We start from the raw sequence: 57671 nt of genomic DNA, 5'->3' as shown, positions 1-57671 counted from the left end.
TGGGTGATGGTGCGGGTCTTGCCCGTTCCCGCACCCGCCAACACGCAGACCGGACCGCGCGGTGCCGTCACCGCGGCACGCTGTTGCGGGTCGAGACCTTCCAGCAGGCGCGGTTGATCGGTCATGCCCGAATCCTCGCAGAGGCACACCGAGTGGCCACCGACACGTCCGCCGCGAACGAGGCCCGAGCGCCTCGGAGAGCGGCGCGGATTCATCTCTCGTCGTCGGCCCAGCCACGCAGCATCCGGTGCGCGATGGACACCCCCGGAGGCAGCCACAGGCCGTCGACCGGCTCGGTGCTGTCCAGCGCCGCGCGCACCCGCTGCCGGGAGACCCAGTGGGCCTCGGCTATCTCGCCGGGTGCGGGGCGCAGCGGCTCCCCCCGGTCGGCGACGGCGGCGAAACCCATCATCAGTGACCTGGGAAAGGGCCACGGCTGGCTTCCCAGGTACCTGATGTCGGAGACCGACACCCCGACCTCCTCGTGGACCTCGCGGCGGACGCACCCCTCCAGGGACTCGCCCATCTCCACGAAACCGGCCAGCACCGAGAACCGCTCGGCGGGCCAGACCACCTGCCGCGCGAGCAGCACGTGATCGTCACCGTCGTGCACCAGGCAGATCATGGAGGGGTCGGTGCGCGGGTACTCCTCGTGGGCGCACCCGGTGCAGCGCCTCGCCCAGCCACTGCGGATACGTTCGGTTCCCGCACCGCACAGCGCGCAGTAGCGGGCCCGGTCGTGCCAGGCGAGCAGTCCCACCGCCGTGGTGAACAGTCCGGCCTCCACGTCGCCGAGCCACTCACCCACCCCGCGCAGGCCCAGCCAGTCGGCCCCGGAACCGCGCGAGCGGACCCGCACGCCCCAGTAGGCCACCCCGTCGTACGACCCCAGCAGCACCGCGTGCCGACCGTCCGCCCCGAAGTCCTCGGGGCGGTGCCAGACGAGCCGCCCCGAGGGCTCCATCGGAACACGGCCGTGCTCGTCGACGGGCAGGACCAGTCCGTCACACCACAGCGCCGCGGCGTGCTCCGGGTCGTCCCGCTGCTCGTCGGACAGCTGCACGGGCGAACGGGACAGCAGCGGTGTGCGGTCGAGCTGGAACCCCTCGGACACGGCCCTCCCCGACACCGCCCCGAAATCAGAGCAGGTCGTCACGGCAGCGTCACACCACCGAGACCACGAAGCTGTTCACCGAGCTGTTCGGCGTCACCCACCACGATCCCGGTGAAGGCGGTCGGCACGTACCAGCGGGCCGCCTCGGCCACCTGTTCCCGGGTGACGGCCCGCAACCGCTCCGGGTGCTCGGAAAGCCAGTCCTGCCCCAGCCCGACCGAGGCGACGTTCATCAGCGTCGAAGCCAGTCCCGACTGCGAGGAGGTGGAGGTCAGCAGCCCGCCGATGGCGTACTGCCGCGCGGACTCCACCTCGGCCACGCTCGGGGGAACCAGCGCGAACCTGCCGAGCTCGTAGCGGATCTCCAGCAGCGCCGCCGCGGTCACCTCGCTGGCGGTGTCCGCGTCCACCAGGACGGTGCCGTTGCCGGGGGTGAACTCGAAAGCGGAGTGCGCCCCGTAGGTGTATCCCTTGTCCTCGCGGATGTTCTCCACCAGACGGGAGGAGAAGTAGCCGCCGAACACCAGGTTGGCGATCTGCAGTGCCGGATAGCGCTCGTCGGTGCGGGGGACCGCCTGCGCGGAGAACCGCAGCTGCGACTGCACAGCCCCCTCACGGTGCACCAGGCGGACGTCGCTCCCCTTCACCTCGGGCAGTGCCGGGAGCTCGCGGGCGGCCTCGGCCGAGTGCCACTCCGAGGTCATCCGCCGCACCGTCCGCACGGTTCGCTCGGGGTCGATGTCACCCACCAGCACCAGTGTGGAACCGCGCGGCAGGACGGCCTCCCGGTGCAGCTGCCTCACCTGTTCGGCGGTCACCTCGGCCACGTCGGCGGCCTGCGGAACCTCCCTGACGAAGGGATGGTCACCGTAGCGGTGGCGCTGCAGCTCCTCCCGGGCGATGGTGCGCGGTTGGGACCGCGCGACGGTGATCCGCTCGACCAGCCGATCCCGTTCACCCGAGACCTCGTGTTCCGGGTAGGAGGCCTCGGTGAGGGCGTCGGTGAGCACGTCGAGCAGGGTCTCCATGCCGTCGGCGAGCGCGTCACCGGTTATGCTCAGTCGCTCCGGATCGACCGTGGCCTGCAGTGTGCCGCCGACGGCGGCGAGGTCGGTGTCCATGCGGACCCGATCCCGACGCCGCGTGCCGGTCAGCAGGGTCTCGGCCAGCACCTCGGCTCGCGCGGGGTGGCCGGGGTCCTCCCCCGCGAAGGGGATTCGCAGTCGCAGCTCGACCATCGGCACCGCACCGTGGCGTGCCGCGATGACCCGCAGCCCGTTGTCCAGCACGGTGTCCACGGTCTCCGGCTGTCTCCCCGCACGCGGTTCCGCCAGTGGCGGCAGCGGACGCGGTCCGAGCTCGGTACTGCCGATCCGCTCGGCACTGCGATGGGTCGCGCTGGTCATGCCGTCCCTCCGTCGGACTCGCTGGTCGGTTCGATTTCCAGGACCGCGCGCGCCTCCGGCCGGAGGGCCTTGGCCGCCGAGGCGACCTCCTCGGCCGTGACGGCGGCGACCCTGCCGGGCAGCTCCCCGACCAGTTCCGCGCGCCCGTGCAGCAGCTCGGCGCTGCCGAGGTCGAGCGTGCGCGAGACCAGTCGGTCGTGATCGCGGTGCAGTCCCGCCGCCCACCGCGCGGTCACCCTGGACAGCTCCTCGGCCGAGGGGCCTTCGGTGGCCAGCCGCTCCAGCTCGGAGTCGACGGCGTCGATCACACGGTCGGTGGCCACCTCAGGGCTGTGGATGGCGGTGACCGTGAAGGTGTCCGGGTCGCGCGCGTCGAGCGGTGCTCCCATCAGCCCCGCTCCGGCTTGCACGTCCACGACCAGCGAATCCCGGTAGACGAGCCGCTGTTGCAGCCGGGAGGCGTCGCCGTCGCTGAGCACGGCGGCCAGCACGACGTTGGCGAGGTATTCGTCCAGTTCCCCGACCGGGTCGGGCAGCCGGTAGCCGAGAGCGACCGCTGGAAGCGGCGCGTGCGGGTCCCGGTGGCGGTCCCGCAGCTCGCCGGAGGGAGCGGGCTCGGCGAAAGAGGGTCGCGGCGGCACCGAGCGGGCGGGAACATCCCCGAAGTGCTTGTGGACCAGATCGGTGGCCTGGTCGACGTCGATGTCGCCGGTGATGGTCAGTACCGCGTTGCCGGGTGCGTAGAACGTGTCGAAGAACGCGGCGCAGTCGTCGACGGTGGCACGTTCGAGATCGGTGAAGTCACCGTAGCCGTTGTGGGCGTTGGCGAACGTGGAGTAGAGCACCGGCGGCAGCAGGATCCACGGGAAACCGCCGTAGGGGCGGTTGAGGACGTTGAGCCGGATCTCCTCCTTGACCACGTCAACCTGGTTGCGGAGGTTCTCCTCGGTGAGCCTGGGGGCGCGCATCCGGTCGGCTTCCAGGAACAGGGCGCGCTCCAGCGCGTTGGAGGGCAGCACCTGGAAGTAGTCCGTGTAGTCCTGGTGCGTCGAACCGTTGAAGATGCCGCCGGAGCCCTGTACGTGGCGGAAGTGAGCGAGCTTTTCAAGACTCTCGCTGCCCTGGAACATCAGGTGTTCGAACAGGTGCGCGAATCCGGTTCGACCTTCCGGTTCGGAACGGAAACCCACGTCGTAGTGCACGCTGACGCCGACAACCGGCGGACCACCCGGCTCGGTGGACCCCGGTTCGGCATCCGGCGCGAGCACCACGCGCAGCCCGTTGGGCAGGGTGACGCGATGCGGTTGCGGTTCGACCATGTCCTCAGCCTACGTGCGCGGGAAGCCCTAGCGGTGAGCACCCTGCTGAACACACGGTGTGCCCGGGGCCGGACGAATCGTCCACTCGGCCGCGTGAGTGCTGGTCCGGCAATACGCCGCTGCTGCGCTGTGGGGACTCCCGAGGCCCGGCCGGTGGCCGCCGGATCGGGGCGGCGCCCGGAACGGAGCCGGGCGGGACACTGTACTAGTCCGGACGCCTTTCCCCGCCCGAGCGCAGCAGCAGCACGTAGCCCGCACCGGAGAGGGCCGCGAGCGCCAGCAGCACCCGGCTGATCCGATCGTTCGGCTCCGCTCCGGCGCCACCGGCTCCGGCCCCGGTGGTGACCCGCCGCGCGACGGCGTCCTCCTCCAGTGGCTCGGGAACCCGCACCCGGAGTTCCGTCCCTTCGGAATGACCGCAGCCGTCGAAACGGAGGCGGGCGCGACGCCCGTCGAGCGAGAGCTCCACCAGGTCCCGCGCGCCGCGCTCGGCGCAGGGAACCGAGCGGACCACCGTGGCGGTGGCCCGGCTGGTCCGCACGGTGGTGCTATCGCCGAACACGTCGGTCAGCGGCCACCACGCGACCATCACCGCGCCGACCCCGACCGATAACAGCACCACCAGGATCGGTAACACCGATGCGGAACCACGCCCTCGCGCCACGGTGCGATCCTCGCAGAGGATCGGGGCGTCCGCCCCGCGACCAGGTCCGGGCATCGAGCACCCGCGGTGACGAGCAACTCCCGGCGAGCCCGTTCCGACGACACGGCACCGTGCGGCGGTGATCGGGGTTAAGCTTTGTACGACGGACAGCGCACTCGAACGACGCCACCGATCAGCTCACCGAGGACAGTGCCGCAGCGGACCGACCACACGCTTCCATGACCTCACCACAGCACCCACGACGGCCGTCGCCACCGGACACAGCCGCGAACCGGCCCGCGTCCACGCCGTGCCCTCCCGCGCGGCACCCCGCTCCTCGGCACGAGGGGAGCGATCCACGAGCACCGTTGCGGGAGGCACCACAGCGCGGCCGCGGCGGGGAGGCGAGTTTCCTCTGTGGACAAGCTCCCCCCACGCCTCGCCCCGGGGCGGACCCCGTCGCGGTCGCCATAACAGTCCTCAGTGGAGTAACGCTGCTGTTCGTGGCGACGGTGGGACTGTTCTCGGCCGCCTCCGACACCGGCGCGGTGCGGTACCGGCACGACGAGTACGTCACCGGGGAGCTCGCGCCCCCCTCCGTCGACCGCTTCCACCACCGCCACGGCGAGTCGGGCCCCTGGGAGCGGCCTCCCTTCGGTCGCACGCCGGAGGAGCCCGGCGCGAAGCGCGAACGGCCGACCGGCACCCCGGCGGAGGCCCCCGGTGACACCGCCCCCCGCCCCGTCGCCTCGCTCGGTGAGCACCCCTTCAACATCCCGGGCAACGGGGCGGTCGAGACCGACTGCGAGCTTCCCACTTTCGACACCGACACGGCCGCGCAGCGCGCCTTCCTGAACGCACTGGCCCCGTGCCTGACGGAGATGTGGACCCCGGCGCTGCGCGAGGCGAACCTGCCCGTCGAGACGCCGGACGTGGTGGTGACCACCACGGACGTGCACACCCCCTGCGGCGACCGGGGATGGGAGCAGACCGCCATGTACTGCGGCAGCGACCACACGATCTACTGGACCGCCAGGTACTACTCCCGGGTGGAGGGACGGGAGTCGGCGGGTCCCTACCTCGGACAGTTCGCCCACGAGTTCGGCCACGCGCTCCAGGGCATGACCGGGATCATCAAGGCCTACGGCAGGGCCGTACAGGAGGCGGGAGGGTCCGAAACCCCCGAAGGGCTCGAACTGTCGCGCAGGAACGAGCTCCAGGCCACCTGTTACGGCGGCCAGGCCCTGGCCGCGCTGCGGAACGGCGGAATGGACGACGACCGCGTCCTGTCAGCGCTGCGCGACGCGGGAAACCGCGGTGACGAGGCGAGTGACACCCGTGACCACGGCACCACGGCGAACAACAGGGCCTGGGCACGCCAGGGGTTCCGCACGAACCGGATCACGCGGTGCAACACCTGGTTGGCCGAGGACTCCCGGGTCTCCTGACCGATGATCCGTTCGGGAACGGGTGCCGCTCACTGCTCCAGCGTGGCATCGGCCTGCTCCTGCTCCTCGATCAGGATGTTCGTGCAGTCCCAACAGGTCGGTGCCTGGAACCAGTCGAGTTCGCTGGGCTCGACCATGGCGCACTGCACCCCGCAGACCGAGGTGTCCGAGGCTCTGCCCTGCCAACGCCTTCCCCGGAACGCGTGGCGGACCAGGCGCGAGGTGGTACGACTGCTGACCGGCAACCAGTAGTGATGCGTGTCCATGCGAATCAGTGCTTCCAAACGGGCAGAGCGGTTGGCAACTTCAGATACGCGGTGAAGCATTCCTCGCAGAACGGCCGGTTGTGGGCCATCTGGAACTCCCGGGGGTCCGCGACGGGAGGGGACTCGACCGGTTCGTGTCCGCCGAGAGGTTCCACCGGACCGCCACCACGGGGCGGTCTGTCCAGTGTGGCGTGCTGGTTGGGATCCCCCTCCGGTTTCACCCAGTGGATCTGGGGACGTTCCGCCGAGTACTCGGTCACCGTTTCGCCTCCCGACACCTTCCGACGCGCCGTGCGCGGAACGACCTCGCGGGAATGGCCGTGTTCCGCATATCACTATGAGTATCGGCAGATGCCCGGAAAGTGACTAGATCACGACCGTGGTCATCTTGTTAACCGTTGGGTTGACCGAGATCCCCGGCCTGGAGACGTCGCCTGGGCTCCGTTCCACTCGCCCGGTCGGCGACAGCGCCGAGTTCGCTCAGGCGGTCGCCACCTTCTTGACGTAGAGCAGCCTGTCCCCCTCCTCGATGGCGTCGGCCTCCGGAGCGTCCACCCGGTAGAGCTGTCCGTCGCGGACCAGCCCGAGCACGATGTCGGAGAGATGGCGCGGCGAGCCTCCCACCTCGGTTCGCTCCACCTCACGTTCGGCGATGGCCAGCCCCAGGTCGGGACTGAGCAGGTCCTCGAACATCTCCACCACCGAGGGGGTGGAGGTGGCTATGCCCAGCAGCCTTCCGGACGTCTCGCTGGAGATGACCACCGAGTCGGCACCGGACTGGCGCAACAGGTGGACGTTCTCCGCCTCTCGGACGGCTGCCACGATCTGGGCCTTGGGGGCCAGCTCCCGCGCGGTGAGCGTCACCAGCACGGCGGTGTCGTCGCGGGGCGGGGCCACCACCACGGCGCGGGCCCTCGGGATACCGGCGACGCGCAGCACGTCCGATCTGGTACCGGAACCGTTGACGGTCACCAGTCCCAGTGAGGAGGCGACCTCCAGCGCGGTGGGATCGGGGTCCACCACGACGATGTTGCCCGCTTCGGCGCCCTCGCCCAGCAAGGCGGTGACGGCGGACCTGCCCTTGGTGCCGTAGCCGATCACGACAACGTGGTCACGCACCCTGGACCTCCAGCGTTGGATCTTGAGCGCTTGGCGGGAGCGCTCGGTGAGCACTTCCAGTGTGGTGCCGACCAGCACGATCAGGAACAGCACCCGCAGCGGCGTGATGACCAGCACGTTGGCCAGCCGCGCCGAGGCGCTCACCGGGGCGATGTCGCCGTAGCCGGTCGTGGACAGGGAGACCGTCGCGTAGTACAACGCGTCCAGCACGCTCAGCGGCGTTCCGTCCGTGTCGCTGTACCCGTCCCGGTCCATGTAGACCAGCAGCACGGTCACGGCGAGCGCCAGGCAGGCCCCGATCACCCTGCGCACGATCGATCTGACCGGTCCGATGGCCGTCGCGGGCATCCGGACGACACCGACCAGGGCGTGGTCGGGGCGATCCGTCAGGCGGTCGGTCAGCGTGGCCTCGGAACGGCGTCCGGGCAGCGAACGACGGCCGAGTCGCGCGGTTCGGCGCATGTGCTTGTCCACGGGCGGAAACGGTAACGCCCGGCGGACGGTACGGACACCCGTGCTCCCGGTCGGTCCCTCGATCCCGGTACCCGGGGAGTCGGAGCGGGAACCCGGCCCGCTGGCCGGTTCGGGTGAGATGCGGCGCCCGGTGTCGGCCACCGTACGAGATCACGCGGCAGGCGTCGATGCTTGATCGATATCGACGCGTTCTCACGTTGACTCCGAAGCCGCCCGAACCGTACTTTATCGAACAAAGTTCGGAATACCGAACAAGGGTGTGGAGTGCGTATCGGACACCGACAGCTTCCGACGAAGCGGAGCGCTCCCTCCCGGCAAACGTCCACCGCCCCGGACAGGTGAGGGAAGTTCCGCTCATGGCAAGACGTCCACTTCCGACCGGATTCGGAGCGGCCTCCTCGCGGGCCGCACTGGCGCTGTCACTGGTGCTGGGCGGGGTGTCGCTCGCACCGCTCGAATCGGGCGCCGCGAGCCCGCCGAGCACACCTCTCACCGGAGTGAACGACACGGCGGGTGAGCGGCGGGTCGCCGAGGCGGCCGCGGCGCTGCGGGTGCCCGATGCCGGGGACGTGCGGGGCGACATCACGCTGCCGCGCCGGGGCGCGCACGGCACCACGGTCTCGTGGCGGTCGGACGAGAGTCGGGTCGTGAACCCGGCCGGCGAGGTGAACCGCCCCGAGCACGGGGCCGATCCGGTCTCGGTGGAGCTGACGGCGACGGTGCGGCTCGGCCCCCACAGGGCCGAACGCCGCTTCCGGCTGACGGTGCCGCCCCTGCCGGAGCGGAAACCCGAGAAGGGCTACCTGTTCACCTACTTCACCGGCGCGGGAACCGCCGACGGCGAACAGGTCCACTTCGCCGCCAGCCGGGGCGACGACGCGCTCGCGTGGGACGAGCTCAACGGGGGCGAGCCCGTGCTGACCTCCACCGAGGGCGAGGGCGGGGTGCGGGATCCGTTCATCATCCGCTCCCCCGAAGGCGACAAGTTCTACCTCATCGCCACCGACCTGAGAATGCACGACGGCGGGAACTGGGACGAGGTCCAGCGGCACGGCAGCAGGCACATCGAGGTCTGGGAGTCCACCGACCTGGTCCACTGGTCCGAGCAGCGCCACGTCCGGGTCGCCCCCGACAACGCGGGCAACGTCTGGGCGCCGGAGGCCTACTACGACGAGTCGATCGGGGCCTACGTCGTGTTCTGGGCCTCCAAGCTCTACGACACCGACGACCCGGACCACAGCGAGGACACCCACAACCGGATGATGTACGCGACCACCCGCGACTTCCACAGCTTCAGCGAACCCAGGATCTGGAAGGACCCGGGGCACTCGGTGATCGACTCCACAGTGGTCTCCGAGGACGGCACCTACTACAGGTTCACCAAGGACGAGCGCGCCAACTCCGACACCGCTCCCTGCGGCAAGTACATCACCGAGGAGAAGTCGCAGAACCTGCGCGGCACCGACTACACGTTCGTGGCGGACTGCATCGGCAAGGCCGAGGGGACCGAACCGGGCATCAGCCGCGGCGAGGGACCGACCGTGTTCGAGTCCAACGCCGGGGACAAGTGGTACATGTTCATCGACGAGTTCGGCGGCCGTGGTTACGTGCCGTTCGAAACCACCGACCTGGACTCCGGCGAGTGGACGATGTCGGAGAACTACGACCTGCCGGACAGCCCACGGCACGGCACAGTGCTTCCGGTGACCGCCGACGAGCTGCACCGGTTGCGCGCCGAGTACGGGAGCGGCACCTCCGGCTGACCGCGTGCCGCTGGACAGTGATCAGGCGGTCGAGGGGCCGCCGCCGACCGGCGGGCCACCCGGCGAACCCGAACCGTCCACACCGTCGAACGCTCGGCGCCGCCCCGCCGGGAGGATTGCCCGCGGAGCGGTTCCGTGCCACCGTGGCTGTTATGAAACGACCAGGTTCCGCAACTCTGCTGGCCGGAGCTCTCGCAATCACCGGCACCCTGCACTTCCTGCTTCCCCGGCCGTTCGACTCGATCGTGCCGCGCCGCCTCCCCGGCTCGCCCCGCACCTGGACCTACGCCTCCGGAATGGCGGAACTGGGATGCGCCGCGGCCGTGGCCACTCCCCGCACCCGACGCGCGGGCGCCACGGCCACCACCGCCCTGTTCGCCGCCGTCTTCCCCGCCAACGTCAAGATGGCACTCGACTACCGCCATCGGAGTCGCGCACTACGCTTCGTGGCCTACGCGAGGCTGCCTCTCCAGATTCCCTTGATCCGGTGGTCGCTGGGCGTACGCAGGAACACCGCTCGGTAACGCTTTCGTGATCCGGCACGTGCGGAGTTGTTGAATGTTGAGCCGTACTGCTTACCATTCGTAGGTGCAGCAGTTTGAGCACGCGGCCCGCGTCCTGGGCTGGCACGGTCACCTCGTGTCGAACGTGGAGGTTCTCGGCTCCCGCTTCACCGCGGTCACAAGGCTTCGTCCCGAGGTGCACCGGTGGCGGGTGACGCACGACTGGCCGCCCCAGGCGGACCCCTCGCGGGTGCACGCCTGGGCGGAGACCGACGGCCCGGAACAGGTGCCTGTTCCCGCCGTTGACCTGGTCGGGGTGATGGTGCGCGTCTCGAAGGCCCGCAGAGCCACCAGAGCGTGTGGAACGCTGCTGACGATCGCGCCGTGTGCCGCCGTCCTACCCGGTGACCACCCCTACCGCCCCTGGGCGTTCACCGAGTTGGACTACTACGGCATCGGCGCCGTGACCACCTACCGGGAGGGGCCGGCCCGTCTCGTGCTGGCCCCGGAGGACCGCAGGTCCGAGTTCGGCACCTCCCTGTTCGAGAGGTGGCTGCTGGAACTGCTCTACCAGCGTGTCCTCCAGCAGGAGGTGAACACCGAGAGCACTTCCAACACCACCGAGGGCGGTGGTTGCGCCGATCTTCCCTGAAACCGGCGTCGAACGCTCAGATCGCCTCGTACTCGTGCCAGTTGAGGCTCTCCGGGTTCCACCGCAGCAGGTACCCCGAACGCACCGAGCGCAACGCCCGCATGGCGTGGGGCCACCGACGAATCACGTTGGCCATCGCCACCGAGGCCAGCTGATCGCTGGTGCGGTGCTGCTCCCCCGGACCGAGCATCGCGATCCTGCCCGAGGTGTAGAGGATGTTGGTCAGCACCTCCTGCCCCGACAACGCCGTCTCCTCGACGCTGACGAGGTCCTCGGGATCCAGTTCGCTGGGCCAGGTACGGCGGTCCAGGTCCGCCGCCACGGGCTGTTCGCACTCACCACAGGTGCACTCGAACTCGCTCGTCCAGCCGTGGTTGTCCCAGGACCAGATCGCGGAAGCGCCCGGCTCCAGTTCGGCCAGAGCCGAGACGTGCGGCCAGGCGTTGACCACCGCACCGAGCACGGTCCGCACCGTGGGCCGCGGGGGCTCGCCCGGTCCCTCGAAGATCCACTCCCCCTGTTCGTCCCGCCGAACGAGCACGAGCGGTGCACGCAACGCGAGGACGTCCTCGTCCACGGACACCTCGTTCTGCATCGAGGCGTCCAGCTTGTTCTCCGTGTTCTGCGCCATCGCGGGCATATTCCTGGGTGATCGAGACCGGAGACAAGCTGCGCCACTCGAAAGTGTGGTTTTTCGGTCGCTGACCGGCGATTCGGACCCCGACACGGTGCTCCGACAGGGGCGGGCAGCGGTGGTCCCGGCACTGACCACCGTCCCTCCCCGGACGCAGCGACCGGCGCGGCCCGCCGAGCCGACGCGGCCGAAGCGGGAACGGCGCGATCACTCCTCGCGGGGGACCGCCAGGATCAACCGCCGCAGCCCCTCCTCGTCGTGCGGATCGGCGGGGTGCAGGGTGCGATCGTGGCGCACGTAGTGCATCGCCGCACGCACCCGTTCCAGCGGAACACCGGTCATCTCCGACCAGGCCAACCGGTAGGCGGCCAGCTGCACCGCCGCCGCGGGCATCCGCCGCTCGTCCGGCACCGAACCGGTCTTCCAGTCCACCACGGTCCAGCCGCCGTCCTCGTCGGCGAACACCGCGTCCATCCGCCCGCGCACCACCACACCGGCGATGCGCGTCTCGAACGGAACCTCGATGCGGTACGGGGTCCGCTCGGCCCACTCGCTTTCCAGGAAGGCCGTTCGCAACCGCTCCAGGTCCTCGTCCGGTGGGGCGGACTCGTCCCCGGCACCGGGCAGCTCGTCCACTTCGAGCAGCGCGTCGGAGGTGAACCGGCGTTCCAACCAGGCGTGGAAGGCGGTTCCCCGCCGCGTCACCGGATTGGGACGCGCGGGCAACGGGCGGCGCAACTTCCGTGCGAAGAACTCCGGGGAATCAGCGAGTTCCACCAACTGAGTGACCGAGAGCTGCTCGGGCAGCCGCACCCGTTCGTCCCGCGCACCCCGGTCCCGCTCCGCCAGCAGCACGTCGACGTCCCGCCGCCATCGCGCCGACTCCTCGTCGACGGCCGATTCCCCGGGGGATTCCGCCGCGGCGACCAGCTGTCCGTCCTCGTCCGCGGTCGCCCCGTCACCGGCCGGGTCGGCGTCCGGGGCGGCCAGCGCCCGACGAACCAGCTCGGCCCCCTCCGCGACCTCGTCCCTGCGCGCGCCCAGCGGATCGACCGGCCAGCGTACGCTGCGCTCGGTCTCGGCGAGCGGGTTCTCGTCGGCCTCGTCGGGCTCGGGCTCCCAGTGCTCCAGCGCGCAGTCCTCGAGCTCGCCCCCGCCCTCGGCACCGTCCAGCTGTCGCGCCATCTCGGTGAGGAAGGTGGCGGGGCCCTTGGGCCTGCTCCCGGTCTCCGCCCACCAGTGCCCGGACAACAGCAGCGTCTCTTCCGAACGGGTGAGCGCCACGTAGAACAACCGACGTTCCTCGGTCAGTCGCCGCCGCTCGAACTCCTCGTCGTGCTCGCGCAGCTCGCTCTGCAGCTCCTTGCGGGTCATCCCCGCCAGCCGATCCGTGTCCAACCGGGGCAGATCGACCCCGTCACCCCGCAGTTCGGGAGGCAGCTCGGTGACCGAGCGCAACCAGGAGGAGGACTTGCGCTTGCCGGGGAACACATCGGCCACCAGGTGCGGCAGGGCCACCATCCGCCATTCCAGTCCCTTGGCCGCGTGGACCGTCAGCACCTGGACGCGCCCCTCGGCCACCTCGACCTCGCCCGGTTCCAGACCGTCCTCGGCGTGCTCCGCCGCGGCGAGGTAGTCCAGCAGGGCGGGCAGCGTGGCGGTGGGGGTGGCCGTGGCGAACTCGGTGACCACTCGGGAGAAGGCGTCCAGGTGCGCTCTTCCCACTCCGTCGGTCCTGGACATGCTCTCGATGTCGAGCAGCAGCGTGCGCTCGACGTCGGCGACCAGTTCCGGCAGTGGTTGTTCCAGTCGCTGCCGCAGCGACGCCAGTTCACCGCCGAGCCTGCGGACGCGCCGATATCCCTCGGCGGAGTAGCGGGCCTGTTCGCCGGGGTCGTCGATCGCGTCCACCAAACCGGCCTGTTCGGACTGCTCGGCGGGCAGGGCCGCCGCGAGCGCGTCCGCCACACCGCCCTCACCGTCCCCCGCATCGGCACGGGCTCCCAGCTCGCCCGCGCGCTCCGACAGCGCGGCGAGGTCGGCAGCGCCGATCCGCCACCGGGAGCCGGTCAGCAACCGCACGGCCGCGGTCCCCGCCAACGGGTCCACCAGCACGCGGAGGGCGCTGACCAGGTCGCGCACCTCCGGCTCGTCCAGCAACCCACCGAGCCCCACCACCTCGACCGGCAGTCCCTCGGCGCGAAGCGCGTCGGCCATCGCCGCCATGTCGGCACGGCGGCGCACCAGCACGGCGGCGGTCGGGGGCGTGCCGTCCCGCGCCACGGTCTCGTGCCAACGTCGGGCCAGCCGCTCGGCGACCCAGCGGCGCTCGGTGCGGACGTCGCCGAGCAGCGCGGCACGGACGTCGGCGGGCGGAGCGTCGTCCCTGGCACGCAACCGCTCCACGTCGAGCCCGGCCTCGCGCAACGGCTCGGCGGCGGCGTTGGCCAACCGCAGGATTCCCGCCGGGTTGCGGAAGCTCGTCAGCAGACCGTAGCGCGGCGCGGGGGACTGCTCCGGCGCGGAGTCCGACTCGGTGGAACCTTCCTCGTCCCACGAGGGGAAGTCGGTGGTGAACCTGGGCAGGTTGGCGGCGCTGGCACCACGCCAGCCGTAGATGGCCTGGGCCGGGTCCCCCACCGCCGTCACCGGGAGCGAGGGCCCCTCGCCGGTGCCGCCGAACAGCGAACGCAGCATCACTCGCTGCGAGTGGCCGGTGTCCTGGTATTCGTCCAACAGTACGGCCGCGAACCTGCCTCGTTCGCCGAGCGCCACTTCCGGGTGGTGCCGCGCCAGCAGCGCCGCCAGCGACATCTGGTCGGAGAAGTCCATGGCACCGTCGCCGCGCTTGCGCCTGGTGTAAGCATCGACGAGGGGCAGCAATGCGGCGCGCAGCTGTTGGGCCGCGCGTACCCGTTGCAGCTCCTGCGGCAGGTCGGCTCGCTGCCGCTTCTCGCGGGGAGCGTTGTCCAGTATCCCGGTCAGCAGCTCGGCGTGCTCTCGCACCCGCTCCGGCTCGACGAGGTGCTCGGCCAGCTCGCCCGCCAGGGAGAGCACGTGACCGGTCACCGTGGCGGGCACCTTGTCGGTGTCCAGGTCTTCGGTCCAGTTGGAGACCACGGCGTGCGCCAGCTGCCAGGAGGCCGTCGCGGGAAGGAGCCTGGCACCGGGCTCCACCGGAATCCGGAGGCCGTGCTCGGAGACCAGCCTGCCCGCGTAGGCGTGGTAGGTGAGCACCGTGGGCTCTTCGGACAGCACCACCGAGCGCAGTGTGCCCGAGGGATCGACCTCCTCCAGCAGACCGGAGCCGGCGAGCCGCCGCAGCCGGGCCCGCACCCGGTCGGAGAGCTGCCGTGCCGCCTTGCGGGTGAAGGTCAGCCCCAGCACCCGCTCGGGGGTCACGATCCGGTTCGCGACCAGCCAGAGCACCCGCGCGGCCATGGTCTCGGTCTTGCCCGCGCCCGCTCCGGCGACCACCAGCGCCGGCCTCGGGGGCGCCCCGATGACCTCCGCCTGCTCCTCGGTGGGGGTGGGCATTCCCAGTGCCTGGGCGATGCGCCGCGGCGTGATCACTGTCCGACCTGCCTTCCCTCGGGGCGAACCGGGCAGCTGGTGCGCACCGGGCACCGGTCGCAGTCGGCGTTCTCCACAGCGAGGAAGCCGGGGCCGGTGCTGGCGGCCGCCGCGTCGTGCACCACGTCGAGCCAGACCTTGATACCCTCCTCCTCGAGCCCGCTCTGGGTCCGCTCGGTGGCCGCCCCGTCGCGGGAGTCGGGTTTGGCCACGTACAGCAGCCTCGCACCACCGGGCTGAGTCTCACCGTCGGTGCCGAAGGCACCCAGTGCGGCGGCGAGCTGGTACACCGCGAGCTGGGTGTGCTGCTCGGCGCTGTCCTTGCTGACGGGTGTCTTGGAGGTCTTCACGTCGACGACGACCGGTCTGCCGTGCTCGTCGGCCTCCAGCCGATCGACCCTGCCCCGCAGCCGCAGCCACGGCCCGTCCTCGCGCGCGGGGATCTTCAGATCCAGGTCGTGCTCCACGCCGAGTTGGGTGAGTTCGGCGCGGGAGGCGTCCAGCCAGTTCAGGAAGGAGTCCAGCATGGACCTGACCCGTTCCCGCTCCCTGCGGGAGTACCAGGGGGCGCCCGCGTCCACCGACTCCCACGCCCGGTCCAGCGCTCGCTCCAGGTGCTGTCTGTCGGTTCCCTCCGCCGCCGCCTGCACCAGGGCGTGCACCACGGTGCCCGCCACCGAGGCCAATTCCGCGGCGTCCCTGCCGCCGTGCCGCTCGATCATCCAACGGAGCGGGCAGGTGGCGAGTGTTTCCACTGTGGATGGTGTCACTCGAACCGGTTCGGATCCGTCCACCAGCGGTGTCGAACTGGAGGGCTCGGGCAACCCGTACCAGGTGTCGGGGTCCGCGCCGGGGACACCGGCCCGCGCGAGCCTGGCCAGCTGGGCGGCGGCCCGCTCCCGCCTGGCCCGCTCCGCCGCGCCGTCGGTGACCACCCTGCGCAGCTCTCCCACCAGCTCGGGCAGGCTCAGCCCCCGCTCCGGCGCCGAAACCGGGCGCTCGGCGGCTTCCGGCTCGTCCGCCAGCCCGTCCAACTCGTCCAGGAATCTGGAGGGCTGCTCGTCCTCGCCACGCACAGCGCTGACCAGCAGAGCACTCCGCGCCCTGCTGGCGGCCACCAGCAGCAGCCTGCGCTCCTCCGCGAGCAGCGGCGCCGAAGCGGAGACCACCTCGTCGGAGTCCAGCCCCGACAGCACGTCCACGAGCCGCTCCACCCCCAGCAGTGAGCCACGCAGCCGCAGGTCCGGCCAGATCCCCTCTTGGACATCGGGAACGGCGACCACCTCCCACTCCCGGCCGACCGAGGCGTGCGCCGTCAGCACCGCCACCCCGTCACCGCTCGGTGATCGGGGCGCCAGTGAGTCGCCCGAGATGCGCTGCCCGGCGAGGTGGTCCGCGAAAGCCGCGGCATCCGCGCCGGGGAGCCTGTCGACGTAGCGGGCGGCCTCCTCGAAGAGAGCGACCACCGCGTCGAGATCGCGGTCGGCCCGCGCGCCGTGCGCCCCGCCCCGTTCGGAACGGGACAGCAACGTCCGCTGCACACCGCTCTCCTGCCACACGCGCCACAGGGTCTCCTCCACGCTGCACCGCTCCCGGCAGGCACGGCGGGCGACGTCGAGCAGCGCCGCCACTCGCCGAGCGGGCTCGGCCGCGACGTCCTGCAACGCGGTGAGCCGGTCCCCCTCCCACAGCGCCTCGACCAGCAGCTCCCCGCTGGGGCGGTCGTTGCCCGCCGCGAGGTCCAGCCGCCGGAGACCACGGCGCAACCTGCGCAGCGCCAGCGAATCGGCCCCGCCCAGTATCGACCCCAGCAGGTGCTCGGCCACCTCCGAATCCAGATCGGACGGTCTGGCCGCGCAGCGCAGCAGGGTCAGCAACGGCCGCACGGTGGGGCGCTGGGCCAGCGGCAGCTCCTCGTCGTCGAGCACCAGGGGCACCCCGGCCGCCAGCAGTGCCCTGCGCAGCACCGGCAGGGACAGGCCGGTGGACTTGACGATCACGGCCATGTCCGACCAGGCCACCCCGTGCAGCAGGTGCGCGCGGCGGAGCTGGTCGGCGACCCAGGAGGCCTGCTGTGCCTGGGAGGCCAGCAGCCGGACCCGCACCGAGCCGCCGTCGTCACCGCCGAGCTCGGACTCCTCCTCGCCGTCCCCCTCGCCCGCCGGTCCCGGCCCGGTCAGGGTGCGCTGCTGCCCGGAGCCCGGCAGCCGCGCCGAGAGCCGCCGCACCGCGCCGCGAACCCGACGCGACATGCGGTAGCCGGCGGTGAGCACGCTGGTCCGGTCGCCGTCCGGGTCCGCTTCGGAGAGACACGCGGGATCGGCGCCTCGGAAGGAGAACACCGCCTGATCCGGGTCACCCGCCAGCAGGAACTCCGTCGCGGTGTCACCGATACGGCGACAGAGCCGGTACTGCTGCGGATCCAGGTTCTGCGCGTCGTCGACCAGCAGGTGCCGCACCCTGGCCCGCTCCTCCCGCAGCAGTTCGGGATCGGCGTCGAGCGTCCACAGGGCCGTCGAGACCAGTTCGGCGGCGTCCAGCGGCGCGGCCGTCTCGCCGGAGACACCGGCGAGTTGCCGGACGCGCTCGTACTGCGCGCCGAAAACGCCGGCCGCCACCCATTCCGGGCGTTCGTGGCGCCTGCCGAGTTCGGCGAGGCGTTCCGGTCCGACACCGCGTTCGGCCGCGCGCATCAGCAGATCCCTGAGCTCGCCGACGAAACCCTCGGTGCCCAGCGCGGCACGCAACGAGTCCGGCCAGTGCTCGACCTCGTCCCGCAGGTCACCGGCGAGCAGCTCACGGATCCACAGATCCTGCTCGGGGCCGTTGAGCAGTTTCGGCTGGGGCTTGCCGTCACGCACGGCCCGCAGCCGCAGCACACCGAACGCGTAGGAGTGCACGGTACGCACCAGGGGTCCGCCGCCGGTGCTGGTATTGGCCCCGGCGGCGAGCAGTCTGCTGTTGACGGCGGCCCGCAGCAGCGCCGCGTTGGTTCGGTTGGAGGCCAGCACCAGGGTGTTGTCGGCTTCCGCGCGTCCGCTCAGCAGCCTGTCCGCGACCACTTCGGCCAGCAGGGTCGTCTTGCCCGTACCCGGCCCACCGAGGACACGCAGGAAACCACCTTCGTTGTGCAGCACACGACGTCCCGCGTCGGACCAGTCACAGTGCTCGACCGCTGGTGCGGCGGAGCGCACGAGAGTGGGCGCGGAGAATGTCGACACTCTTCGATGGAACCACGTCGGCACTGCCGGGCCGCGAACCTGGTCAAAAGCGTGTCGCGGTCGTCACCGGCGACCGTGCGAGACTGGCCGGATGGACGAGCGAACCTGGGAACGGGTCCGGGAAGTGGTCGCCGGCATCCCCGCCGGACACGTGCTCGGTTACGGCGACGTGGCCCGGCACGCCGGAATTCGTTCGGCCCGCCTGGTGGGGCGGATACTCGCCGAGGACGGCGCCGACCTCCCCTGGCACCGCGTGCTGCGCTCCGACGGGACGGTCGCCGAGCACCTGCGGCGACGGCAGCTGGCCGAGCTGCACGCCGAGGGGGTCGCCGTCGGGAACGGCCGGGTCGACATGCGTCGGCACAGGTGGGAACCGGGAGCCGAGCGCGCGAGCACCGACGGGTCGAGTGGCTGCGCGGCGGGTTCAGGAACCCGCGGGTAACCGCTCCGCGAGCAGCCGGACCAGCGAACTCGTCCTGGAACGCTCCGGCACCACGTGGGGAAGACCGGCCCGCTCGACGGGAGCGGCCGTGACCGGGCCGACACACCCGAGCACCACACCACCGAGCACGGCGCTCCGCAGCGCCTCGGAACGACCGAGCCGCTCCGCCCTGGCGAGCAGGTTGGTCGCGGCCGGGGCGCTGGTGAACGCCAGGGCGTGCACCTCCCCCCGGACGGTGCGCTCGATCAGGTCGTCGAGTCTCTCCGGTTCCAGCGGGTCGGTCCAGCGGTAGACCATCACCGGCACCACCTCGGCGCCCGCCTCGGCGAGCCGTCGCCGGAACGACAGCATGGGATCTCCGTGCACCTGCACCACGACGCGGCTGCCGGTCAGGTCGTGGCCGAGCAGGTGGTCCAGCACCTCGCCGGACTCCTCCGAAGGGGCGCTCCACGCGGTCCGCAGTCCCGCACCGTGGATCGCCCCGGTCGCCTTCGAACCGCGCGCCAGCAACTTCGCCCCGGCGAGGTGCCCGCGCAGCGCCTCACCGTCGCCCGCCTGGTCCGCCGCCTCCATCCAACCGCGAAACCCCATACCGGTGGAGGCGACGACGAAGTCCACCCGGTCGGAGAGCACCTCGCGGGTCGATTCGGCCAGTTCGCCGTCCTGCGGCAGCGGCACGGTGTGCATCGCCGGGGCGTGCACCACCTCCGCACCCCGCCTGGTCAGCAGCGATGCCAGTTCCTCGGCCTTGCGCTCGGCGGTTATCCCCACGGTGTAACCGCGCAGCGGCTCCGGTGCGCTCGAACCCACGACCACATCCTCGCACGTCCTCCCCGACCGGTTCCCCCGTTCGTGATCCTTTCGACCGCCCCGACCGGTGAGCAGGCCGAAGTACCGGCCTTCCGACCGGCCGCGCGGCCGACGACGACACCGCTCGCGCGGCAAGTCGCCCCACCGGTCCCCTCAGAGCACTTCCAGCACGGTCTGCGACGCCTTTTCCAGCCCTCCCAGCGAAGTGGTGGTTGCTCGCGGGTGCAGCGCGTGCAGCGCCAACCGGAACAGCAGGGCCCGCAGCAGCATCTGGGGCCACTCCGGCAGGTGCGACCACCGCTCGACGATGGCGGGATCGGAACCTCCCCAGGCCATCGCGTCGATCACCACCACCGCGGCGGCCCACTCCGGTGGACGCCAGTAAGGCACGAAGTCGATCAGCCCCGGCGGCGCGTTGCCGGAGAACAGCACGTTCCCGAACAGATCACCGTGCACCACCTGCGGCGACAGCGAAACACTCCGGCGGGACGCGGCCAGCACCTCGAACAGCCGCCCGCCCTTCTCCGGAGTCAGCGACACGTACGTCTCGCCCCAGGCCATCCGGTCGGCGATCGCGTAGATGTCCTGCCTGGAGTCCACCAGCCTGGGCCTGTCGAGATCACCGCTGGCGTTGTGCAGCCGCAGCGACATCGCGATGACCTCGTCGTGCCGGGGTTCCGGACGGCCCGCCAGGTCACGGCGGGCCGACCACCCCGAAACGACCCACCTGCCGTCGGTGGACCGCAGCGGCCGCGCGACCCGCACCTCCTCGGGGTCGAGCGTATCCAGGGCCTGCGCCACCCAGGCCGCCTCGGCGGTGTCCGTGGCGAGCTTGAGCAGCACGTCCCCGTCGGCGCCGCAACGCCAGGCGAGTCCGCCCTCGAGCAGTTCGACTTCCTCCCCCGGCGCACCGAACGCGGCGCGCACGTGTGTAGGGGGTGGCTCGGCCGTAGTACTCACGGGCCAAACGCTACCCGCATTCGACTCCGCACGGTCGGAGGCGCTCCGATCGACGACACGATCCGAAGCGATCAAGCCGACGCGCCGGAGGCCTCGCGCTCTCGGCGCGGCGTGCCCGGCACGGACCTCACACCGGAATCACCGCCGCCCCGGCACAGCCGGCGTCGATCTCCCATCGCCCTCGCGGTCGGCACCGCCGACCGCGGTCGTCGCCACACGGCTTGGGCAGCGCATTTACCTCGAACGCGTGACTGGGATGCCCCGCGAAGCAGGGCCGCTTCAGCGGAGACGTCGGTAGGACGCCGCCCGAGGACCGGCCCAGCGCTCCCAGTGCGCCGCTGCGCATGTCTTCTCGGCGCGCGAGCGCGGAACAATCACTCACGCGATCCAGCCACCCGCGGGTTCTCCCGTGCGGCTCTCGCGAGGACGGCCGGAGACGTTGTGTAGTACCTACCCGATGTCTCCGGCCCCCACAGCGAGAGCCGTGCGAGAGATTCCGCCAAGCGACCGGCCCTGCAAAGCGGGGAGCACGGAAACCTTCGATCAGTACGTCGGCAGGCTCTGATCGACCTGGTTCGCCCACCCGAGCACACCACCGCCGACGTGCACGGCGTCGGAGAAACCGGCCTTGTGCAACGCCGACAGCGCCTCGGCCGAACGGCCACCGGACTTGCAGTGCAACACGATCTGGCGATCCTGCGGCAGTTCCGCGAGCGCCTCGCCGGACAGGATCCGGTCCTTGGGGATCAGCTTGGCCCCCTCGATGTGCACGATGTCGTACTCGTGCGGCTCCCGGACGTCGATCAGCTCGAACTTCTGGTCGGAGTCGAACTTGTCCTTGAGCTCCAGCGGCGTGATCGTGCTGTCCGCCGCGGCCTGCTGCGCGTCGTCGGAGACCACGCCGCAGAAGGTCTCGTAGTCGATCAGCTCGGTGACCTTGTCCGCGTTCGGGTCCTTACGGATCTTGACCGTCCGGTAGCTCATCTCCAGCGCGTCGTAGATCATCAGTCGGCCTAGCAGCGTCTCACCGATCCCGGTGATGAGCTTGATGGCCTCGTTGACCATGATCGAACCGATGGAGGCGCACAGCACGCCCAGCACGCCGCCCTCGGCGCAGGAGGGGACCATCCCGGGCGGCGGGGGCTCGGGGTAGAGGTCGCGGTAGTTGGGGCCGTAGGCGTCCCAGAACACGCTGGCCTGGCCCTCGAAGCGGAAGATCGATCCCCAGACGTAGGGCTTGCCCTGCAGCACCGCGGCGTCGTTGACCAGGTAGCGGGTCGCGAAGTTGTCGGTGCCGTCCAGGATCAGGTCGTAGTCGGCGAAGATGTCCAGCGCGTTGTCGGAGGTCAGGTTCGTCTGGTGCAGGTTGACCTTGACGAACGGGTTGACCTCGGCGATGGAGTCACGAGCCGATTCGGCCTTGGAGCGTCCGAGGTCGGACTGGCCGTGGATGATCTGACGGTGCAGATTCGACTCGTCCACCTCGTCGAACTCCACGATGCCGAGCGTGCCGACTCCGGCGGCGGCGAGGTACAGCAGCGCGGGGCTGCCGAGCCCGCCCGCTCCGATCACCAGCACCTTGGCGTTCTTGAGCCGCTTCTGCCCCGCCATCCCGACGTCCGGGATGATCAGGTGACGGCTGTAGCGCGCCACCTCGTCCTTGGTCAGTTCCGCGGCGGGTTCCACCAACGGCGGGAGCGTGGTCCCGCCGTCGTCGGAGCCCTGGGGGGACGTGTTGCTCGTCATCTCCCAGCTCCTCCTCCGTTGCCTGGGTGTGCGGCCGTGTCGTTCGGCGGTCGCCGAGGGCCCGGAACAGAGCCGTCCGGACGTGGCGAACCGCGCCACCGCACCGTGCAACGCCAGCCTGGCCGATGGTCTTCCCGCCCCCAAACCGTTCCCACGAGGTGGGACGCCCGGTCGGTTTCCCGCGGGAAACCGACCGGCACGACGATTCGGCTCACCGGGTGAGCCGGAACCGGGCGGCGCTCACCCTTCGTCGTTCCCCAGCGGGAAGGGCCACGGGTTCGGTTCGCACTCCAAACCGTTGGCGGGGATATCCGTGCCCTGCGGGACACGTTCGTTGAGCCGGTGCAGCACGTCGTTGGAGAGGCTGAAGGTCTGCTGCATCATCACCGGGGCCAGCTGCCCCTGGGCGGGACAGCCGACGTGGTCGTTTCCGAAGAAGTGCCCGACCTCGTGGTTGATGACGTAGCGCCGGTAGCTGCCGATGTCGCCGTCGAAGGCGATCGCCCCGCGCACCCAGCGCGCGGCACTGATGTAGGCGCGGCCCTGGATGTGGCAGGAGGAGTCGTAGGGCAACCCGCTACTGTAGCCGCACACCTCACGCGCCGTGTTGCGGCTGACCAGTGTCACGCGGAAGTCGGGTTCGGGCCCGTCCGGGCCGACCCGCTGCACCGAGATGCCGCCCCCTTTGGGATTGGTCCAGCCGCGCGGATCGGCCAGGCTCTGCTGCACCAATCGACCGAAGGAGTCCTCTCCCTCGACGAGCTCGACGCCCTTCTCCAGCTCGACGGTGTAGCGGTAGAGCTCTCCCGAACCGGCCGGAGCGGTACTGCCCGGCACGATCTCGAAGGTCCCGCTTCCCGTCTTGGGAACCGGTGCTCCGGGCGGGAGTTTCGCCGAGTCGATCCGCTGGTCGTACTCGCCGCCCTTGGCACCTTCGGTGACGACGGGCGTCCTGTCGTCGGAGGACGCCTTCCCCGCCGGGTCGGACCGCTCCGCGTCCCCCGAGTCGCCGCCCGGGACCCGCACGACCGCGAACACGGTCAGCACCAGCAGCACCGGGATCGCGTAGACGCCCCAGCCGTAGCGCGACCACCCCCGGCGGGCGCGGCGACCGCCCCGCCTCCGCCGCGAGTCGTCGCCCGCCCCCTCGCCCTCGGGACGCGGATACCAGGACGCCGCCAGGGGGTCGCCCCGGTGCCGCCCACCTTTCCCGGATTTCACTGAACTCCTCGAAACACTGCCGGCGTCTCGCGACGATCGTTCGGCCCGGCCGGGGATTCCGAACCGGTTCCACCATCGTGCTTATCGCGTTCAGGTTGCCACACTATGCGAGTTGACCTGCGAAGGCGGGATATTTCCCGCGAGTCGGCGTGTTCCGGGTCCGCCCCGTGACGGGCCGACGACGGGCCGCTGTGGTGCCGACCGCGTGCGATGATTCACCCTCGGGGAACGCGGCCCGCGGTTCGCGTAGTGGGACGGACGATCGAACAGCGGGAGAAGGGGCGGTCAGGTAACCGTCACAACCGGTCTACCGGCAAGTAAAGTTGGGGAGCCCGACACGCACACGACCGACGGGTCGACATCATTCGGTGGAGGCTTTCAAATGACCGAGACCGCGCAGCAGAGCACCGATCAGCCCGCTCGGGGGGTGCGGCTTCCGCGCGACGCGCGGCGGGCACAACTGCTCTCGGCGGCTCAGGAAGTGTTCGTCACCAACGGTTACCACGCTGCCGCGATGGATGACATCGCGGAGCGCGCCGGTGTGAGCAAACCGGTGCTGTACCAGCACTTCCCCGGCAAATTGGAGCTCTACCTCGCACTGCTGGAGACCCACGGCAGCGAACTCGTCACCCGGGTCAGGGAGGCGATCGAGTCGAACTCCGAGAACAAGCAGCGGGTACGTGCCTCCGTCGCGGCTCTCTACGAGTTCGTGGACCGGGACGACCAGGCCTTCCGGCTGGTCTTCGAGTCGGACCTGCGCGGCGAGCCCGCCGTGGAACGGGCGGTCGAGAACGCGCTGTCGGGCTGCATAGACGCGGTGGCCGAGGCGGTCACGGCGGACGCGGGGCTGGACAACGAGCGGGCCAGGCTGCTGGCGGTCGGGCTCGTGGGGCTCAGCCAGGTGACCGCACGCGACTGGCTGGACTCGGACAACTCCATCTCCAGGGAGGAGGCCGTGCACCTGATGTCCACCCTGGCCTGGAAGGGACTGGCCGGGTTCCCGCTGCAGCAGGGCTGACGGGGCCCGTCCGCCGCGGCCATCGGAAACGCCACCGCCCGGAAACGTCGCCGGCTCGACAGCGGCGACGTCCCGTAAGGAGCACCGACGGGTCGTTCCGGAGGTCACGTCGGCTCGGTGGCGGCCCCGCGCGGGTACCGCCGGTCCCCGCACGGGAGGTGTCTGCTCACCGGCTGCGCTTCTTGCCTCCGACGGGCACCAGCGGCGTCGAGGCGCAGCGGCATTCGGCCTCGGGAACGGCGACGGCGCTGATGGTGGGCCCCCGCAGCAGGCCGGTAGTGATGGTTTCACCCGAATGGGCGTACTTGACCCACTGGTCCCACTCGTCCTCGAACGCGACCTCCTCCTCCGACTTGCCCATGGCGGCTCGCAACGTGCTCGCCAGCCACTGCGCCACCTCGTCCGGGGTGTGCAGGATCTCCACGGCGTCGAGCCGGGACAACCGCTCGTGCGCGGGCATCGCCTGGTTCAGCGGTGTGTCCTCCACATAACCGTGATGATGAGTACCGCTGGTGTGCTGTCCCACGGAAGTCCTTTCGCCGGGTGACTCCACCCGTGCGGTGGAGTCGGTCGCGGCTCGGAACGAGCAGGACCGGACCGCCCACCGCCGGGGCCGCCACGGGCCACCGTACCGAACTCCGGCGGGTGGGCGTCCGATCACGACCACGGCGCGGCGACGGACTCCCCTCCCCGGAAGCGGACGGGCGGGGCCGCCGGGGACGTCAGCTCGGCACGGCCCGCGTCACGTCGGCGATGCGCTCGGTCACCTCCTCGGGGCGTTCCATCGGGAGCATGTGCCCCGCGCCACCGTAGAGGAAGAAGCCCGCCCCCGGAAGCCGCTCCGACATCCGGCGAGCGTGGGGCAGCGGGCAGAGCCTGTCGGACAGACCCGCCAGTATCACCGTCGGAACCTCGGGCAACCGCGCCAGCGCTTCGCCGCGTTCGTGCTCGGCCAGGGACTCCCGGAAACCGGCGAAGCTGGCGGGGTGGCAACCGGCCACCCATTCCGCGCTCCGGGCGACATCGGCGGCGGCGGGCCGACTGCCGAACAGCAACCAGCGCAGCCCGGGACGCATCCAGGCGGAACGGTCGCTGACCGTGCGCCGGTCCGAACGGGCCAGCATCCGCCGCAACCCGCGCTCCCCGGCGTTGAAGACCTTGGCGAGCGGCCCTGGCAGCCGCAGGCCGGGGGCGGCCAGTCCGCCACTGGAGGTGGCGACCAGGGCGATGCCGCTCACCCGCTCGGCCAGCAGATCGGGATGGCGCTCGGCCATGGCCATGATGGTCATTCCTCCCATGGAGTGACCGGCCAGCACGATCGGGCCTTCCGGGACCCGGTCGGCGATCACCTCGGAGAGGTCGTCGGCGCACTGTGCGATGGTCGCGGTTCCGGAGGGTGAGGGATCGGAGTCCCCGTGGCCGCGGTGGTCGAAGCGCACGATCCGGACCGGTCCTCCCACCGCTGCCCGCAACCGTTCGGTCACTCGGTCCCAGGTGTGACGGGTGAGCGTCCAGCCGTGGACCAGTACGACCGTGACCGGGGCCTGGGGGCTGCCGCTCTCGTCCACCGCGAGCCGTGTCCCGTCGGAGGTGGTCAGCAGTCCCGCCGCTCGTTCGTGTTGTTCGACAGTCACCGGATCAGTCCAGCCTTCCGCCACAGGGCCGTGCCGGGCTTGCCGACCAGGCCGACCTCGTCCAGAAACGACATGATCTTCTCTCCGCTCCACCGCACGGTCTCCCGCCAGTGCGGGTTGGTCATGGCGGCCCGGTAGGCGTCCCTGGGACGCAGCCCGACCGACTTGTAGATCCTGGGGTTGATCAGCGCCTTGACGATGCAGAAACCCACCAGCGCCGTCATGAACTGGTGGTAGGCGCGCTGGGCCGCGTTGCACTCCCGCATACCGCGGGTGACCTCCTCGCGGGCGAAGGTGACGTGCCGCGCCTCCTCCATCACGTGGATGCGGTTGACCATCCGCACCAGGGGCTGTACCTGCTCGTCGAACATCTGGTCCCGCTGGAACCGGTCCAGCAGCTCCTCCGCGACGAGGATGGAGGCGTAGGCCGAGGGACCTTTGAGAACGGCGGGCAGCACCCTGCCGCCGAGGTGCAGGATCCGTATCGGCCCGTAGGCGGGAGCGCCGATGCGGTCGCATGTCTTGGCGAACATGGTGGAGTGCCTGCACTCGTCGGCGACCTCGGTCAGCGCGTACTGAGCGTGGTTGGTGCGCGGATCCCGGTTGTAGAAGTCCTTGAGCAGCATCTGCATCAGCAGCACCTCGAACCAGAGACCGTTCGAGGCGATGCTGGCGAACTCGTGCTTGGTCAGCTCGACGCGCTGCCGCTCGGTCAGCCGGTCCCAGAAGTGGGTGCCGTAGAGCGTGCTGCGGTGGAAGGGAATGTAGGGCTGGTCCTCCGCCAGCGGCGCTTCCCAGTCGATGTCCACCTCGGGGTCGTAGCTGTTCTTGGCCGATGACTTGAGTAACCGGGAAGCCGTTTTCTCCCTGTCGTTGACCTGGAGAGCCTTGGTCATGATCGCTGGTCACCTTTCGGGAGGAACCCGTGCTGACAATTGCGTGTTACGACAAGTAACAGCTACCTTGGGTAGCGTGAGCCAGATCTCCCGACCTGTCAAGGCCATGCAGTCACAGGGACGCGGCGACGCCCGCAAGGAACGCTGGCGCGGACACCGGCAGGCCAGACGCGCCGAGTTCGTCGAGGCCGCCGTGCGCGCCATCGGCAACTACGGCCCGGAGGTGGGCATGGACGACATCGCCACCGAGGCAGGCGTCAGCAAACCCGTGCTGTACCGGCACTTCAGCGACAAGAGCGACCTGTACCTCGCCGTCGGGGAATGGGGCACGAAGCTGCTCATGGAGCGGATCAACCCGGCTCTCGAACAGGAGGGCAGCGCACGTGAACGGATCCGGCGGATCATCGACACCTACCTCCGGGTGATCGAGGAGTACCCGGAGCTGTACCGCTTCGTGGTGCGTCGGAACTTCGCCGACCGCCCGGTGCACACTGATCCGGTCACCACCGAGAAGACGGTGATAGCCAATTCGCTGTCCCGCCTGCTCGGCGAATACATGCGCAGCCTGGAACTGGATTCGGGCGGTGTGGAGGCATGGAGTCACGGCCTGGTCGGCATGGTGCAGGCCAGCGGTGACTGGTGGCTGGATCGCCACTCCATGACCAGGGACGATCTCACCGAGTACCTGACGAAGATCATCTGGTTCGCCATCGACGGGGTGCTGCGCGCCGGAGGCATCGTCATCGATCCGGACGAACCACTGGAGATCGTCCCCCACCTGAGGGTCGTCGGGGACGAGCAGGACTGAGGACAGGGAGGGCGGACATGCCCCAGCAGGGACACGAACACGACGAGGACGACTACAACGGCGAAGCCGTGATCTTCACCGCCGAACGGCACGCCACGGTGCACGTGGTGCTGCGCGGCAACTTCCAGCCCATCGACGGGCGGTTCCACTGGTACGGCCGGGCCGAGGCCAGCGGCGAACTGGACGAGATCGCCGACGGACGCAAGACCGACGTGGTGCTGCGGACTCCCCACGGCGAGGCCGTGGCCACCCTCTCGGAACCGGACCCCTGGAACCGGTACCGCATCACCGGCCTGGGGCGCCCCCCGTTCCCGCTGGACTCCGAGCTGGTGGAACTCGACGGCACCGGCTGAAGCGGCAGGGCACCGACCGCGACGCGGAGCTCCCGGAGCCCCACGCGGCGCCCGCCCGGCCTCGTCCGCCAGGTGTGCCGCGGCGTGCGGGCGCCGCTCCCGATCGGGTGAGCCGGATTCGTGTCACTCACCGCACGCGGGCCGGTTCCCGACCGGGAGAACAACGAGCGAGCCGTCGCCCGGCGGGATCAACCCACCCCGAAGCCGACGCGCTGGGTCTCCGTCGCCCCGATCTCGACATAGGTGATCTTGGCGGAGGGCACGATGTAACGCTTGCCCTTGTCATCGTCGATACGCAGGTTCCCCTCGGTGCTGCCCAGCGCCTCGGCGACCAGCTTCTCGACCTCTTCCTGGGACTGACCGCTGTTGAGCGTCAGCTCCCGCGCCCCGTCGACTCCGACCTTGACCTCCACGTCACTGCCTCCCTGTAGTAGCTGTCCAACGCGTTGACCACAGACTATCTGCTCCGTCGGTCACGAAGCGGAACGATCCCCGCCGGGGGCGTCGATCGAGGCGATCGGCGAGGAGGCGAGCGCCCCACGAACCGGTCACGGCACCGCTCGACGGCACGGACCACGGAACCAGGCGGGCCCAGCCCCCGGCGTGATCATCACCCCAGTCCGAGCCTGGACATCCGCTTGTTGTGGTTGTTCTGCAGTCTGCGGAACAGCGAACCGATCCCGGCGAGATCCCCGGATCCCCTGATGATCAGCTCGGCGAGCGCGTCCCGCTCCGAGACCACCCACTGCGCCTGGGTGACCGCCTCACCCAGCAGCCGCCGTCCCCACAGGGTCAGCCTGTCCCGCAGTGACTCGTCCTCGGCGCAGGCGGCCGAGACCTCGCGCTCCGCGAAGGTCGAGTGGCCGGTGTCCGAGAGCACCGTCAGCACCAGCTCCCGCGTTTCCTCGTCGAGCCAGTTGGCGACCTCCCGGTAGAAGTCGGCGGCCAACCCGTCACCGACGTATGCCTTCACCAGCGACTCCAACCAGGAGTGCGGTGCGGTCGAGGCGTTGAACGCGTCGAACGGCTCCGCGAACGGGCGCATGGCGTCCTCCACCGCCACTCCACGCGCGGCGAGGCGTTCCTCCAGCAGCCGGAAGTGCCCCATCTCGGCGGCGGCCATGCTCGCCAGCGCCGCCCGGCCGGTCAGCGTGGGGGCCGCCCTGGAGTCCTCGGCCAGCCTGTCGAACGCGGAGAGCTCACCGTAGGCCAACGCGCCGAGCAGGTCCTTCACCCCTTCGTTGTACCCGGCATGCGGTTCCTCGGCCCCTCCCTCGGCCTCGGACTCCACCACTCCGGAAGCCACAGCGCTCTGGTCAGCCTCGCTCATGCCGCGAGCCTACCGCTACCGCCCCCGCGAGGGAGCACTGGCGCGTCGCCGACCTCTCCGGCCCGCTCGTCGCGCTGATCCGGGTTCGACGGCCCGGAATCCGGTGCGCTCGGCGTGTCGGAACAAGGGCCGATACCGCATTCTCCGACACGCGCGCAAGAGGTGGCGTTCACCATCCGGAGACCGCAGGGTATGGGAAAACGGGTAGGGTGCCGGAAGGGAGGTTCATTGGCGTCAGGCGGAGACCGCATCGGTACCGACCGATCCCACGAGTGCTCGGACACCGCGCTCCTGCCGGACCGCCCCGGTGATCAGTACACCCACGGCAGGCGGTCCGAGTCGGTCGACCCGACCCGCGAGGTCTCCGCGTACGGACACCACCACCTCGAAACAGGACCGAAGTGGGCAGCCACCGCCGCACGTGCCGGTGAAACAGGGCACACGACCCGGGCTCGGCCCGGCGAGCGCGGTCACGTGACAGCGGGCGGGTATCGCCCGTACTCCGTGAACGCGCGACGCCGGTCGGCCACCGGGTCAGGGCGGACGGCGCCCGCGCAGTTGGCCACCTCGGCAGAGCGGGGGTCGGGAACCGTGCGGCCGCGAGGAACCGCACCCCGGCCCGGGGCCGTGTGTGGCCACAAACCGATATCGCCACCCGGTGGCACGCCGAGGGATCAAGAGTGACAACCGGCGGGAACACGGTGTGAGCGAGTACGAGAGAGGCGATTACTCTGACGAACAGTGACGAGGCGACCGAGCCCCACCAGTCCGGAGCCGACGAATCACAACGGCCCCCGGAGAACGACCGGGAGGCGAAGCCGCGGGAAGCGGCTGTGAACCCCGACAGCCCCACCTTCGCGGAGCTCGGCGCGTCCGAGGAGATCGCGCGAGCGCTACGCGAGGCCGGCATCGAGCACACCTTCGCGATCCAGGAGATGACCCTGCAGCTGGCGCTGCGTGGCGCGGACCTGATCGGGCAGGCCCGAACCGGCATGGGCAAGACGCTCGGCTTCGGCGTCCCCCTGCTGCAGCGGATGCGGCTGCCCGGCGACGGGACTCCGCAGGCCCTGGTCGTGGTGCCGACCAGGGAACTGTGCACGCAGGTCACCCGTGACCTGGAGCAAGCCGCGCGCTACCTGGGAGTGCGCACCCTCGCGGTCTACGGCGGCAGGCCCTACGAGCCCCAGATCGAAGCGCTGCGCTCGGGCGTGGACGTGGTCATCGGAACCCCGGGCAGGCTGCTGGATCTCGCCGAACAGCAGCACCTCGTGCTCGGCAAGGTCGAGACGCTGGTGCTCGATGAGGCCGACGAGATGCTCGACCTGGGCTTCCTGCCCGATATCGAGCGGATTCTCGGCATGGTCCCCGAACAGCGGCAGACGATGCTGTTCTCCGCGACGATGCCGGACGCGATCATCAAGCTCGCGCGCGACTTCCTGAACCAGCCGACGCAGATCCGCGCCGAGCAGGCGGACGAGAGCGCGGTGCACGAACGGACCCACCAGTTCGTCTACCGCGCCCACGCCATGGACAAGCCGGAGTTGCTGGCCCGCGCGCTGCAGGCCCGCGACCGGGGGCTGACCATGATCTTCAGCCGTACCAAGCGCTCTGCCCAGAAGCTGGCGGACGAACTGTGCGAGCGGGGCTTCGCCGCCGGTTCGGTGCACGGCGACCTCGGGCAGTCCGCCCGGGAGAAGGCGCTGCGTGCCTTCCGCAGCGGCAAGATCGACATCCTGGTGGCGACCGACGTCGCCGCTCGTGGGATCGACGTGGCGGGCGTGACCCACGTGATCAACCTCCAGTGCCCCGAGGACGAGAAGACCTACGTGCACCGCATCGGGCGAACCGGGCGAGCGGGACGTACGGGTGTCGCGATAACGCTGGTGGACTGGGACGAGGAGAGCCGCTGGCGGGTGATCGACAAGGAGCTCGGGCTGGGCAAGGCCGAGCCGGTGGAGACCTACTCCACTTCCCCGCACCTCTTCGAGGACCTCGACATCCCCGCCGACGCGAGCGGCAGACTGCCGCTGTCGATGCGCACCCGATCCGGCCTGGACGCAGAGGCGGAGGAGCGCGACGACAGCCGACGCGAACGCGGCAGGCGCAAAGGTCGTGGTTCGGGGCGTGGTGAGGCGCAGTCCGGTCGCACCGAGGGCGGCGAGGCGGGAAGCAGGCCCGCCCGACGGAAACGGCGCCGCACCCGTGGTGGCAAACCCGTCGGTGAAGCGACGAGCCAGTCCGACGCGGGCGCCGAGGGGGAAAGCTCCCAGGCGAGCTCCCAGCGCCCCGCGCGCAGGCGCAACCGGACTCGACGCGGTTCGCCCGCCAAGAACCGTTCCGAGGAAGTGGCCGGCTCCTCCACCGGGCAGTGAGCCAGAGAACCGGGTACCGACCGCCCCGCGCGGCCGGTACCGCGGGTGTGCGGTTCTCGTCCACGCGGACCCGCCCACACGTCGAACCTCGGGAGTGGTGCGTGGCCGGATCGCGAGGAGCTCACCCCGGGCTCGCCGCGTCCTGGGCTCCCGGCCGCGCGTCGAACTCGGTGAACCCGTGGCGCCTCGCCCGCGTGCCGGGAAACCGGCTTACCGAGGCTCCGGGGCGCCCGAAGCGGCGCGAGACCGACGTTCGACGTTCTCTTCCACCGGGAGCGGCCAATCGGCGGCACGAGTACCGGCGGTCGTCCACCCCGTCAGCCCCACCGGGGCACTCGGATCAGTAGTCTCGCTCGGGAGGGGACAGTCGTAGGAGTGAGCGACCGGGGGCGACGTGGTACGGCCTGAACGGCGAACGAGAACCGACATCGTCGTGGCGCTGCTGCTCACCGCGGCGGTGCTGCTCGGTGCCGGGACTCTCTGGTGGTTCAGTTCCGCCCGCGCGACCGACCTGGTCACCGCCACCGACCCCGTCGAACGGATTCCGCGTGCCGAGAGCGTGCCTCGGGAGCTGGAACCGATCTGGCGGGCTCCCAGCGCGGCCACCACCCACCCGGTCGTGGCGGGCCCGGCCGTGGTGACGGGTGACGGTGGCGAGGTGGTGGGGCGTGACCCGAAGAGCGGCGAGATCCGCTGGCGCTACAGCCGTGACCTGGACCTGTGCACGGTCGGCGCCGAGTGGGGGAACGCGATCGCGGTGTATCGCACGGCGCACAACTGCAGTGCGGTGACCTCGCTGCGCGGTTCCGACGGCACACGCGGTCCGCAGCGCAACACCGACGTGGGATTCGGTACCCGGCTGCTGTCGGACGGCAGCTACGTCACAGCCACCGGCGAACGACTCTTCGAGACCTGGCGTTCGGACATGGTCCGCACGCAGCAGTACGGCATCCCCACCGACATCAAGATCCCGGACAACAACCTGAACCGCCCGAACTGCGACTACTCCGGCACGGCGGTGGGCGACCGCAGGGTCGCCGTCATCGCCGAGTGCCGAGGAGCACCCGCCGACCGGCTCACCGTGCTGGAGGCCAACCCTGAGGACGGCGAACAACCCGAGGAAGTGATGACCACACTGCTCGGCGGTGATCGGGCCGGGGTCGTCGCGGTGAGCCGGAAACGGGTGGCCGTGGTGCTGCGGGACAGCGCCGAGCTCGTGATCTACGACATGTCCGCGAAGCAGCGCGAGAGCTACGACGTGCGCCTGAACGGCTCGGAGCGACCGGACCAGACCGTGCGGGTCGAGCCGACCTCCGAAGGGGGTGGGGGAATCTACTGGTACACGGGGCGGGACACGGTAGCGCTCGACGCCGGGACGCTCCGTCCGCGCTGGACGGTCCGCGACACCCTGGGCACCCCCGATACCATGGCCGGCCGACAACTGGTCCCGGTGGAAGGCGGACTGGCCTTGCACGACTCCGCCACGGGCGAGCGGCTCGGCGAGATCCCGATCGACCGCGGGGAGACGACAGGACCGGTCAGGACCGAGACCGTGGGGGACGTGGTGCTGGAGCAGCGTGGGGACACCGTTTTCGCGTACCGCTGATCCCGCTCGGTGTCGCGACCGTCGGGAACGCGGTGCCGGTTCCCCGGCCGATCGACCCGGCGGCACCGGAAGGTGAGGCGACGGCGACGCTACGACCACCACCAGTAGGACAGGGTGGTGAGCACGACCGCCATCGCCCCGAGTGCGTACCATCCCCCGGCCGGTCGGCGAACGCGGTCGGCCGCCGACTGCAGCAGCAGCGCGGCGACGGCGGCGAGGACGTGTCCCGACAGCATCACCCAACCGGGGCCGATACCGCCCCTGGTGAGGCCCCAGAGCTGCACCCCGGCGAGCGCGACCGTCAGGACCAGCAGTCCGGCCACGAGTGCGCCCGCCACACCGCGCAGCGCTCGGCCGCCCGCTCCGACGGGACGCCCACCGCCCTCGACGGGAAGGGTGGGAACCGTGTCACCGGTCGTGATCCGGTGATCCTCGGTGGTGATCCGCGGCTGTGTCGCCGCTTCGCCGACACCTCGATCAGCTGATGCCCGCATTGGTCCGTCCTCTTCGGATCCGGTAGATCGCACGACTCACTCCCCCAGCAACGCCCAGGGCTCGATCTCGGGTACAGCACGCTTGCCCTCCCGGCAGTGTCGCCGGAACTCGCACGCCGCGCACCGCGCACCGGGTCGTGCCGGAAACATCCGGTCCGGGTCCTCACCCGCCTCGACGGCCGTGGCCGCCGCGCTGGAGTCGTGGGCCAACCGCTCGGCCCGTTCCCGGTGCTCCGCCAGCGAGTCGGCGGTGTGCCGCCAACTCACGACCTCCGAGGTGCGGAGGTGGTGCAACTCGACCCGGCGGCACCGGCCGTGCAGCGCGCTCCGCGTGGCCAGCGCGTACAACGCGAGGGCCAGCGAGTCCCGGGCGTCACCGACTCCCGGGGTGTGCCTACCCGCCTTGTAGTCGACGACCACCAGCTCCCCGTCACGGTGGTCGATACGGTCCACTCGGCCCTGCACGATGATCGTACCCGTGGTGGCGCTGACCCATCTTTCGACACCGACCGGTTCCGCCGAGGCACCGTGCCGCTCGACGTAGTCGGCCACCCAGTCCCCGGCACGTACCCGGTAGTCGGCGGACTGCTCGGCCCCGGCGAAGCCCTCGGACTTCCAGTGCCGGTTCACCAGCTCGCGCCCCCGGGAGGGTGTGCGCTGCGCCGGGGGCAGCTCGTAGAGGGCGCGCAGCGCGTTGTGCAGGGCGGCCCCGAGAGTGGTGTGCGCCATGGCGGGACCGCGCGCCGGTCGCGGACGATCCACGTAGTTGAACCGGTACCGCCGGGGACAGCTCGACCACGTCGTGAGCTTGGCCGGTGTCACCCGTGTGAGTCGTTCCGGAATCCCGTCGAAAGCGAGTTGCCCCTGCACGAGGTCCACACTACGCAGTCCAGCGACCGCCACCACGTGGACAGGAACGGGGCGAGCACCAGCGGGTCTCGCAGGCTCTCCGCCAGCGGTGTGCTCGACGCACTCCCCGGTGAGGGGGGCGCGGGAACCGCGCTGCTCCCCCGCGTCGCCGGGAGGACAGGGCGTCGAAGCTCCGCTAACCGATGATCTTGCTTCCGGTGCAGTCGTCGAGCAGCCGAGCCAGCGACTCCTCCGGAGTCCGCTCGCTGCCTATCGGGATGTTCTTGTTCGTGCCGTGGTAGTCGCTGCCCCCGGTGGGAACCAGCCCGAGCTCCGCCGCGAGTTCGCGCAGCCGTCGCCGGGTTCCCTCGTCGTGGTCCGGGTGGTCGATCTCGACGCCTCGCAGCCCGTGACCGGCCAGCTCGGTGATCACCTCGGCCGTCACCGTCTGCCCCCTGCTGACGGCGAACGGATGGGCCAGCACAGTGGTGCCACCCGCTTCGGCGATCATGCGGACGGCGCGGTGCACTGGTGTGTCGGCGCGGGGCATGTAGTAGGGCGCGTGGGTTCCCAGGTACCTGTCGAAGGCTTCGGTGACGCTGTTGACCGTGCCCGCTTCGACCAGCGCCCGCGCCAGATGGGGACGCCCGCCGGGCGAGTCCGGGGGAAGTCCCGCCATCAGCGCCTCGGGATCCACCGGGAAACCGTCTCCCGCCATCCGCCGGGCCATCTGTTCGAGACGCTCGCGTCGTTCCGCCCGCAGGCGCAGTTGTTCCTCCCGCAAGGCGGGCGAGTCGGGATCGAACAGGTAGGCCAGCAGGTGAACGGTGACGGTGCCGCCGCGTCCATCGGAGCTCTCGCAGGACAACTCCGCCCCCGGAACCAACCGGAACCCGGGGCGGCCGTGGTCACGTACCGCCTGTTCCGCCTCGGCCCATCCCGCCGAGGTGTCGTGGTCGGTCAGCGCAATGACGTCGAGGCCCGCGTCCAGAGCCGCGCGCACGGCTCCCGCCGGCGTGTCCGTACCGTCCGACTCGCTGGAGTGGACGTGCATGTCGATTCGCACGCCCACCAGTGTGACCGATGCGAGCTCCGTTCGACACGTCCCGGCGACATCGCCGGGAGGCCGTCCCCGCACCGGAGTCCGGCCCGCGCGGGGACCGGGCCGGAGTCCGACGCTACTCGGTCTTGACCTTGGTCCTGCCCCGGCCGACGGCGGCGCGGCGGGCCTTGAGCATCGAGAAGCGGTCCTGCTGCGCCTTCTTCTCGCCGAAGACGAGAGAAGAGATCGCGTCGAACACCTCTTCCGGGTTGGGCAGGTACTCGATGCGGTTGAGGGCCTGGATCTGCCCGGCGGACTCCACGATCAACGTGCCGTATCCGAACAGCCTTCCGGGCACGCTGCGGGAGTAGGTCAGATCGGTGACCTTGGTCACGGGCATCATCTGCACCGAGGTCATCAGGATGCCCTCGGTGATCATGAACCGCTTGTCGGTTACCACGATGCGTTCCACGTACCAGTCCAGTACCTGGTAGACGAACCGCAGCAGCACGAAGAGTCCCGCGTACCACAGGATGTTCTGCAGCAGCCAGTTCTCCCCGGGGAACAGGTAGGAGATCATCATGAAGCCCGCGAGGAAACCGGCGGCCTCGAAGATGTCCCACACTAGACAGGCCCAGTGCCTACGAACTCGGATCACCCGTCGCTCGGTCTCCAGCAGATACTCGTCAGGATCCCGTGGTGCGAACATAGCCACCACCCTCGCGTGGTTCGACTTTCCCGTTCGGGGCCGATCACGGTGTTCTCACAGTGCCAGTACCGGCCCCGAAACGGACTGTGCGCCTTGTCCGGCTCTTCACCGGTCGCGTGTGACCGTTCGGTCGACGACCCGACGGGAGAGGAACCCCTCGCTCAACGGAACAGATTGCGCATGAACGTGATCACCGCTTCCGCGGCCTGACGCAGACTGTCGAGGATGCCGTTGACGACCTCGCTCGCCTGATCCGGCGCGGAGATGAGGAAAAACAGCAGGAACGCGATCCCGGCCCAGGTTAGGATCTTCTTGATGTTCACTGTCACGCACCCCGTCTGAACTGACCTGTTTAGTGCTGGCACCTGCTGATCCGTTGTACCGCACTCATCGCCTGTACGGCAGGTTTTTAGCGCACTTGGGTCAGTATTCGGGAAGCGGCGTCGAATTCACTACCGTGTGTGTCCATGAGGGACTTCGGAGCTCCGGTGATCCGGTGCGTGGGGGCGGTGATCCACGACCAGCACGGCAGGCTGTTGTTGATCAAGCGAGCCAACGATCCTGGTCAGGGCGAGTGGTCACTTCCCGGCGGCAAGGTGGCGCCGGGAGAGGACGACGAAACGGCGCTGCGGCGCGAGATCGCCGAGGAGACGGGGCTGTCAGCGACCGTCGGTCCGCCGGCCGGGCGATTGACGAGATCGGGATCACACTACACATACGACATCGTCGATTACTCCTGTCGCGTGAGCAGTTGGGAACTTTCCCCAGGTGACGACGCCGCTGACGCGATGTGGGCCGACCATGCGACATTCACCACAATGCGCCGTTCCGGCGTGCTCACCGAAGGGCTCGCCGAACTGCTGGAGCAGTGGGACCGCCTGCCCCGCGAACCCCGCCCCGACAGTTGAGAAACCCCTTATCGGGTGAAGTTACGTCCCTGGCGCACACGTGTTGTCGACAACACATCGCGGCAGGGATCACCACATTGATCGATCCTCGTCCCCAGAACCGTCAACTTTCACTCGAAAAGATGGGTTGTCGCACTATATACACTCCACGGCGGCGCCGCGAGGACCACCGCCCCCGGCGAACCACCGAACGACGAACCATCGAACGGCACCGGACGGGAACACGCGGAACGCACCGGTTCCGACACGGCGCGAACGGACGAGTAGGATGAGTGGGTGGTCGGCCACCGGCCGAGGCCCCGGAGTCGAGCCGAAACGGAGGTGAGGATACGTGCCAGACGCCGCTGCCAGTTCGAGCGGTGCCGACAGCGCACTGCCGTGCAGTACCGGCCGCATCCCCGCCGAACGTGTCGGCCGACACGAATCCGGCGCCGCCTCGATTCCCGGGTGATCCGCCGAACCGAGAACCGGTGATTCACCGGAGCGGGTGGGGATGCGCTCACGCGACACCGAAGCGCGAGGGCGCTGCGAGTCCGAAACCCTGCCCGGAGGTCACCGTGCCCAGTCTGCCGAACCTAGGTCTGCGTAACCGCGTCAACCGCGGCGATCGGGGCTCGCGGAGTACTCCCAGTGCCGGGGCGCACTACGCGTCCGTCGTGGACTGCGCGGTCTACGTCGAGGGGAAACGACTCCCCGGCGAGTGGAGCCACGAAGAGGCGATGGCCGAGGTCCGCGGCAGGCGGAGCGGATTCGTCTGGATCGGACTGCACGAACCGGACCAGGAACGGATCAACGGGATCGCCGAGACCTTCGGGCTGCACGAGCTCGCGGTCGAGGACGCGGTGCACGCGCACCAGCGCCCCAAGCTGGAGCGCTATGACGACACGCTGTTCATGGTGCTCAAGACGGTGCGCTACGTGCCGGACCGCGCCAGGGCCACGAACAGCGAGATCGTCAGCAGCGGCGAGCTCATGATCTTCCTCGGACGGGACTTCGTGATCACGGTGCGGCACGGCAACCAGGCGGCGCTGACCAGAGTGCGTGCGGAACTGGAACAGTCCCCGGAACAGCTGGCGCTCGGCCCCTCCGCTGTGCTCCACGGCATCTCGGACCACGTGGTGGACAGCTATCTCGAGGTCACCGAGTCGATCCAGGACGACATCGACTCGATCGAGACGGAGGTCTTCGCGCCGCGCACCGGCATCGACGCGGAACAGATCTACCTGATGAAGCGTGAGGTCATGCAGCTGCGCCGTGCCGTCATGCCGCTCTCGCAACCGTTGCAGCGCCTGGCGGGCGACCACACCCCGCACGTGGCGGATCAGGTGCGCTCCTACTTCCGCGACGTCGAGGACCACCTCGCCACCGTGTCGGAGCGGGTGGCCTCTTTCGACGAACTGCTGACGACGCTGGTGGACGCGACGCTGGCGAAGATCACGCTGCAGCAGAACACCGACATGCGCAAGATCTCGGCGTGGGTGGCGATCATCTCCACACCCACCATGATCGCCGGGGTCTACGGGATGAACTTCGACAGGATGCCGGAGACCCAGTGGGCGTTCGGCTATCCCGTGACCCTGCTGGTGATGATGGTCTGCTGCGTGATGCTGTTCAAGATATTCCGCAGGAACAACTGGCTGTGACCGGCAGCCGTAACGATTCGGGAAGTGACGACGACACACCGGGTAGGGCCGCGACGCCCCGCCACGGGACGAGAAGAACACGGTGACCGGGGACCGCCGGCCGAGCGGTCCGGGAACGGCAGGGAACCGGTGGTGCCCCGGCGCGACCGGGGAACCACAGGGGTGACGGGATTCGCGACCGAGCCCCGCGCGAGCCGTTCCACCGAGTCCACCGACTCGACGAACGCGGTTGGGAGGGAATCGTGCTCCACATCCGGCACGGACGGATCTCGGAACCGACGCGGCACCACGCGGTGCGCGCCGCGACGCTGCCCGAGCGGCGGGACCGACGGCGGCGATTCCCCTCGGGCGGACACCGACACGTCAGGCACGAACGAAAACCCGGCGCGATGTGGCACGTGACTCCCACACTCGCACGCCGCGATGCCGTGACGTACTGATTCCCGGGAGGCACCACGGGCCACATCGTGCGGCGAATCCCGTTCGCCCGGCGGTTCGTACCGGGCGCGGAAACCGTTTCGATCTGCACAATGGGGGTACCGTCATGTCCCGTCTGGTCACCAACAAGCTCGCCGTCCTGTTCACCCTGATCAACGGTTGGATTCTCGCGGTGTTCCTGATCATCGCGAACCAGATCTGAGAGCGTCCCGAAACGTCCGCTCGGGGATTCCGGCTCGAACGTGGGTCTTTCGCGGAACCGCTCGCGGAGACGCCTTCCGCTGTGGCGGGGGCTCCCCTCGCGGTGGTTTCCGACGCCGGACGCGACCGTTCGGAACGGTTTCCCCGGGCCCGCCGGAAACCGTGTCCGGGTTCCGACAGCACCGCACCGCGACGTCCCGGCTGCCGGAACCGTTGTTCCCTCTCCGGGTGAAATCAAAGCCTCCCATATCCCCCGGTGGAGATGATTCGAGGCGTGCGTCGGCACGGATGAGGTACCAATTCCGTTGTCAGCGCAGTAGGTTTCCCCGCCGTACGGCGAAACGTTCCGGCGGTGGGGAGAGGACGAACGACACCGGAAGACGTACATGGCCATAACGCCGACACGGCTGCTACTCGCCGCCGCACCACTGACACTCCTGCTCGGCATCTCACCACCGGATCCCGCCGAGGGAGGCGGTCCGATGGCCGGTGAGCGGGCCGACCAGCACGTCGCGGCCGACGATGAAGACGGCTCCGGGGGTGACGACCGAGCGGAACGCCCCGGCGAACCCGCCGAGCCCGACCGGGCTCGACGGATGCTCCGGCTGACCAACAGGGCCCGTGCTCGCGCCGGGTGCCCGAAACTGCGGTTGAACGAGGTGCTGAACGAGGCCGCACGACGGCACAGCGCCCAGATGGCCCGGCGGAACTATCTGGGGCACAGGGGAACGAACGGCACCGATCACGTCGCCCGGGCCAAGCGGGCCGGTTATCCGTCGGTCTACGTGGGGGAGAACGTGGCGGCGGGCAACGCCGACGCGGCCAGGACGTTCCGGCAGTGGCTCAACAGCCCCGGCCACCGCGAGAACATCCTGAACTGCTCGTTCACCGAGCTCGGGGTGGGATACGCCAAGGACGCCGACAGCGAGTGGACCCACTACTGGACCCAGATGTTCGGCGACATCGACGCGAAAGGCTGAAACCGCTCCTCCCGACGAGCGGCGAGCCGTCGAGCCACTCGCGCCGCTCACGACCGAGGAGCGCGCTCGGCGCGGCGCCCTCGGGATTCGGCCGACACGGCGGTCGCCGGATCACTGCTGGGAGGCCTGGTTGCCCATCGCGAGCCGGGCCAGCATGTCCCGGGCCTGCTCGGCGTGCTTCGGCTGGCTCAGCACGTCGTAGCGCCCGGCCACCACCTGACTGGAGGACGAGAAGTCGCGCCGCCCGCGCATCGAGGCGTAGGTGATCGCGGCCGAGACCATGCCGAAGACGATCCCGGCGGCCAGCACGACCAGCACCGGACCGAACCAGGGATTCTGCACCGTGAGGATGCTGATGACCAGGCCGATGAACAACCCGAGCCAGCCACCGGAGAGCGCTCCGCTGCCCAGGACCCGTGCCCAGTTCAGCCGCCCGGTGACCCGTTCCACCAGCATCAGGTCGACACCGACGATCGTGACTTCCTGCACCGGAAAGTCGTTGTCAGCGAGGTGGTCGACGGCACGCTGGGCCTCCTCGTACGTGCCGTAGGAGCCGATCGGCCAGCCACTCGGCGGGGTGGGCAAGCTGGGAAGCCCCGGAGCCGACCGGGCGGAGCCGGGAAACAGGCTGCTCACCGTAGACACCTCCGTAGAGAGCGACGTCCTGTTCGGGAGCGTCGTCAGTGCTGTTCGCCGGGACACGACCGACGGTTTCGCTCCGTGCCCGTTCGGCCGGACCGACGCGGGACCGACCCGTTGCTCCCGGGGGATGCTCAGCGCGGAGCGGTCCGAAACCTGCCGAGATGTCCTCTCGCCCCAGTCTACCCCGCTCTTCCGGACGGGCAGTGTCGGTGACGATCTCAGCGGTGGGGCCTTGCCGTCGATGTGGACGGTTGCCCGGAAGTCACCCGCGAGGGGCGAGCGTGAGCGGACTGATCCGTATCCGTCCGCCGACGACGGTGTCCAGACCACGACGCGCGGCCCTGCGGTCGATCACCCAGGTGTAGAGCAGGATGGCTACGGCCATGGGCAGCACCTGGATCACCTGGTAGTCACCGGCCTGCTGCGTGCTCGGAACCCCGCCGAGACCGGCGACGAGCAGGCTCAGGCTGTTGTTGGCGGTGTGCATGGCCACTGCCGCCTCCAACCCACCCGTGCGGACGCTCAGCCAGCACATGCTCGCCGCCATCAGGAAGAGCTCGCCCCACACGAGCGGATCGGTGTAGCCGTGTGCGAACAGGAACAGCACCGAGGACAGCACGATCCCCGGCCAGGGAGTCCGCAGCCACGCCGTCAGCGTCTGCAGCAGCAGACCGCGGAAGACGAGCTCCTCGGCCGCGCTCTGGGCGGGCACCACCAGCAGCGCCGTCAGCGCCACCGCCAGGTAAACCCGCCAGCCGGGAAACGCGAGCACCGGCACCCCCGCGGCCGACTGCAGCGCGGCGCTCATCGCGAACAGCGCACCGAACACCAGTGAGGCCCAGAGCGCCGCCTCACCGAGCCAGTGGAACCGGGGCGCTCCGAGGACGCCGACAACGGTGCCGAACCCGCGCCGCTGCACCCAGCGCGCGGTCAGCGCCACCGGGGGAACGAGGGCGACCAGCGAGGCGAAGCTGAGGAACAGCACCGTCAACGGGGCCGACAGCAGTTCCTCGGCGGAATCCGGTGACAGCATCGGGGTGAACGAGCCGAGCGGGCCGCCGAACAGGATCATGCCCACCAGCAGGACGGCCCCTACCAGCGAGGCGAGCACCGCCAACCCGAGGAACACGAGCAGCGCGACGGCGGGGCGCCACCAGCGGTGCGCCGAGTTGCGCGCGAGCAGGTGGAAGGGAGTCCCCTCCGGCACCGGGGCCGGGAACCTCTTCCCGGGGGTACGCCCGGCTGAGGGGGCCGCACGGGTCTCAACGCCGTCCGGCGGCGTGTTCGCGGCGGGGTCGGACACAGCAGCATCCTAGGCGACAGCGGCTCGCGATTCCCACCACGGCACGCGGCGCGAGACGGTTCCTCGTCACGTCTCGGCGGTCGCCTCGAGCGAACCGCGCGGCCTGGGTTCGAGCACGTCGGCGACGCTCAACAGCGTCGTCTGCCCCCACGCGGTGAGAAGCAGTGCGAGCAGGACCCAGAACGACACCGACCAGCTCTGCAGCACCGCCGGAACCAGCAGCGCGCCGGGGATCACCGCGCTGAGGAGGGTCGCGGCGATCCTGCCGCCGGTGCGCAGCGCGAAGGTGGCGTACCAGGTGATTCCCGCACCGGCCAGCAGCAGCCCCAGCGGTCCCAGCCGCACTCCGAGCCCGAACAGCCAGTAGCCGACCGCCACCAGGAGCCCGCCGGCGGCCAGTCCGATCAACGACCGGGTCGCCGCCGCGACGTTGTTCGAGTTCACCAACCAACCCCAGCGCACGGCGGCTCCCACCGCCAGCAGGGCGGCGATCCACCCCAGCGGGCCGGGCGGTGAGTCGGACAGTTCGACCACGCGCAGCCACCGCCACGTGTGGAGCTCGACGACACTCCCCGCCCGCTGCAGCGTGTCGAGCGCGTACTCCCGCGCCGAGGGGGACGTGGACTCGGTCAGCGCCACGGCGGAACCACTGAGCACCGTTCCGAGAGCGGCGCGTCGGGGGGCGGCGAGCGCGAGGGCCAGCAACATCGTCAGCGGCTTGAGCAGGATCATGCCCGTGCTTGCGAGGGCGCGGCGGAACCCCTTCCAGCCGGGTGACAGCGCCCGGTGTGCGAGCAGCGCGCACCTGGTGGCGGTGGAGGCCATCCGCCGCTCCGCGAGATCGGCGGGGCGCTGTTTGCCCACGTCGTAGCCGCGTACCCGCTCCTCCAGCCGTCTCGGGTCCCGAACGGGCCGGGCATCGCCCGCGTTCGGATCGGCTCCGGAGGACACGGCGGTCACGAACGGTACTTCCTCGGCGGCGACGGTCCACTGCAACCTTTCCACCACGGCGCGGCGCGTCGCCGTCAGCGGGTGCTCGTCGGCCGGATTCGCGAAGAGCGCTTCGAGTTCGGCCCGCACCGCCCCGGCGTGCTCCGCCCAGCGCTCGGCGAGGAACTCGTGCCACCGCTCGGCGCTGGCCTCGTCGAGCTCGCCGAGTTCCGCACTGGTCGGCCTGCTCAGGATTCGCCGCAGCGCGTCGCCGAGCCCGTCGGGCCCGAGGGCTGCGCTGTGGCGAACCAGGCGGTCGGGTTCGAGCAACATCGGCACCAGCCCGGCGACGGCGTCCAACCTGCCCCACATCCAGTCGTTGGCACGCCACTTGGCGGACAGGAAGGCGGCGAAATTGCCCATGCCCGAACCGCGCACCTTGTCGGCGAGCGGGATCTCACCGTCGGAGCCGCGCAGCGCCGTGAACGGCAGCGGGCTGGAGCTGTCGGCGGCCAGGCGGTGCAGCAGGATGCGCGAGTCGGCCCCGGTGTCCAGCTCCACGGGTGTGGTGAGCACGACCAGCTCGTGCAGCAGCCGCGTCGGGTCGACGTCCGCGGCGAGTTCGAGCAGGCAACGCGTGTTCCTGTCCACCTCGACCAGATCGGCCGGTGTGGTGGCGGCGACCAGGTCGCCGACCAGGCGTTGCAGGGTGGACCAGCTCTCGGCGACCGCGTCGACCCCGATGTCGGACTCCGCGGCCTCCTCTCCCGAGGAGTCCACGATGGCCGACAGCTCCGCGTTGAACTCGGCGAGCCGCTGCCGGAACGGTGAGCCCGCCTCGGGCTCCTCGTCGAGCACGCTGTCCAGCAGCGGTGCCAGCAGCGCTCCCACCGGGGAGGGCAGCGCGTGCTGCAACCGGTGGTGGCGGTCGAGCACGCACTCGATCCAGCCGTCCAGTTCGGCACGCACGAAAACGGGTTCGTTGCCCGCCGCGTGGATCCAGCAGCGGTCGGTCTGACCGCGCAGGGCCTCGGCGACGGTACGCAGCCGGTACAGCGAGGACTTGACCGCTGCCGTCCGCTCCGAACGGCGGTGCGCCTGCAGTTCGCGGACCCAGCGCAGGCATTCGTCCACCGCGGACAGCAACGTGCGCACGTCGTCGAAGACCTCCCCGGGACGTCGCCGGGCGTGCGAACGGTACTCGTCCACCAGTCGCTCCCGCAGCGCGGTGCACGCGGTCGCGGGCCACCCGTCCAGCGGCTGTCTCGGCACGGGGGGCAGCAGCGGGGTGCCGGTGGTGTCCTCGGGGGCGGTGAGCAGTCCGTACACGTGATCGGCGCGGATCTCGGCGAGCTGTTCGGCGTACTCGCCGGACACGGCCATCACGCGATCGCTGAGCAGCCGGGCGCGCCGGGCGCGCGGCGTCACCGCGAGCTCGGTGAGCATCGCCTCGCGCCGCCCCTCGGCCCGCCGCACGGATTCGTTGTGCCTGCCGATGCTGTCGATGTCCGTCAGCAGGCTCTCCTGCCCGAGTTTGGCCCGCAGTGCCGTGGCCGTGACCGCCCGGGCGAATCGCTCCCTGCGGGTGTCGGAGCGCGATGAGTCCGGTTCCGGGTTGAGGTAGAGCAGCCAGCGTTCGGTCGGCGCGTCGGCCTCGACCTGTCGGATGGCCTCGACGGCGGCCGTGACGGGTATGTTGTCCAGCACTCCACCGTCGATCACCCGGAACCGCCGCTCGGCCGAGGTGGCCGTCTCGGAGAACCGGCCGTACAGGTTGGGCTCCGACGCGGCGCTGCGCGTGTCGTGGCGCTCCCCCTGCCGCGATCGGTCGGGGTCGTCGGAGCGGAACACGGCGGGCTCGAAGGCGAACGGGAAGGACGAGGTGGCCCGGGCGGCCTGCGCCAGTTGCCGTGCGGTGCTCCTGGCCTGTTCGGCGGGGCCGAAGTCGCTGAGGGGTTCGCCGGGCCTACCCCGGTGGCGGAACCGGAACATCGCTCGCCTGCGGGCCTTGCCGAACTCGGTCCCCACCGCGTCGAAGTGGCGCTCGGTCACCGGGTCCAGCAGTGTTCCGGTCAGCAGCAGCTCGACGCGCTCGACCGACTCGGTCTGGCGGTCCCGTCCGATCTGCTCGGTGAGCAGTTCGGTCAGTTCCGCGCGGAAGTACTCGTCGCCCTCCAGCAGCGACTCCGGTCTGGACTGCCACGCTCGGGGGACGGGGCGCGCCATCGCCTCCAGGTCGGCCAGTCTGATCCAGGCGCGGCGCATGGCGGTGAACGGCATGCCGTAGACCAGCGAGGCCGACAGCAGCGTCGCGTTGAGACCTCCCGCCGAAGTGCCCGCGAGCACGTCCACCTCGACGGATTCGTACCCCGCGAGCTCGGCCAGCTCGGCCCAGGGGTGGCGTGGGCTCTCCTCCCGGGCCGAGGGGCCGCCCACCGGGGCCCAGCGGCGCAACCGGTCGATCTCGGCGACCGCTCCGCCGATCCAGACGGCCATGCTTGCGCCGCCGCGCAACGCCAGGGCAAGGCGCAGCTGCCGGGAAGAGCGCGAGTTCGGCTCAGCACTGGACACTTCGGACTCGCCTCCCGATCGGGTCGGCCGGATGATCGCACTACTCCGAGAAACGTACCTCCCGTGCCGCGTGATCGGGAGCTGCCGATCCGGGCAGTCGCGTTCCGACGTTCCAGCGAAACGCGGCGGTCTCCAGGCAGGTGTGGTGCTCGGCTTCCCCTGTCACCGGAGACGCGGCGACCTCTGGGGAACCGCCGGGTGCCGGACGGAGTCTCACTCCGCGACGTGGATGGCCCGGGCCGGGCACACCGACGCGGCGTGGCGAACGCCGTCGGCCCGCTCCTCGGACGGCTCGGCGTCGAGGAGTTCGACGACGCCGTCCTCGTCGCGCTGGTCGAACACCTCGGGCGCCAGCAGCACGCACTGCCCGGCGCCGCAGCACCTGTCCTCGTCGACGACGACCTTCATATGCCTCTCCTCCCTTCGTATCGGTGTCGGCACGGCCAGCTCGGCGGGAGCGGTCGCCCGGTCACGGGGAGTCGGTGACCGGTGCCAGCCACAGCCCGGTGATCGCGTCGATCAGGCCGGTGGCCGCCTCCTGCCAGCTGCCCCTGGGGGTGGGAGTCCCCTCGGCCAGGGCACGTTCGCGTTCGGCGTAGGTGTGCACGATCAGCTGCCGGGCCATGTCGGAGCGCTCGGCCCGGATCTCGTCGGGCAGGTCGGGAAGGCAGCGGTGCAGCCCTTCGAGTATCCGGTGCATCGCCGGTGAGCTCATCGACTCCTCGATGGCGATGTCGCGCAGCGAGGGCTCGGTCATGACCTGTGCGCTGAACCTGGCGAACCAGGTGGGGCTGCCCAACGCCGCCAGGTTCTCCGCGCTCGGACGCACCAGACAGGCGACCCAGTCGCGGACCCGAGTGCTGTCGCCGACCTCCTTCAGCCGCTGGATGCGCAGTCCCTCGACCGGCTCGTTTCGCTTGCGCACGATGGCCCGGACCAGGTCAGCCTTGGTCCCGAAGTGGTAGCTGACCGCGGTGTTGTTGCCCTGTTCGGCCGCCTCACTGATCTGCCGGTTGGACACGGCCAGCACGCCGTGCTCGGCGAACAGCCGTTCGGCCGCGAGCAGGATCGCCTGCCGCGTGGCGTTGATGCGCTCTTCCCTAACGGTTCTGCCAGTCATGGCCATCACCATCGCACCGGCACTTCGCGCAGTCCGCCGACCACCAGCCCCTCGACCTGTCGCAGCTCCTCGGCGGGCACGGCCAGTTCCAGCGAGGGGAGCCTGCGCAGCAGCACTTCGAGTACCCCCTGCAGTTCGGTGCGGGCCAGTGCCTGCCCCAGGCAGGAGTGCGCCCCGGAGCCGAAGGCCAGGTGGGGGTTGGGGACGCGGTCCAGGACCATGTCGTCGGCGCTCTCGAAGACGGACTCGTCGCGGTTGGCCGAGGCCATGCTGCATACGACCGTGGTGCCGCGCGGAAGCCGGGTGCCTGCGACCTCCACGTCCTCGGTGATGTAGCGCGGCATCCCGAATCCGGGGTTGGCGTCGAACCGCAGCGCCTCCTCCACGGTGCCGCGCACCAGCGAGCGGTCCCCGAGCAGCCGCTCCCACCGTCGCCGGTCCGCCAGCAGTGCGGACACCATCTTGCCGATCATGTTGGCGGTGGTCTCGTGCCCGGCGACCAGCAGTCCCTGCCCGGTGGCCACCAGTTCCGCGTCCGACATCCCCCGCCCGTCGGGGTCGGTCTCGGCGACGAGCGAACTGATCAGGTCGTCACCGGGTTCGGACCGCTTGGCCTCGACGTGGGCGGCCATGTATTCGGTGAACTCGCGCTGGGCGGCCCTGATCTCCTCCTCGCCGTAGCGGGTCAGATTCAGCAGCGTGTCCGACCAGTGGGAGAACCTGTCCCGATCGGAGGCCGGAACCCCCAGCAGGTCGCAGATGACGTAGACCGGCAGCGGAAACCCCAGGGCGGCCTTGAGATCGGCGGGCGCGCCCCGCTCGACCATGTCGTCGACCAGCCGTTCGGCCGTCTCCTCGATGCCCGGCCGCAGCGCCGTCACGCGTCTGGCCGTGAACCACTTGCTCACCATCCGCCGCCAGCGCAGGTGCGGCTCACCGGTCTGCGGCAGCGCGGCGGCCATCGAGGTGTTGAACACTCCGCCGGACTCGTCGTCCGAGATCCGGGCCGCGTCCGTCGCGTCGAGCAGGCGGGTGAAGCGGGGGTCGGACAGCACCTGTTTGACGTCCTCGTGGCGCGTCACCAGCTTGGCCCCGTCCCCGCTGGGCAGTCGCACTTCCGCGACGGGGCACCGCTGCCGCAGCCGCTCCCACTCCTCCGGCGGCTCCAGGGGTGCCGGGTTCGGGATGGGGTAGTCCAGCGGCTGCCCGACCTCGTCATGAGCCATCGCACGGTCTCCTCACACTCCGATCACGCACTGCTCGGGGCAAGTCAACCACCGGATGCTAACTTAAGTCAATCGATTGATTTACACTTTCTCGTGTCTCCCATCCCCGAGAACACCGAAAGGACGAACCGTGTCCGACACCGATGCCGCCCCCGAACGGGGGGCCGCGGCACCACCGACGAACGTCGTCGTGGTGGTGCTGGCATTCGCCGGGATCGTGGTCTCACTGATGCAGACCCTGGTGATCCCGCTGGTCCCCGAACTCCCCCGACTGCTGCACGCCCCGGCCACCGGAACGGCCTGGGTGGTCACCGTGACCCTGCTCGGCTCCGCCGTCGCCACTCCCTCCGCCGGACGCCTGGGCGACATGTACGGCAAACGCCGAGTGCTGCTGACCAGCCTGGTACTGCTGGCGGCGGGGTCCGTGATCGCCGCGCTGAGCGACTCGTTGGCGCCCATGATCGTCGGGCGCGCGCTGCAAGGTCTGTCCGCCGGCGTCATCCCGCTGGGCATCAGCATCATGCGCGACGAGCTGCCCTCCGAACGGCTCGGCTCGGCGATCGCCCTGATGAGCGCCTCGCTGGGGATCGGTGGTGCGCTCGGCCTGCCCGCTGCCGCCTTCCTCGCCGAGTACACCGACTGGCACGTGCTGTTCTGGACATCGGGGGCGCTCGGCGCCGTCGCGGCCGTGGCGGTGCTCGCGGTGGTTCCCGAGTCCTCGGTCCGCACCGGCGGGCGGTTCGACGTGCTGGGCGCGGCCGGACTCTCCGCCGGGTTGATCTGCCTGCTGCTGCCGATCTCCAAGGGAGGCGACTGGGGCTGGGGCAGCGCACCCGTCGTCGGTCTGTTCGTCGCCTCGGTGGTCGTGCTGCTGCTGTGGGGGCTGTGGGAGACGCGCTCGGCGCGACCGCTGGTGGACCTGCGGGTGAGCGCGCGCCGTCAGGTGCTGCTGACCAACCTGGCCTCCACCGTGTTCGGCTTCGCGATGTTCGCGATGTCACTGGTGATACCGCAGCTGTTGCAGCTGCCCGAGGCCGCCGGTTACGGCATGGGACAGAGCATGGTGGTCGTGGGGCTGGTCATGGCCCCCTCCGGTCTCGTGATGATGGCCATGGCACCGGTTTCCGCGCGGATCTCCAAACTGTACGGCCCCAAGGTCACCCTGATGGTCGGCGCGGTCGTGGTCGCCCTCGGGTACGGCCTCAACACCGTGCTCATGTCGGCCATCTGGCACCTGGTGCTGATCTCGAGCGTGATCGGTGTCGGGGTCGGACTCGCCTACGGCGCCATGCCCGCGTTGATCATGGCCGCCGTGCCGGTCTCCGAGACAGGGGCCGCCAACAGCCTCAACACACTGATGCGCTCCATCGGCACCTCGAGCGCGAGCGCGATCTCGGGGGTGATCCTCGCCCAGATGACGGTCTCGTCGGGCCCCGTCAGCTTCCCCTCGCAGCACGGTTTCCGGCTGGTGATGGGCATCGGCGCGGGCGCGGCCGTCGTCGCCCTGCTCGTCGCGGCCTTCCTGCCCCGGCGGCGTTCCTCCGAGCTTTCGGAACCGCGCCCCGCCGAGGCGAACGCGTCGGTCAGGGCCTGACCCCGCGCCACCGACCGCGAACGCGCGGCCGGTGGGGCGGGTTCGTCGCTCGACGTCGGGCCTCACGAGGGTGGGCAACCGGCGGGGCCGGACTCCCGCCCGACCGAATCCGAACCGACTCCGGAGGGCGCTCAGCCGAACCGGCCGGAGATGTACTCCTCGGTGGCCGAGTGGGTCGGCGTGGAGAAGATGGTCGGGGTCTCGTCGAGCTCCACCAGCTCCCCGGGCTGTCCGGTACCGGCGATGTTGAAGAAACCGGTGTAGTTGCTGACCCGGGCGGCCTGCTGCATGTTGTGCGTGACGATGACGATCGTGTAGTTCTCCTTGAGCTGGGCCATCAGGTCCTCCACCGCGTGCGTGGAGATCGGGTCCAGCGCCGAGCAGGGCTCGTCCATCAGCAGCACGTCCGGCCGGACCGCGATGGCGCGGGCGATGCACAGCCGCTGCTGCTGCCCGCCGGACAGGCCGGAGCCTGGTTTGCGCAGCCGGTCCTTGACCTCTTCCCAGAGGTTGGCGCCGCGCAGCGATTCCTCCACCACGTCGTCCATCTCGGACTTGCGCATCCGCTTGTGGTTGAGCCGCAGCCCCGCCGCGACGTTGTCGTAGATCGACATCGTCGGGAACGGGTTCGGGCGCTGGAACACCATGCCGATGTGCTTTCGCACGTCGACCGGGTCCATCCCCGGCGCGTAGAGGTCCTGGTCGTCCATGACGACCTCGCCCTCCACCCTGGCCGAGGGGATCAGCTCGTGCATCCGGTTGAGCGCCCGCAGGTAGGTCGACTTGCCGCAGCCCGAGGGACCGATCAGGGCGGTGACCGCACGCGGATGAATCGTCATGGATACGTCGCGCACCGCGCGGAAGGAGCCGTAGTAGATGTCCAGATCCTTGACGTCGATGCGTTTTGCCATAGCCCCTTGGCTCCTATCAGTGCTTTCGAGTCCTGGTGTGCTCGGCCACGTGGCGGGCCGCGCCCTCCGCGCGGCGCGGCGAGACCTCGTCAGCGACCGGCCTTCGGTGCGAACAACAGCGAGATCGACCGCGCGGCCAGGTTGAGCACCATCACGATGAGCATGAGGGTCAGCGCGGCCGTCCAGGCGCGGTCCAGGGAGGGCTCGAACGGAACCCCCGGGCTGGCGTACTCGTAGTAGGAGAACACCGACAGGGTCGCCATCTGCCCCGAGAACGGGTTGAGGTTGGTGCTGCCGGTGGCGCCGGTGGCGATGAGCAGCGGGGCGGTCTCCCCCACGACCCGGGCCAGGGCCAGCGTGACACCGGTGCTGATCCCCGCCACCGCGGTCGGCAGCACGACCCGCAGGATCACCTTCCACTTCGGAGTGCCCAGCGCGAACGCCGCCTCGCGCAGGTCGTCCGGGACGATCTTGAGCATCTCCTCGCTGGAGCGCACCACGATCGGGATCATCAGCACGCTCAGCGCCACCGCACCGGCGAAGCCGTTGACCGTTCCCGGCCCGAACACGAGCGCGAACAGCGCGTAGGCGAACAGCCCCGCGACGATGGAGGGGATGCCGGTCATGACGTCGACGAAGAAGGTGATGGCGCGGGCGAGCTTGCCCTGGCCGTACTCCACGAGGTAGATCGCGGTGGCCAGCCCGATCGGCACCGACATCAGCGCGGCGAGGCCACTGGTGATCAGCGTCCCCATGATCGCGTGGTAGGCGCCGCCGCCCTCGCCGACCACTCCGCGCATCGAGTAGGTGAAGAAGCGGGCGTCGAAGCGGTCCATTCCCTTGGAGATCACCGTGACGACCACGGAGATCAGCGGGGTGAGCGCGAGCAGGAACGCCGAGGTGACCACGGCGGTGAACGAGCGGTCGGCCGCCTTCCGGCCGCCTTCCACCCAGCGCGACCACGCGGCGATCCCCGCGGTGTGGAGCACGGCGGTCAGCAGCACGAACGGTGCGACGCCGAACCCGAACAGCGAAACGGCCAGCGCCGAGATCACGATCGCCGCGGCGAGGACACCCCAGGGTGCCCACCTCGGTAAGGTGCCGCGGACCAGCGACTTCGTTTCTCGCGGCGGCTCGACGCTTTCCGTCGGCGGGGGTGGAGAGGTGGTGGTGCTCATCAACTGGCTCCGGAGAAGTCGGTGCGACGGTTGATGACCGCGCGGGCGATCATGTTCACGACCAGCGTGATGGCGAACAGCACCAGGCCGGACGCGATGAGGGTGTCGATGGCGACACCCGAGGACTCGGGGAACTCCAGTGCGATGTTGGCCGCGATGGTCGCCGGGTTCCCGGAACTGATCAGGTTGAACGTGACTCCGCCCGAGGCCGAGAGCACGATCGCGACGGCCATCGTCTCCCCCAGTGCGCGCCCCAGGCCCAGCATGGAACCGCTGATGATGCTGGAGGAGCCGAACGGCAGGACCGCCAGGCGGATCATCTCCAGTCGGGTGGCTCCCAGCGCCAGCGATGCCTCCTCGTGCAGCTTGGGCGTCTGCAGGAACGCCTCGCGGATCACGGCGGTGATGATGGGCAGGATCATCACCGCCAGCACCAGTCCAGCGGTGAGCATGGTCCGCCCCGTGGTCGAGGGCGGTCCGGCGAACAGCGGGATGAACCCGAGGTTCTCGGAGAGCCATTCGGCCGGTCCCCGAGTGGCCGGTGCCAGCACGGTGAATCCCCACAGCCCGTAGATGATGCTCGGCACGGCGGCGAGCAGGTCGACGACGTAGCCCAGGAGCTGGGCGAGCTTGCGCGGTGCGTAGTGGGTGATGAACAGCGCGATGAGCACCGCGAGCGGGGCGGCGATCACCAGCGCCAGCACGGCGGACAGCAGGGTGCCGAACACCAGGGGCCAGATGTAGAGGACGAGTCCCCCTTCGCCGGGGATCTCCTCGGCGGGGGCCACGAAGGAGGGCCACGCCTCGACCAGCAGGAACGCGGCGACGCCCGCCAGCACCACCAGGATCAGCACACCCGCTCCGGTGGTTGTCCCGCGAAACGCCTGGTCGGCGGGGCGCTTACGTGCTCGACGGGCGGTCGTGGCGCCTTGCCCGGTATTACTCACGAGCGATCCCTTCGGGGGTCGGCCTGTCGTACGGGAACCGGAGAACCGCTACGGCTCTTCGGGACTCTCGGTCCGATCACCAGGGCGGAGAGGGTTTCCGAGACGCCCGGCGCCGAACCGCCCCGCCCGGCGCGCGGGAGTCGGCGGGGCTATCGGCGACACCGCCGCGCGATCGGGCCGAGACTCCTGGATGGCCAACGACCTGGGTTCCGGGGTCACCCTCGCGGTGCTCCCCCGGAACCGTGGTTGGCGTCGTGGTTCAGCTGCTCGCCCCGATGGCCTCGACGGCCGGCTGCAGCTTCTGGCGCAGCCCGTCGGAGATCGGAGCCGAGCCCGCGGCGTCGGCCGCCGCCTGCTGGCCCTCCTCGCTGAGGAGGTACTGGAAGTAGGAGCGGACCAGTTCGCCGGTCTCGGCGTCGTCGTAACTACCGCAGGCCATGCCGTAGGAGACCAACACGATGGGGTAGGTGCCGGACTCGGTGGTGTCCCGCGCGAGGTCGTAGGCGAACACGTGCTCGCCCTGGCCCTCCTTGCGCTCGGAGACCTCCACCACCTTGGCGGCGGCCTCGGGCGAGTAGGAGACGAACTCGTCACCGACGCCGACCGCGACCGTGCCCAGGTCACCAGCCTGGCTGGCGTCGAGGTAGCCGATGGTGCCGTTGCCCGCGTTGATGGCGCTCTTCACGCCGGAGGTTCCCTTGGCGGCCTCTCCGCCGGAAACCGGCCAGTTGCCGCTGACCTCGTGCGGCCATGCGTCCGGTGCGGCGGTGGACAGGTAGTCCACGAAGTTCTCGGTCGTGCCCGACTCGTCGGAGCGGTTCACCGGCGTGATGGGCGTGCTCGGGAGGTCGACGTCGGGGTTGCTCCGCTTGATCGCCTCGGCGTCCCAGTTGGTGATCTCCTGGTTGAAGATCCCGGCGATCGTCTGGGGGGTCAGCTTCAGCTCGTCGACACCGTCGAGGTTGAACGCCACGGCGACCGGGGAGACGTAGACCGGTACCTCGACGAGCGAGCCGCAGCGCTCCTTGGCGGCCTTGAGCTCCTCGCCCTCCAGGGCGGCGTCGGTGCCACCGAAGTCGCTCGCCCCGTTGACGAAGCGTTCCCGGCCACCACCGGAACCGATCGGGGAGTAGTTGACCGTGACGTCCGGGTGCTTCTCGGAGAAGGCCGCGCGCCAGGCTTGCTGTGCGGCCTCCTGGGAGCTGGCGCCCGCACCGTCGAGCGTCCCGGAGAGTCCCGAACCCTCGTCCGCACTGCCCGAGGACTCGTTGGCGGCGCCGCACGCTCCGAGAACCAGGGTCAGCGCCGCTGCCGCCGCACCGGCGGCAGTACGTCTGACAATACTGCGCTGCACAGGTAGCCCCTTTTCACGCTGCTGCGGCCGATGGGTACCGGCCGTCTTCTGCACTGGCGACAGTGACACTAGGGCGGAAAGGTGACGTGTCGAACCAACACAGATGAACAGCAGTGGAATAGGAAACCACAGGAATCACTCGTCACGCGGGAATCACGAAATCACGACGAAGTGGACACTTCGCTGGCCCCGAGTCCGATCCGTCGCCTGTTCGCCCTCGGGGCGGTGGTGTTCCTCGGGAACACCGTGTTTTCACCGCGACACGAAGTGTAATCGAATGTCGGTGAACGCGCATCCCGGGGTACGAATCGGCCCGGGTACGGATCGGGCGGAGAATCGTTTCCGCAGAAACCGGTCCGGTTCGGCTTTCCGGCAGGAGCCGGGAAGGTGGGGCGCGGAACGCGCCCCGGTGAGGAGTCGCCCGTGGGAGTCCCGCGGTGCGGGGATCACCGGAGTCGTGGCCAGGCGGCCCACAGCGCGGGGGATCCGACCGGAAGCATTCGCTTGATGCCGAGGCGAGGCGCTCCTAGCTCGCGTCGCTGCCCGAAGCGCTGAACAACCGCTGTTCGGTGACCCGCAGCGCCAAGGATCGGTCCAGCTTGGACAGTACCGACTCCGCCCCGGCCGCGCGCAGCGATTTGCCCGAGCAGCCGCCGCCCGAGAACCCGAAGGCGAGCACTCCGGCGCGGTGCGCGTGGGTGATCTCGGCCCGCGTGCTTCCCACGAAGGCCAGCCGGGTGTACTCCGCCCGCAGCGCCGCGAGTTCGGCCACCGGATCGCGGTCCCCCGCGATCACGATGGACAACCGGTCCGCGACGCGCAGCCGACGCGCGTGCGCGGCGACCTCCTCCAGCTTGTGTGCGGTGAGCACGATCACCGGAATCGAGGCGAGGCGGGCGCCCGAGAGCGCGGCATCCGCGCCCGGGAAGAGCCGGGCGCCGCCACGGTGGCACTCGACGAGGGTGCCGCTCCAACCCAGCACCACGGCACGATCCGGATCGTCGTACACGAAAAGGGCTCCCGGTCCCGATCCCGGCGAACAGGTGCGCACAGCCTGCTTCACCACTGGGAACGAGAACCACTCACGCCGAATTAACGAATGCCCAACACTCGTTTACGCATTCCCGAAACGCGGGGAACCCGGCACGGCCCGAGCTGCGGGGCGTGGTGGTCGCACCGATGAACGGTCGTACCCCGCAGCGCGTCGGTGGGCAGAGGTGCGGCCGGTCCACCTCCACGCACGTGGAGAGCACCGCCAGGCGCAGGAGATCGCTGAGGACCCGATCGGTCCACCTCCACACACGTGGAGAGCACCTCTGCGACCTGCGACGTTACAACCGCCGCTGCACGTTTTCACACCACCGCCGCGACATCGGAACACCACACCTCGACCGTGGGATCAGCACCTCTCGACCGGTTCCGGTCAGGAGCCATCGTAGCCAGAGATACGAAAAGTCCCGCCCGACGGCACGCCGAGCGGGACTTCACGAGGCAGGGTCAGTCGTCGAGACGGTCGTTCTTGAGCGCGTCGAGGAAGGAACCCCACTGCGAACGTGTGAACGCGAGAGTGGGGCTTTCCTTACCCAGTTTCGTGTCACGGACTCCAGCGGCGGAAGGCGCGATCCCCACGTCAACGCACGCACCGCTGCCGTTGCTGCGGGTGGATTTGCGCCACCGCGCCTCGGTGAGGTTGGGGGTCATCCCGTCACCCTCCAGCGCCAAGGTCGTTCATGGTCTGTCGCAGCACGGATTGGGACTCGTGCAGGCCGAGCGCGTCCATCCGTAGCCGCTCGTAAACCAGGTTATACGTCTCGAGGTGGTGCGGTCGATCCAGGTAGTCCGCGCTTGTGATGTCTTCGACATAGACCGTGTGCTTGCGGTTGTTGTGCAGCCGCAGGATGGTGAACGAGGTTCCGAGCGAGGCGTGGCTACCGGTGCTGAACGGCAACACCTGCAACGTCACGTGCTGGAGCTCGGCGAGCTCGCGGAGCAGGTCCAGTTGTTCGTGCATGACCTCGGCACCGCCTATCCGACGTCTCAGCGCTGCTTCGCCGAGAACGACCGACAAGCGTGGCGGGGCCGCGCTGTAGAGCTTCTCGCGGCGTTCGACACGTCGTTTGACGAGCTGATCAATGTCGGTTCGTTTGGTAACAACCGAAGCTTCCGCGACCGCACGCGCGTAGTCCTCGGTCTGCAGCAGGCCGGGGATCAGTTCCTCGGCGAAGAGCAGGATCTCGGAGGCGCCGGCTTCCATCCCGACGTAGCTTCGAGCCCAGTCGGACACCTTGCCGTAGCTGCCTCGTCTGCGAGCTTCCTTGCCGAGCTGCCGCACGCGCTCAGCCGTGGTCTCGTCGGCCTCGAAGTAGCCGAGAAGCACCTCCACTTCAGCCGCACTGAGTGTGGCAGCTCCGGTTTCCACCTTGCCGACCTTGGTGGGGTACCAGCCGAGACGCTCGGCCACCTCTTCTCGCTCCCTACCTGCCTGTGTGCGGAGCTGTTCCAGCTCCATGCCGAGCTGGATGCGATGCATCGTCGGTTCCGAAGTACCCATGCGTCTACCTCCTGGTGAGCATCACAGCAGGACACCCCGGTCGAGGAGCAGCTACTGTCGCCCATTCGTAGTATATATAAGTCGTAATCCTAGTTGTATGTCTTGTTAGTTTGGCGTCTTGAGTGTATACACTGTACTGTATCGAACACAGCGAGAGATTGAATGGCTACCTATTGCGATGCAGTAAGCGGAGGACCGAACTTCGTCTACTTCGGATCGAGTGAGAAAGGGGTGGGTCGCAGCTCGTGGAACCTCGTGTCCCTTACTGGATCTGTCCACCTGGGCAGCGATGCGACATGACGTGCACGCGGCTCAGAAACGTGGCTGCGTTACTGGGATGAACTCGCAGAGCACCGGTGAGCTGAAAGTCGAGTCATCGGTGTTGTGACCGCTCGTCCGGTGGTGGGTGCCACCGGACGAGCAGCCTTTCCCGCGTACGCCGGCAAGCATCACGCGGGGATGGCTCCCTCAGCCAGTTACTACTGATGTGGAGCGTTGTTGATGCTATCGCTTGGGAGGAGACGTGTCGCTGCGCGTCTCGACTCGCCGCACTCTGCCCGCCCGGTGGGGGTGGTGTGAGTGCGGCCGTTGTGTCCGCGGAGCCCGGTGTTTCTGGTGCTGGCCGCCACCGAGGCCGACTATTACTACGGCCAGTCGCCCCGGATGCACGCCATCGAGTGCCATCCGAGCGAGTACACGGCCTCGTGGGTGCTGAGCCTGTGCCGGGTGCGGCTCGGGCTCGGCGAGAG

Annotated in this window: 52 protein-coding genes (1 of these 52 running past the window's edge); 14 read left to right on the top strand and 38 right to left on the bottom strand. The window is 69.8% G+C overall.

Annotated features, from left to right (window positions below):
• The 5 genes from BLQ75_RS15625 to BLQ75_RS15605 form a co-directional block, all read right to left on the bottom strand.
• Positions 1–125 carry the beginning of an ATP-dependent DNA helicase UvrD2 gene (locus BLQ75_RS15625; RefSeq protein WP_092603016.1) on the bottom strand. 1993 nt of this gene lie to the left of the window's left edge, so only the first 125 of its 2118 coding nucleotides appear in the window; its start codon is at positions 123–125; its stop codon lies off the left edge, out of view.
• A gap of 86 nt (positions 126–211) precedes the next feature.
• Positions 212–1114, bottom strand: coding sequence for an NAD(+) diphosphatase (gene nudC, locus BLQ75_RS15620; RefSeq protein ID WP_244515609.1), 903 nt, complete (start codon positions 1112–1114; stop codon positions 212–214).
• A gap of 38 nt (positions 1115–1152) precedes the next feature.
• Positions 1153–2520, bottom strand: coding sequence for a M16 family metallopeptidase (locus tag BLQ75_RS15615; RefSeq protein ID WP_092603012.1), 1368 nt, complete (start codon positions 2518–2520; stop codon positions 1153–1155).
• Complete coding sequence (locus BLQ75_RS15610; RefSeq protein WP_092603010.1) at positions 2517–3839, bottom strand: M16 family metallopeptidase; 1323 nt, start codon at positions 3837–3839, stop codon at positions 2517–2519. The genes BLQ75_RS15615 and BLQ75_RS15610 overlap by 4 nt, the downstream gene beginning before the upstream one ends.
• 205 nt (positions 3840–4044) lie before the next feature.
• Positions 4045–4503, bottom strand: coding sequence for a hypothetical protein (locus BLQ75_RS15605; protein WP_139182997.1), 459 nt, complete (start codon positions 4501–4503; stop codon positions 4045–4047).
• A 482-nt stretch (positions 4504–4985) separates the two neighbouring features.
• Here BLQ75_RS15605 and BLQ75_RS15600 point away from each other — a divergent pair, with 482 nt between their 5' ends.
• On the top strand, positions 4986–5930 hold the full coding sequence (locus tag BLQ75_RS15600; RefSeq protein ID WP_170837518.1) for a neutral zinc metallopeptidase: 945 nt from the start codon (positions 4986–4988) through the stop codon (positions 5928–5930).
• 29 nt (positions 5931–5959) lie between these two features.
• On the opposite strand, the gene BLQ75_RS15595 is transcribed toward BLQ75_RS15600, so the two are convergent.
• The 3 genes from BLQ75_RS15595 to BLQ75_RS15585 all read right to left on the bottom strand — a co-directional run bounded on the left by BLQ75_RS15595 (position 5960) and on the right by BLQ75_RS15585 (position 7663).
• Positions 5960–6196, bottom strand: coding sequence for a hypothetical protein (locus BLQ75_RS15595; protein ID WP_043578133.1), 237 nt, complete (start codon positions 6194–6196; stop codon positions 5960–5962).
• Between the two features lie 5 nt (positions 6197–6201).
• Positions 6202–6456, bottom strand: coding sequence for a hypothetical protein (locus tag BLQ75_RS15590; RefSeq protein WP_043578590.1), 255 nt, complete (start codon positions 6454–6456; stop codon positions 6202–6204).
• A gap of 220 nt (positions 6457–6676) precedes the next feature.
• A complete protein-coding gene (locus BLQ75_RS15585) occupies positions 6677–7663 on the bottom strand; it encodes a potassium channel family protein (RefSeq protein WP_425286463.1) in 987 nt (328 codons plus the stop codon).
• 482 nt (positions 7664–8145) lie between these two features.
• Here BLQ75_RS15585 and BLQ75_RS15580 point away from each other — a divergent pair, with 482 nt between their 5' ends.
• The 3 genes from BLQ75_RS15580 to BLQ75_RS15570 all read left to right on the top strand — a co-directional run bounded on the left by BLQ75_RS15580 (position 8146) and on the right by BLQ75_RS15570 (position 10707).
• Positions 8146–9552 carry a glycoside hydrolase family 43 protein gene (locus BLQ75_RS15580; protein WP_092603004.1) on the top strand — a complete coding sequence of 469 codons (1407 nt, stop codon included), beginning with the start codon at positions 8146–8148 and terminating at the stop codon, positions 9550–9552.
• 152 nt (positions 9553–9704) lie between these two features.
• Complete coding sequence (locus BLQ75_RS15575) at positions 9705–10076, top strand: DoxX family protein (protein ID WP_092603002.1); 372 nt, start codon at positions 9705–9707, stop codon at positions 10074–10076.
• Positions 10077–10140: 64 nt separating this feature from the next.
• The gene (locus tag BLQ75_RS15570) at positions 10141–10707 is read left to right on the top strand and encodes a hypothetical protein (RefSeq protein WP_092603000.1); all 567 of its coding nucleotides are present in this window, start codon (positions 10141–10143) and stop codon (positions 10705–10707) included.
• A 16-nt stretch (positions 10708–10723) separates the two neighbouring features.
• Here the strand turns inward: BLQ75_RS15570 and BLQ75_RS15565 are convergent, their stop codons facing one another.
• The 3 genes from BLQ75_RS15565 to BLQ75_RS15555 all read right to left on the bottom strand — a co-directional run bounded on the left by BLQ75_RS15565 (position 10724) and on the right by BLQ75_RS15555 (position 18135).
• Positions 10724–11338, bottom strand: a complete 615-nt coding sequence (locus BLQ75_RS15565; protein ID WP_052428556.1) for a hypothetical protein — start codon at positions 11336–11338, stop codon at positions 10724–10726.
• A gap of 210 nt (positions 11339–11548) precedes the next feature.
• Positions 11549–14914 (bottom strand): ATP-dependent helicase, encoded by a 3366-nt coding sequence (locus tag BLQ75_RS15560; RefSeq protein WP_092603268.1) that lies wholly within the window; start codon positions 14912–14914, stop codon positions 11549–11551.
• Positions 14911–18135, bottom strand: coding sequence for an ATP-dependent helicase (locus BLQ75_RS15555; RefSeq protein WP_092602997.1), 3225 nt, complete (start codon positions 18133–18135; stop codon positions 14911–14913). The genes BLQ75_RS15560 and BLQ75_RS15555 overlap by 4 nt, the downstream gene beginning before the upstream one ends.
• 91 nt (positions 18136–18226) lie before the next feature.
• Here BLQ75_RS15555 and BLQ75_RS15550 point away from each other — a divergent pair, with 91 nt between their 5' ends.
• Positions 18227–18577, top strand: coding sequence for an MGMT family protein (locus BLQ75_RS15550; RefSeq protein ID WP_092602995.1), 351 nt, complete (start codon positions 18227–18229; stop codon positions 18575–18577).
• Here BLQ75_RS15550 and BLQ75_RS15545 read toward each other — a convergent pair.
• The 4 genes from BLQ75_RS15545 to BLQ75_RS15530 all read right to left on the bottom strand — a co-directional run bounded on the left by BLQ75_RS15545 (position 18560) and on the right by BLQ75_RS15530 (position 23314).
• Positions 18560–19387, bottom strand: a complete 828-nt coding sequence (locus BLQ75_RS15545; protein WP_092603266.1) for a uroporphyrinogen-III synthase — start codon at positions 19385–19387, stop codon at positions 18560–18562. The two genes, BLQ75_RS15550 and BLQ75_RS15545, sit on opposite strands and share 18 nt — an antisense overlap.
• 153 nt (positions 19388–19540) lie before the next feature.
• Entirely contained in the window at positions 19541–20347 is an 807-nt protein-coding gene (locus tag BLQ75_RS15540; protein WP_092603264.1) for a TIGR02569 family protein, read from the bottom strand.
• A 543-nt stretch (positions 20348–20890) separates the two neighbouring features.
• A complete protein-coding gene (gene moeZ, locus BLQ75_RS15535; protein ID WP_092603262.1) occupies positions 20891–22093 on the bottom strand; it encodes an adenylyltransferase/sulfurtransferase MoeZ in 1203 nt (400 codons plus the stop codon).
• Positions 22094–22333: 240 nt separating this feature from the next.
• Positions 22334–23314: a DUF3152 domain-containing protein gene (locus BLQ75_RS15530; protein ID WP_092602993.1), complete on the bottom strand. Its 981-nt coding sequence runs from the start codon at positions 23312–23314 to the stop codon at positions 22334–22336.
• 382 nt (positions 23315–23696) lie between these two features.
• On the opposite strand from BLQ75_RS15530, the gene BLQ75_RS15525 reads away from it, so the two are divergent.
• Complete coding sequence (locus tag BLQ75_RS15525; protein WP_092602990.1) at positions 23697–24332, top strand: TetR/AcrR family transcriptional regulator; 636 nt, start codon at positions 23697–23699, stop codon at positions 24330–24332.
• Positions 24333–24498: 166 nt separating this feature from the next.
• On the opposite strand, the gene BLQ75_RS15520 is transcribed toward BLQ75_RS15525, so the two are convergent.
• From BLQ75_RS15520 to BLQ75_RS15510, 3 genes are all read right to left on the bottom strand, one after another.
• Positions 24499–24858, bottom strand: coding sequence for a hypothetical protein (locus BLQ75_RS15520; protein ID WP_092603260.1), 360 nt, complete (start codon positions 24856–24858; stop codon positions 24499–24501).
• 196 nt (positions 24859–25054) lie between these two features.
• A complete protein-coding gene (locus BLQ75_RS15515) occupies positions 25055–25966 on the bottom strand; it encodes an alpha/beta fold hydrolase (protein ID WP_092602988.1) in 912 nt (303 codons plus the stop codon).
• Positions 25963–26862 (bottom strand): AurF N-oxygenase family protein, encoded by a 900-nt coding sequence (locus BLQ75_RS15510; protein WP_092602986.1) that lies wholly within the window; start codon positions 26860–26862, stop codon positions 25963–25965. Before BLQ75_RS15510 ends, BLQ75_RS15515 begins: the two co-directional genes overlap by 4 nt.
• Positions 26863–26938: 76 nt before the next feature.
• Between BLQ75_RS15510 and BLQ75_RS15505 the strand changes: the two genes are divergently transcribed.
• Positions 26939–27670, top strand: a complete 732-nt coding sequence (locus tag BLQ75_RS15505; RefSeq protein ID WP_092602984.1) for a TetR/AcrR family transcriptional regulator — start codon at positions 26939–26941, stop codon at positions 27668–27670.
• Positions 27671–27687: 17 nt separating this feature from the next.
• A complete protein-coding gene (locus BLQ75_RS15500; RefSeq protein WP_092602982.1) occupies positions 27688–28023 on the top strand; it encodes a DUF4873 domain-containing protein in 336 nt (111 codons plus the stop codon).
• Between the two features lie 188 nt (positions 28024–28211).
• Here the strand turns inward: BLQ75_RS15500 and BLQ75_RS15495 are convergent, their stop codons facing one another.
• Both BLQ75_RS15495 and BLQ75_RS15490 read right to left on the bottom strand, forming a co-directional pair.
• Positions 28212–28436: a DUF3107 domain-containing protein gene (locus BLQ75_RS15495; RefSeq protein ID WP_092602980.1), complete on the bottom strand. Its 225-nt coding sequence runs from the start codon at positions 28434–28436 to the stop codon at positions 28212–28214.
• Positions 28437–28633: 197 nt separating this feature from the next.
• Positions 28634–29353, bottom strand: a complete 720-nt coding sequence (locus BLQ75_RS15490) for a ferritin-like fold-containing protein (RefSeq protein WP_092602978.1) — start codon at positions 29351–29353, stop codon at positions 28634–28636.
• An 833-nt stretch (positions 29354–30186) separates the two neighbouring features.
• Between BLQ75_RS15490 and BLQ75_RS15480 the strand changes: the two genes are divergently transcribed.
• The gene (locus BLQ75_RS15480; RefSeq protein WP_244515607.1) at positions 30187–31725 is read left to right on the top strand and encodes a DEAD/DEAH box helicase; all 1539 of its coding nucleotides are present in this window, start codon (positions 30187–30189) and stop codon (positions 31723–31725) included.
• Positions 31726–32119: 394 nt separating this feature from the next.
• Positions 32120–33331 carry an Rv3212 family protein gene (locus BLQ75_RS15475; RefSeq protein WP_092602972.1) on the top strand — a complete coding sequence of 404 codons (1212 nt, stop codon included), beginning with the start codon at positions 32120–32122 and terminating at the stop codon, positions 33329–33331.
• 89 nt (positions 33332–33420) lie between these two features.
• Here the strand turns inward: BLQ75_RS15475 and BLQ75_RS24220 are convergent, their stop codons facing one another.
• The 5 genes from BLQ75_RS24220 to BLQ75_RS23555 all read right to left on the bottom strand — a co-directional run bounded on the left by BLQ75_RS24220 (position 33421) and on the right by BLQ75_RS23555 (position 36748).
• Entirely contained in the window at positions 33421–33825 is a 405-nt protein-coding gene (locus BLQ75_RS24220) for a hypothetical protein (protein WP_244515603.1), read from the bottom strand.
• Between the two features lie 36 nt (positions 33826–33861).
• Entirely contained in the window at positions 33862–34728 is an 867-nt protein-coding gene (locus tag BLQ75_RS15465) for a RecB family exonuclease (protein WP_244515601.1), read from the bottom strand.
• Positions 34729–34870: 142 nt separating this feature from the next.
• On the bottom strand, positions 34871–35728 hold the full coding sequence (locus BLQ75_RS15460; protein ID WP_170837536.1) for a PHP domain-containing protein: 858 nt from the start codon (positions 35726–35728) through the stop codon (positions 34871–34873).
• Between the two features lie 124 nt (positions 35729–35852).
• Positions 35853–36425: a PH domain-containing protein gene (locus BLQ75_RS15455; protein WP_092602970.1), complete on the bottom strand. Its 573-nt coding sequence runs from the start codon at positions 36423–36425 to the stop codon at positions 35853–35855.
• 161 nt (positions 36426–36586) lie between these two features.
• A complete protein-coding gene (locus tag BLQ75_RS23555; RefSeq protein WP_170837517.1) occupies positions 36587–36748 on the bottom strand; it encodes a hypothetical protein in 162 nt (53 codons plus the stop codon).
• Positions 36749–36892: 144 nt separating this feature from the next.
• Between BLQ75_RS23555 and BLQ75_RS15450 the strand changes: the two genes are divergently transcribed.
• The 3 genes from BLQ75_RS15450 to BLQ75_RS15435 all read left to right on the top strand — a co-directional run bounded on the left by BLQ75_RS15450 (position 36893) and on the right by BLQ75_RS15435 (position 40595).
• Entirely contained in the window at positions 36893–37333 is a 441-nt protein-coding gene (locus BLQ75_RS15450) for an NUDIX hydrolase (protein WP_170837516.1), read from the top strand.
• A 557-nt stretch (positions 37334–37890) separates the two neighbouring features.
• Positions 37891–38976 carry a magnesium/cobalt transporter CorA gene (gene corA, locus BLQ75_RS15445; RefSeq protein ID WP_092602968.1) on the top strand — a complete coding sequence of 362 codons (1086 nt, stop codon included), beginning with the start codon at positions 37891–37893 and terminating at the stop codon, positions 38974–38976.
• Between the two features lie 1025 nt (positions 38977–40001).
• Positions 40002–40595, top strand: a complete 594-nt coding sequence (locus BLQ75_RS15435; RefSeq protein ID WP_244515597.1) for a CAP domain-containing protein — start codon at positions 40002–40004, stop codon at positions 40593–40595.
• A gap of 111 nt (positions 40596–40706) precedes the next feature.
• Here the strand turns inward: BLQ75_RS15435 and BLQ75_RS15430 are convergent, their stop codons facing one another.
• The 6 genes from BLQ75_RS15430 to BLQ75_RS15405 all read right to left on the bottom strand — a co-directional run bounded on the left by BLQ75_RS15430 (position 40707) and on the right by BLQ75_RS15405 (position 48387).
• Complete coding sequence (locus tag BLQ75_RS15430) at positions 40707–41231, bottom strand: YflT domain-containing protein (protein ID WP_092602964.1); 525 nt, start codon at positions 41229–41231, stop codon at positions 40707–40709.
• Between the two features lie 268 nt (positions 41232–41499).
• Complete coding sequence (locus BLQ75_RS15425; RefSeq protein ID WP_244515595.1) at positions 41500–42540, bottom strand: CPBP family intramembrane glutamic endopeptidase; 1041 nt, start codon at positions 42538–42540, stop codon at positions 41500–41502.
• A gap of 66 nt (positions 42541–42606) precedes the next feature.
• Entirely contained in the window at positions 42607–46041 is a 3435-nt protein-coding gene (locus BLQ75_RS15420; protein WP_092602960.1) for a patatin-like protein, read from the bottom strand.
• Between the two features lie 213 nt (positions 46042–46254).
• Positions 46255–46449 (bottom strand): ferredoxin, encoded by a 195-nt coding sequence (locus tag BLQ75_RS15415; RefSeq protein WP_092602958.1) that lies wholly within the window; start codon positions 46447–46449, stop codon positions 46255–46257.
• A 61-nt stretch (positions 46450–46510) separates the two neighbouring features.
• Positions 46511–47161, bottom strand: a complete 651-nt coding sequence (locus tag BLQ75_RS15410) for a TetR/AcrR family transcriptional regulator (protein WP_092603248.1) — start codon at positions 47159–47161, stop codon at positions 46511–46513.
• A 5-nt stretch (positions 47162–47166) separates the two neighbouring features.
• Positions 47167–48387, bottom strand: coding sequence for a cytochrome P450 (locus BLQ75_RS15405; RefSeq protein ID WP_092602956.1), 1221 nt, complete (start codon positions 48385–48387; stop codon positions 47167–47169).
• Between the two features lie 130 nt (positions 48388–48517).
• Here BLQ75_RS15405 and BLQ75_RS15400 point away from each other — a divergent pair, with 130 nt between their 5' ends.
• Positions 48518–49981 carry an MFS transporter gene (locus tag BLQ75_RS15400; RefSeq protein WP_244515594.1) on the top strand — a complete coding sequence of 488 codons (1464 nt, stop codon included), beginning with the start codon at positions 48518–48520 and terminating at the stop codon, positions 49979–49981.
• A 131-nt stretch (positions 49982–50112) separates the two neighbouring features.
• On the opposite strand, the gene pstB is transcribed toward BLQ75_RS15400, so the two are convergent.
• The 7 genes from pstB to BLQ75_RS15365 all read right to left on the bottom strand — a co-directional run bounded on the left by pstB (position 50113) and on the right by BLQ75_RS15365 (position 56922).
• Entirely contained in the window at positions 50113–50892 is a 780-nt protein-coding gene (gene pstB, locus BLQ75_RS15395) for a phosphate ABC transporter ATP-binding protein PstB (protein WP_092602954.1), read from the bottom strand.
• Positions 50893–50981: 89 nt separating this feature from the next.
• The gene (gene pstA, locus BLQ75_RS15390; RefSeq protein WP_425286462.1) at positions 50982–52073 is read right to left on the bottom strand and encodes a phosphate ABC transporter permease PstA; all 1092 of its coding nucleotides are present in this window, start codon (positions 52071–52073) and stop codon (positions 50982–50984) included.
• Complete coding sequence (gene pstC, locus BLQ75_RS15385; RefSeq protein ID WP_092602950.1) at positions 52070–53017, bottom strand: phosphate ABC transporter permease subunit PstC; 948 nt, start codon at positions 53015–53017, stop codon at positions 52070–52072. Before pstC ends, pstA begins: the two co-directional genes overlap by 4 nt.
• Positions 53018–53276: 259 nt before the next feature.
• A complete protein-coding gene (locus BLQ75_RS15380) occupies positions 53277–54371 on the bottom strand; it encodes a phosphate ABC transporter substrate-binding protein PstS (RefSeq protein WP_092602948.1) in 1095 nt (364 codons plus the stop codon).
• Positions 54372–54897: 526 nt separating this feature from the next.
• Positions 54898–55380 (bottom strand): HAD family hydrolase, encoded by a 483-nt coding sequence (locus BLQ75_RS15375; RefSeq protein WP_092602946.1) that lies wholly within the window; start codon positions 55378–55380, stop codon positions 54898–54900.
• A 488-nt stretch (positions 55381–55868) separates the two neighbouring features.
• Positions 55869–56093, bottom strand: a complete 225-nt coding sequence (locus BLQ75_RS15370) for a DUF397 domain-containing protein (protein ID WP_342028307.1) — start codon at positions 56091–56093, stop codon at positions 55869–55871.
• The gene (locus tag BLQ75_RS15365; protein WP_092602944.1) at positions 56077–56922 is read right to left on the bottom strand and encodes a helix-turn-helix domain-containing protein; all 846 of its coding nucleotides are present in this window, start codon (positions 56920–56922) and stop codon (positions 56077–56079) included. The genes BLQ75_RS15370 and BLQ75_RS15365 overlap by 17 nt, the downstream gene beginning before the upstream one ends.
• Positions 56923–57671 lie beyond the last annotated feature (749 nt).

This window comes from Actinopolyspora xinjiangensis (assembly GCF_900104475.1).
Lineage (GTDB): Bacteria > Actinomycetota > Actinomycetes > Mycobacteriales > Pseudonocardiaceae > Actinopolyspora > Actinopolyspora xinjiangensis.
The sequence above is the reverse complement of the archived record's forward strand: the minus strand, read 5'-3'. Positions and strand labels throughout refer to the sequence as shown.

Bases quoted from the DNA above. Each gene is read 5' to 3' on its own strand.
- BLQ75_RS15490 (WP_092602978.1), bottom strand. From the start codon at position 29,353: ATGAGCGAGGCTGACCAGAGCGCTGTGGCTTCCGGAGTGGTGGAGTCC.
- BLQ75_RS15450 (WP_170837516.1), top strand. From the start codon at position 36,893: ATGAGGGACTTCGGAGCTCCGGTGATCCGGTGCGTGGGGGCGGTGATC.
- BLQ75_RS15575 (WP_092603002.1), top strand. From the start codon at position 9,705: ATGAAACGACCAGGTTCCGCAACTCTGCTGGCCGGAGCTCTCGCAATC.
- BLQ75_RS15510 (WP_092602986.1), bottom strand. From the start codon at position 26,862: ATGACCAAGGCTCTCCAGGTCAACGACAGGGAGAAAACGGCTTCCCGG.
- BLQ75_RS15525 (WP_092602990.1), top strand. From the start codon at position 23,697: ATGACCGAGACCGCGCAGCAGAGCACCGATCAGCCCGCTCGGGGGGTG.
- BLQ75_RS15460 (WP_170837536.1), bottom strand. From the start codon at position 35,728: ATGCACGTCCACTCCAGCGAGTCGGACGGTACGGACACGCCGGCGGGA.
- BLQ75_RS15410 (WP_092603248.1), bottom strand. From the start codon at position 47,161: ATGACTGGCAGAACCGTTAGGGAAGAGCGCATCAACGCCACGCGGCAG.
- BLQ75_RS15405 (WP_092602956.1), bottom strand. From the start codon at position 48,387: ATGGCTCATGACGAGGTCGGGCAGCCGCTGGACTACCCCATCCCGAAC.
- BLQ75_RS15615 (WP_092603012.1), bottom strand. From the start codon at position 2,520: ATGACCAGCGCGACCCATCGCAGTGCCGAGCGGATCGGCAGTACCGAG.
- BLQ75_RS15435 (WP_244515597.1), top strand. From the start codon at position 40,002: ATGGCCATAACGCCGACACGGCTGCTACTCGCCGCCGCACCACTGACA.
- BLQ75_RS15580 (WP_092603004.1), top strand. From the start codon at position 8,146: ATGGCAAGACGTCCACTTCCGACCGGATTCGGAGCGGCCTCCTCGCGG.
- BLQ75_RS15455 (WP_092602970.1), bottom strand. From the start codon at position 36,425: ATGTTCGCACCACGGGATCCTGACGAGTATCTGCTGGAGACCGAGCGA.
- BLQ75_RS15595 (WP_043578133.1), bottom strand. From the start codon at position 6,196: ATGGACACGCATCACTACTGGTTGCCGGTCAGCAGTCGTACCACCTCG.
- pstB (WP_092602954.1), bottom strand. From the start codon at position 50,892: ATGGCAAAACGCATCGACGTCAAGGATCTGGACATCTACTACGGCTCC.
- BLQ75_RS15585 (WP_425286463.1), bottom strand. From the start codon at position 7,663: ATGCCCGCGACGGCCATCGGACCGGTCAGATCGATCGTGCGCAGGGTG.
- BLQ75_RS15500 (WP_092602982.1), top strand. From the start codon at position 27,688: ATGCCCCAGCAGGGACACGAACACGACGAGGACGACTACAACGGCGAA.
- BLQ75_RS15610 (WP_092603010.1), bottom strand. From the start codon at position 3,839: ATGGTCGAACCGCAACCGCATCGCGTCACCCTGCCCAACGGGCTGCGC.
- BLQ75_RS15550 (WP_092602995.1), top strand. From the start codon at position 18,227: ATGGACGAGCGAACCTGGGAACGGGTCCGGGAAGTGGTCGCCGGCATC.
- BLQ75_RS24220 (WP_244515603.1), bottom strand. From the start codon at position 33,825: ATGCGGGCATCAGCTGATCGAGGTGTCGGCGAAGCGGCGACACAGCCG.
- BLQ75_RS15565 (WP_052428556.1), bottom strand. From the start codon at position 11,338: ATGGCGCAGAACACGGAGAACAAGCTGGACGCCTCGATGCAGAACGAG.
- BLQ75_RS15415 (WP_092602958.1), bottom strand. From the start codon at position 46,449: ATGAAGGTCGTCGTCGACGAGGACAGGTGCTGCGGCGCCGGGCAGTGC.
- BLQ75_RS15365 (WP_092602944.1), bottom strand. From the start codon at position 56,922: ATGGGTACTTCGGAACCGACGATGCATCGCATCCAGCTCGGCATGGAG.
- moeZ (WP_092603262.1), bottom strand. From the start codon at position 22,093: ATGACGAGCAACACGTCCCCCCAGGGCTCCGACGACGGCGGGACCACG.